45 protein-coding genes, 1 tRNA gene and 1 other RNA gene (2 of these 47 running past the window's edge) are annotated in these 57,671 nt (G+C 32.7%); 23 read left to right on the forward strand and 24 right to left on the reverse strand.

Annotated features, from left to right (window positions below; translation table 4 throughout):
* Positions 1-329, reverse strand: partial view of a restriction endonuclease subunit S gene (locus tag K4L35_RS02435; RefSeq protein WP_221617353.1) — the 5' portion only. 889 nt of this gene lie to the left of the window's left edge; only the first 329 of its 1,218 coding nucleotides appear in the window; its start codon is at positions 327-329; the stop codon falls past the left edge of the window.
* 142 nt (positions 330-471) lie between these two features.
* Positions 472-1,359: an MAG3090 family protein gene (locus tag K4L35_RS02440; protein WP_221617354.1), complete on the reverse strand. Its 888-nt coding sequence runs from the start codon at positions 1,357-1,359 to the stop codon at positions 472-474.
* Between the two features lie 161 nt (positions 1,360-1,520).
* On the opposite strand from K4L35_RS02440, the gene K4L35_RS02445 reads away from it, so the two are divergent.
* Positions 1,521-1,964, forward strand: a complete 444-nt coding sequence (locus tag K4L35_RS02445; RefSeq protein WP_221617355.1) for an MHJ_0274 family protein — start codon at positions 1,521-1,523, stop codon at positions 1,962-1,964.
* Positions 1,965-1,976: 12 nt separating this feature from the next.
* Positions 1,977-2,600, forward strand: a complete 624-nt coding sequence (gene pgsA / locus K4L35_RS02450; protein ID WP_221617356.1) for a CDP-diacylglycerol--glycerol-3-phosphate 3-phosphatidyltransferase — start codon at positions 1,977-1,979, stop codon at positions 2,598-2,600.
* Between the two features lie 24 nt (positions 2,601-2,624).
* On the opposite strand, the gene K4L35_RS02455 is transcribed toward pgsA, so the two are convergent.
* From K4L35_RS02455 to K4L35_RS02485, 7 genes are all read right to left on the reverse strand, one after another.
* Positions 2,625-2,876 (reverse strand): hypothetical protein, encoded by a 252-nt coding sequence (locus K4L35_RS02455; protein ID WP_221617357.1) that lies wholly within the window; start codon positions 2,874-2,876, stop codon positions 2,625-2,627.
* Positions 2,877-2,908: 32 nt separating this feature from the next.
* Positions 2,909-3,286, reverse strand: a transfer-messenger RNA (tmRNA) gene (gene ssrA, locus K4L35_RS02460).
* A 26-nt stretch (positions 3,287-3,312) separates the two neighbouring features.
* The gene (smpB, locus tag K4L35_RS02465; protein ID WP_221617358.1) at positions 3,313-3,750 is read right to left on the reverse strand and encodes an SsrA-binding protein; all 438 of its coding nucleotides are present in this window, start codon (positions 3,748-3,750) and stop codon (positions 3,313-3,315) included.
* A 65-nt stretch (positions 3,751-3,815) separates the two neighbouring features.
* Entirely contained in the window at positions 3,816-4,025 is a 210-nt protein-coding gene (gene rpmE, locus K4L35_RS02470) for a 50S ribosomal protein L31 (RefSeq protein WP_221617359.1), read from the reverse strand.
* A gap of 21 nt (positions 4,026-4,046) precedes the next feature.
* A complete protein-coding gene (gene rpsD / locus K4L35_RS02475; RefSeq protein ID WP_221617360.1) occupies positions 4,047-4,646 on the reverse strand; it encodes a 30S ribosomal protein S4 in 600 nt (199 codons plus the stop codon).
* Between the two features lie 209 nt (positions 4,647-4,855).
* On the reverse strand, positions 4,856-6,460 hold the full coding sequence (locus K4L35_RS02480) for a hypothetical protein (protein ID WP_221617361.1): 1,605 nt from the start codon (positions 6,458-6,460) through the stop codon (positions 4,856-4,858).
* A 3-nt stretch (positions 6,461-6,463) separates the two neighbouring features.
* Entirely contained in the window at positions 6,464-7,462 is a 999-nt protein-coding gene (locus K4L35_RS02485) for an ECF transporter S component (RefSeq protein ID WP_221617362.1), read from the reverse strand.
* Between the two features lie 77 nt (positions 7,463-7,539).
* Here K4L35_RS02485 and K4L35_RS02490 point away from each other — a divergent pair, with 77 nt between their 5' ends.
* Positions 7,540-8,442, forward strand: a complete 903-nt coding sequence (locus K4L35_RS02490; RefSeq protein ID WP_221617363.1) for an MSC_0882 family membrane protein — start codon at positions 7,540-7,542, stop codon at positions 8,440-8,442.
* 145 nt (positions 8,443-8,587) lie between these two features.
* Here K4L35_RS02490 and K4L35_RS02495 read toward each other — a convergent pair whose 3' ends face one another.
* The 6 genes from K4L35_RS02495 to tig form a co-directional block, all read right to left on the reverse strand.
* Positions 8,588-8,824: an MAG6450 family protein gene (locus tag K4L35_RS02495; RefSeq protein ID WP_221617364.1), complete on the reverse strand. Its 237-nt coding sequence runs from the start codon at positions 8,822-8,824 to the stop codon at positions 8,588-8,590.
* A 94-nt stretch (positions 8,825-8,918) separates the two neighbouring features.
* Positions 8,919-9,392, reverse strand: coding sequence for a Panacea domain-containing protein (locus tag K4L35_RS02500; RefSeq protein WP_221617365.1), 474 nt, complete (start codon positions 9,390-9,392; stop codon positions 8,919-8,921).
* A gap of 359 nt (positions 9,393-9,751) precedes the next feature.
* A complete protein-coding gene (locus K4L35_RS02505; protein WP_221617366.1) occupies positions 9,752-10,810 on the reverse strand; it encodes an ATP-binding protein in 1,059 nt (352 codons plus the stop codon).
* Between the two features lie 117 nt (positions 10,811-10,927).
* Complete coding sequence (gene aspS, locus K4L35_RS02510) at positions 10,928-12,625, reverse strand: aspartate--tRNA ligase (RefSeq protein ID WP_221617367.1); 1,698 nt, start codon at positions 12,623-12,625, stop codon at positions 10,928-10,930.
* An 11-nt stretch (positions 12,626-12,636) separates the two neighbouring features.
* Positions 12,637-13,935 (reverse strand): histidine--tRNA ligase, encoded by a 1,299-nt coding sequence (hisS, locus tag K4L35_RS02515; protein WP_221617368.1) that lies wholly within the window; start codon positions 13,933-13,935, stop codon positions 12,637-12,639.
* Positions 13,936-14,061: 126 nt separating this feature from the next.
* Positions 14,062-15,387: a trigger factor gene (tig, locus tag K4L35_RS02520; RefSeq protein WP_221617369.1), complete on the reverse strand. Its 1,326-nt coding sequence runs from the start codon at positions 15,385-15,387 to the stop codon at positions 14,062-14,064.
* Positions 15,388-15,563: 176 nt separating this feature from the next.
* On the opposite strand from tig, the gene K4L35_RS02525 reads away from it, so the two are divergent.
* Positions 15,564-15,914, forward strand: coding sequence for a hypothetical protein (locus tag K4L35_RS02525; RefSeq protein ID WP_221617370.1), 351 nt, complete (start codon positions 15,564-15,566; stop codon positions 15,912-15,914).
* Between the two features lie 32 nt (positions 15,915-15,946).
* Here the strand turns inward: K4L35_RS02525 and K4L35_RS02530 are convergent, their stop codons facing one another.
* Entirely contained in the window at positions 15,947-17,905 is a 1,959-nt protein-coding gene (locus K4L35_RS02530) for a DNA topoisomerase subunit B (RefSeq protein WP_221617371.1), read from the reverse strand.
* Positions 17,906-18,315: 410 nt separating this feature from the next.
* Here K4L35_RS02530 and K4L35_RS02535 point away from each other — a divergent pair, with 410 nt between their 5' ends.
* On the forward strand, positions 18,316-24,909 hold the full coding sequence (locus K4L35_RS02535; protein WP_221617372.1) for a hypothetical protein: 6,594 nt from the start codon (positions 18,316-18,318) through the stop codon (positions 24,907-24,909).
* A gap of 195 nt (positions 24,910-25,104) precedes the next feature.
* Positions 25,105-26,391, forward strand: a complete 1,287-nt coding sequence (locus tag K4L35_RS02540) for a DUF2179 domain-containing protein (RefSeq protein WP_221617373.1) — start codon at positions 25,105-25,107, stop codon at positions 26,389-26,391.
* 18 nt (positions 26,392-26,409) lie between these two features.
* Here the strand turns inward: K4L35_RS02540 and hrcA are convergent, their stop codons facing one another.
* Positions 26,410-27,414 carry a heat-inducible transcriptional repressor HrcA gene (gene hrcA / locus K4L35_RS02545; protein WP_221617374.1) on the reverse strand — a complete coding sequence of 335 codons (1,005 nt, stop codon included), beginning with the start codon at positions 27,412-27,414 and terminating at the stop codon, positions 26,410-26,412.
* Positions 27,415-27,474: 60 nt separating this feature from the next.
* Between hrcA and K4L35_RS02550 the strand changes: the two genes are divergently transcribed.
* The 15 genes from K4L35_RS02550 to K4L35_RS02620 all read left to right on the forward strand — a co-directional run bounded on the left by K4L35_RS02550 (position 27,475) and on the right by K4L35_RS02620 (position 49,234).
* The gene (locus K4L35_RS02550; protein WP_221617375.1) at positions 27,475-28,629 is read left to right on the forward strand and encodes a Cof-type HAD-IIB family hydrolase; all 1,155 of its coding nucleotides are present in this window, start codon (positions 27,475-27,477) and stop codon (positions 28,627-28,629) included.
* 91 nt (positions 28,630-28,720) lie between these two features.
* Positions 28,721-29,203 carry a TM2 domain-containing protein gene (locus tag K4L35_RS02555; RefSeq protein ID WP_221617376.1) on the forward strand — a complete coding sequence of 161 codons (483 nt, stop codon included), beginning with the start codon at positions 28,721-28,723 and terminating at the stop codon, positions 29,201-29,203.
* Between the two features lie 660 nt (positions 29,204-29,863).
* A complete protein-coding gene (rpmG, locus tag K4L35_RS02560; RefSeq protein ID WP_221617377.1) occupies positions 29,864-30,016 on the forward strand; it encodes a 50S ribosomal protein L33 in 153 nt (50 codons plus the stop codon).
* A 66-nt stretch (positions 30,017-30,082) separates the two neighbouring features.
* On the forward strand, positions 30,083-31,120 hold the full coding sequence (locus K4L35_RS02565; protein WP_221617378.1) for a M24 family metallopeptidase: 1,038 nt from the start codon (positions 30,083-30,085) through the stop codon (positions 31,118-31,120).
* A gap of 98 nt (positions 31,121-31,218) precedes the next feature.
* Positions 31,219-31,575, forward strand: a complete 357-nt coding sequence (locus tag K4L35_RS02570; RefSeq protein ID WP_221617379.1) for a hypothetical protein — start codon at positions 31,219-31,221, stop codon at positions 31,573-31,575.
* Between the two features lie 59 nt (positions 31,576-31,634).
* Positions 31,635-32,681, forward strand: a complete 1,047-nt coding sequence (locus K4L35_RS02575) for an ABC transporter permease (RefSeq protein ID WP_221617380.1) — start codon at positions 31,635-31,637, stop codon at positions 32,679-32,681.
* A gap of 1 nt (position 32,682) precedes the next feature.
* Positions 32,683-33,666: an ABC transporter permease gene (locus tag K4L35_RS02580; RefSeq protein WP_221617381.1), complete on the forward strand. Its 984-nt coding sequence runs from the start codon at positions 32,683-32,685 to the stop codon at positions 33,664-33,666.
* A 9-nt stretch (positions 33,667-33,675) separates the two neighbouring features.
* Entirely contained in the window at positions 33,676-35,010 is a 1,335-nt protein-coding gene (locus K4L35_RS02585) for an ABC transporter ATP-binding protein (protein WP_221617382.1), read from the forward strand.
* An 8-nt stretch (positions 35,011-35,018) separates the two neighbouring features.
* Entirely contained in the window at positions 35,019-36,356 is a 1,338-nt protein-coding gene (locus K4L35_RS02590) for an ABC transporter ATP-binding protein (RefSeq protein ID WP_221617383.1), read from the forward strand.
* Positions 36,337-42,231 carry a PDxFFG protein gene (locus K4L35_RS02595; RefSeq protein ID WP_221617384.1) on the forward strand — a complete coding sequence of 1,965 codons (5,895 nt, stop codon included), beginning with the start codon at positions 36,337-36,339 and terminating at the stop codon, positions 42,229-42,231. The genes K4L35_RS02590 and K4L35_RS02595 overlap by 20 nt, the downstream gene beginning before the upstream one ends.
* Before the next feature lie 11 nt (positions 42,232-42,242).
* Positions 42,243-42,590 (forward strand): hypothetical protein, encoded by a 348-nt coding sequence (locus K4L35_RS02600; RefSeq protein ID WP_221617385.1) that lies wholly within the window; start codon positions 42,243-42,245, stop codon positions 42,588-42,590.
* Between the two features lie 9 nt (positions 42,591-42,599).
* Positions 42,600-44,924: a hypothetical protein gene (locus K4L35_RS02605; protein WP_221617386.1), complete on the forward strand. Its 2,325-nt coding sequence runs from the start codon at positions 42,600-42,602 to the stop codon at positions 44,922-44,924.
* A 16-nt stretch (positions 44,925-44,940) separates the two neighbouring features.
* On the forward strand, positions 44,941-47,628 hold the full coding sequence (locus K4L35_RS02610; RefSeq protein ID WP_221617387.1) for an ABC transporter substrate-binding protein: 2,688 nt from the start codon (positions 44,941-44,943) through the stop codon (positions 47,626-47,628).
* Between the two features lie 77 nt (positions 47,629-47,705).
* Positions 47,706-49,043 carry a signal recognition particle protein gene (gene ffh, locus K4L35_RS02615; protein WP_221617388.1) on the forward strand — a complete coding sequence of 446 codons (1,338 nt, stop codon included), beginning with the start codon at positions 47,706-47,708 and terminating at the stop codon, positions 49,041-49,043.
* Between the two features lie 115 nt (positions 49,044-49,158).
* A tRNA-Thr gene (locus K4L35_RS02620) sits at positions 49,159-49,234 on the forward strand.
* Positions 49,235-49,266: 32 nt separating this feature from the next.
* Here K4L35_RS02620 and K4L35_RS02625 read toward each other — a convergent pair.
* Genes K4L35_RS02625 through tapR form a run of 5 tightly spaced genes read right to left on the reverse strand, consistent with a single transcriptional unit; the run spans position 49,267 to position 54,292 of the window.
* A complete protein-coding gene (locus K4L35_RS02625) occupies positions 49,267-49,725 on the reverse strand; it encodes an MAG3450 family membrane protein (RefSeq protein ID WP_221617389.1) in 459 nt (152 codons plus the stop codon).
* On the reverse strand, positions 49,718-51,460 hold the full coding sequence (thrS, locus tag K4L35_RS02630) for a threonine--tRNA ligase (protein WP_221617390.1): 1,743 nt from the start codon (positions 51,458-51,460) through the stop codon (positions 49,718-49,720). Before thrS ends, K4L35_RS02625 begins: the two co-directional genes overlap by 8 nt.
* Before the next feature lie 2 nt (positions 51,461-51,462).
* Entirely contained in the window at positions 51,463-52,461 is a 999-nt protein-coding gene (trpS, locus tag K4L35_RS02635) for a tryptophan--tRNA ligase (protein WP_221617391.1), read from the reverse strand.
* On the reverse strand, positions 52,461-53,696 hold the full coding sequence (gene tyrS / locus K4L35_RS02640) for a tyrosine--tRNA ligase (protein ID WP_221617392.1): 1,236 nt from the start codon (positions 53,694-53,696) through the stop codon (positions 52,461-52,463). The genes trpS and tyrS overlap by 1 nt, the downstream gene beginning before the upstream one ends.
* 11 nt (positions 53,697-53,707) lie before the next feature.
* Complete coding sequence (tapR, locus tag K4L35_RS02645) at positions 53,708-54,292, reverse strand: TyrS-associated PheT N-terminal domain-related protein TapR (RefSeq protein ID WP_221617393.1); 585 nt, start codon at positions 54,290-54,292, stop codon at positions 53,708-53,710.
* A 50-nt stretch (positions 54,293-54,342) separates the two neighbouring features.
* Between tapR and K4L35_RS02650 the strand changes: the two genes are divergently transcribed.
* Positions 54,343-55,203: a DegV family protein gene (locus tag K4L35_RS02650; RefSeq protein WP_221617394.1), complete on the forward strand. Its 861-nt coding sequence runs from the start codon at positions 54,343-54,345 to the stop codon at positions 55,201-55,203.
* A gap of 33 nt (positions 55,204-55,236) precedes the next feature.
* On the opposite strand, the gene K4L35_RS02655 is transcribed toward K4L35_RS02650, so the two are convergent.
* A complete protein-coding gene (locus K4L35_RS02655) occupies positions 55,237-56,193 on the reverse strand; it encodes a HaeIII family restriction endonuclease (RefSeq protein WP_221617395.1) in 957 nt (318 codons plus the stop codon).
* An 8-nt stretch (positions 56,194-56,201) separates the two neighbouring features.
* Complete coding sequence (locus K4L35_RS02660; RefSeq protein WP_221617396.1) at positions 56,202-57,203, reverse strand: DNA cytosine methyltransferase; 1,002 nt, start codon at positions 57,201-57,203, stop codon at positions 56,202-56,204.
* A gap of 371 nt (positions 57,204-57,574) precedes the next feature.
* Here K4L35_RS02660 and K4L35_RS02665 point away from each other — a divergent pair, with 371 nt between their 5' ends.
* Positions 57,575-57,671, forward strand: the 5' end (the start) of a protein-coding gene (locus K4L35_RS02665; protein ID WP_221617397.1) for a P68 family surface lipoprotein. The gene runs 2,111 nt beyond the window's last position; the window shows 97 of its 2,208 coding nt (coding positions 1-97); it begins with the start codon at positions 57,575-57,577; the stop codon falls past the right edge of the window.

Below are 57,671 nucleotides of genomic sequence, written 5' to 3' on the forward strand. Positions count from 1 at the left end.
GGATCAAAAACTCAAAAATTACCATAAGCAATTCCGTCAAAATTAGGAGAAATCACTTTTTGTAAATGTGGGTTTAATTTGCTGTAAACCAACTGACCTTTTTTGAATAAGACACCTTGCCTTTGATCTTTTTTTATTTCAAAATTAGACACAAGGTTGATTCCACCTTTTTCAATGTCTTCTGTGTCGATTTTTTGAAGTTCAAGATCAGAAGAAATTAGACTAACTCTTTTGGTAATATCTGATCAACGCTTGGATTTTCACTCCTCTTTGAAGCTCTGGAACCTTATTTGAGGCTGGTTACCTCTCTCTCTCTCTCTCTCTCTCATTCTAAATACCTTCCTGTTTTTTATGATTAATCATAAGTTAGTTTAATTATACTAGTAATATTAAACTAATTCGTTAGTTATTGACCTATAAATAAGGACGAAAATAAAAATCAGCCCTTAAGCTGATTTAACGTTTTAAATATTAAGCGAAAACTAAAATTAATAAGATGATTAAAGCGATAAATGCAACTGCTAAGAATCCACCAACAACATATCAGAATCATTTTGGATATTTTGAAACTGGTTGTCCGTCTGTGTAAACTTCTTTAATCACTTCTTTGATAACTTCAACTTCTTTAACAACAGGTACTTCTTTGATTACTTCTCTAACTACTTCTACTTCTTTGATAACTTCAACTTCTTTAATTTGTTCTTTAACTTCTACTGCTGCTGCGTTTTTAGCTGCTAAAGCTTTTTCTTCTTCCATTGCTTCTCTTTGAAGCTCTGTAATTCTTTTTAGAAGTTCGTTTTTATCTGTAGATGAGTCATTTAATTTTGCTCTTAGTTCAGCAATTTCTTTTGAGTAGTCTTTTGAAGAGTTTCCTAATAATAGCAATAATTCTTCAATTCTTTTTCTAAGTTCTTCGATTTCAATGTCTTTTTTACTTTTACGTGCTGGACGCTTGATATCTTCAGCTGGGAAGTATGTTTCAGGATCTGCTAATTGTTTGAAATCTCTGATGTTTTGTACACGACGTTTTTCGTCTCTTTCGTCACGTGTTCATGTTGAAGGGTTGATGTAGAATTCTTTACATGTGTCAGCGTATGATAGAGCACCATCGAAGTTTTCAACAACAACTTCATGTTCCATGTGTCCTGCTTCTTCACAACCTGAAACAATTTGTCCACCTCAAATTTTTTCATCATTTTGGAATCAGTAAACACAGTCTAGGTGTAAGCTTAAGTATCAGTCTGTTGCTTCTTGTCTTGTCTTGAAAAGAGCTAATGCTGAAGCTACTTTAGGGTGTTTAAGTGCTCATGGATAGTCTTTGTTTAGTTCTGGCTTATATAAACATTGTAAACGTTTCATAATCTTCTCCTTTGATTATAAGATCTTATAAATTAATTATATATTTTATTTTTTATTAAAAAGCCTATGAAATAGGGTGAAAAGTATTTTTGATAATCTTAATTATTGATTTAACTTAATTTACTTTTGTTTTTGTTTGTTATAATTTCGGAAAGGAAAATATGGAAAAAACAACATTAATATTATTTGGAATAATTATTTTAGGTTTAGTTTTATTTTTCAGCTATTTTATAGTGTCTGACAGAATCGCGAAAAGAAAACTAAAAAGAGAGAAAAAAGAATTCGAAGAAAAAGCTAAAGAAGCGATTAAGACTTATGTTCTAAAATTTCAAGAAATCTACAACGAGAACGAAAAAGATCTAAAAAACTTTAGAGTTTCAGTTGGTGAAAAAACAATGTCAGAAATTAATTTAGGAACAAGAGATAAAATTGACGCAATGTTCGAAGAAAAGGATTTCAAAGCTTATATTTTAAATAACGAAGATCACCAAGAATGGGTTTTAGCTCTTGGTGAATTAAGAAATACAAAAAGTAACAATTGAGACAAGAAATCTCAAGATCAACTGCAAGTCATTAGAAATAAAGCTAAATGATTACAGTCATAACTGAGGAGAAATATGAAATTTTTAAACTTTTTTAAAGGTACCACACTTCCTAATAAGCTAACTATAATCAGAATTTTACTTGTATTCCCATTCATTTTTTTTCTATGATTGTCAAATTTTTTTAGAGGATGAGGTCTTCCTTTCCAAATAGTTTTTGGAGTTATTGCGCTTTTTATATTTATTGCAGCAATGATTACAGACTATTTTGATGGCAAAATTGCAAGAGAAAAAAAACTAGCATCCAACTTTGGAAAGTTATGAGATCCCATTGCTGACAAACTGATTACTACAGTTGCTTTATCGTTCCTTTTAATGGTGCAAATTATACCTTTATGATTGTTTTTAGTTTTTATTTTAAGGGATATAGTAGTTGCAGGAGCTAGAACAGTAATGGTTCAGCATAATATTTCTGTTGCAGCTGATAAAATGGGAAAAATAAAGACAGTGTTAATGACAATAGGAATTATTATTTGTTTGATTTATGAAGTTACGGGAATTAATTGATTAATCAGCTATACTTGATTCATTGAGTCAATGATTTCGTACATTATTTCAATCCCACTAATGGTTGCCTGCGTTTTTAATTTGATATCGGGTTACAACTACGTCAGAAAAGTATCAGTTCACCTTCTATAATAAAAACACCATTCTTGGTGTTTTTTATATGTTTTGAATGATTGCGAAAATCATTAGACCTATCAGCGTTGCAAAAAATAATACAGACGATAACACGGAAGCAATAACAAAAAAGGTTTGTTTTCTGTGTTTTTTGATTTCTTCTGGCGTTAGCTGAGCGATTTCAAGCGCTTCTTGTACTTTTAGTTCTTTTTCAAGCTCAGATAGTTCAGAAATTAAATCTGTATCAACAGGATTTTTAGGTGTAAACTGTTGTGTTAAATCATATTTTGCCATGTTTTGATTATACCAAAAAAGGTATAAAAAAATGGTGGAGATGACGGGAATTGAACCCGTGTCCACACATAAACTTCACAGCAGCGTCTACAGTTTAGATTGTCGATTAGTACAGTTATTTAAGGACAACAAACAACACCTTAAATAAGCGTCCAAAAGAAATTTAAGAAGCTCTTATTTGGAATCAAACTTCCGATCCTATAAACCCACAAGCCTTTACCTAGGAACAAAAGGTTGCGACTTACTTTTAATTAAGCAAAAGCAAGATTTGAGTTGTTCATTGCGAACATTGGTGAGAAAGTAGCTTTCTCTGATTTTTCATTTCCGTTTAAAGAAACCTAGAAGCATTATAGTCTGCCAGACTACTGCAACCACTGTTGATTTATGCATGTCGAAGCCATTACACCCCCATATGCAATTTAATTGTACTTAATTGCTAATAGTTTTGCATGATTTTTCTGATTTTCTTATCTTCTTCTCTTTTGATAATTGCTTGCCGTTTATCGTGTTTTTTTAGCCCACGAGCAAGTGCGATTTCAAGCTTGATTTTTGATTGTTTATTGAAATACATTTTTAAAGGAATGATCGTAAGTTGTTTTGCTTCAGAGTCAAATTTAAGTTGCTGAATTTCTCTTTTGTGAAGAAGTAATTTACGATCTCTATACTCATCGGCTTTTACAAGCATATATTGACCAAAATAAGCATCTTTTAAAAACATTTCTCCCTTGTATATAGAGCAATATGAATTATTTAGCGATATTTTGTTTGCTCTTGCACTTTTCACTTCTCATCCTTGAAGCTCCATGCCACACTCGACCTTTTCAATGATTTCATAATTTCTAGCGTCACGCTTGTTGTCACAGATTATTTTCATAAATTTATTATATAAGAAAAGTATGAAAAAACGCAGACAAGGCTGCGTTATAGTCAAAAAAACAATTAGTTTGATTTTTTCTCAAGTCTTCTGTTGAATCTGTCGATTCTACCTGTAGCTTTAACAGCTGCACGACTTCCTGTGTAAACAGGGTGGCAACCTGAACATACGTCGACTGAGAATTTAGCTTTTGTTGAACCGAATTTGAAAGATGTTTGACATGTAGAACAAGTAACTTCAACAACGTTGTATTGTGGGTGAATATCTTTTTTCATAATTTGAAATTCTCCTTATAACTACTTAGCGTAGAACTCAACGATAAGAGCGTCTTTGATTTCTGTGTGAACTTCTGAACGTTCTGGAAGACGGTCGTATTTAACTGTAAAGTTTTTTCTTGTTAATCATGCTGATGCTGCTTTAGCTTCAAGAGCTTCAGTAATTTGTACATTCTTTTGTGATTTTTCTTTTAATTCGATTGTTTGTCCTAATTTAATGTGCATTGAAGGGATATCAGCTTTTCTTCCGTCCACTGTAAAGTGTCCGTGGTTTACAAGTTGACGTGCTTGTCTTCTTGTTGTAGCGAATCCAGCTCTATAAACTAGGTTATCTAGACGGCTTTCTAGAAGTTGTAATAAGTTTGTACCAGCTACACCTTTTAGTTTTGTAGCTTTAACATATGTTTTTCTTAATTGTTTTTCGTTTAGACCGAATACGTGTTTAACTTTTTGTTTTTCATATAAGTGTAAACCGTAATCTGAAAGTTTAACTCTTTTGTTTCCGTGTTGACCTGGTGCGTAAGTTCTCTTTCTTCCTTTAGCAAATTCTTTACCTGTTTCAAGGATTGAGTAACCTAAACGACGAGATTTTTTAAACACAGGACCTGTATATCTTGACATTTAATTCCTCTTTCTGCATAAAAGAGATACATTTCCTCAGAAGTGATTTCTTATTAATGATTTCAACATAGTAGCTTGTCTACTTTCAAAACTAATTGATAAGAACTCTAACTTGTGAATAATGTATTGCTACGTTATGCTTATATATTTTATTAAAAAAATCACTTTTTTAAAGCTTAAATATAAATATTTAAAGCCGTTAAAAGTGATTATTTTTCATCAAGTAAATCTTTGAATGTTTCGTTTGATAACCTTAGATAAACATCAATATTAAACTTTTGTCTTGATTGGTCTGATAAAACCTCAAGCTGTCTTTTTGAAGGTATCATGTGTATCAATTTAGCTTGTACTTCTACTCTATTGTACTTTTCAGCCTTTGGATCAGTGTTTTTGTCTTTATGAATTTCAACTGAATGAATAAGTACTATTGGAAGATTATAAAGATCTTCTCTACTAATTTCTATTGACTGTTTTAGTAGAACATTGCCTGAGTTTCATTCTGGGTTTTGATTTGCTAGTCAAGAGCTTAAATATGTTCCTTTTTCTGTTTCTTCGTTATTTACGTTTGGAATGGTTTCAAATTTATCGCCCTGGGGGTAGAATACTTCACCAAGAACTTCTCAAACTTTTTCTTTTTCTTTGTATTCTTCACCAGGACCATTTTCAGTTAGTTTTGATTTGATTACATCTTGAACTGAACCTCAGACAATGTAGTCAGATGATTTAGCACTAATGTCGTTGTTAATTAAAAAAGCATCGATGGTAGTCATAGCAAAACCTGCCTGAGTCTGTTCTGCGTATTTAATATAGAAACTTAGATAATTTAATAATTGTTCATATACATCCACTTCACCTTCTTGATCTGTGTTAAAGATGTTTTCGTCATTTAGCTTACTTTTTAAGTAATCTGTGATTGTTTGACCATTTAGAAATTTGAAAGATGGGTCAGCTTTAAGAAGTTCGTTAATTTTCTCTGCATGAGTTTTGAAGTAGTCGTCCTCGATAAGATACATAAGTTCAATAGTGTTTAAAATCTGGGCTCTTTTTTTCGATTTTGGGAATAATTTATCAAATTTGATTTTTGGTTCTAGTTCATCTAGAGATTTTTCTGTGTTAGTTGCAATTTGGCGTCTTTCGTCGTCAGTTTTAGAATCATCGTAAATGCCTGCTTCGATTGCTCTTGCTCTAAAAGTGGTTTGCAGATATTGATCTAATGCTTGTTGATTAAATTTTGAAAATTCTTCTGGCTTTATTTCAGGATTTTTGCTAATATCGTCTAAAGCATTTGAAATTTGCTTCAACATTGAAGATAATGTTTCTGAAATTAAATTTACCGTTTCTGATTTAGATTTTGCAACATAAAGACCTTGTCTGACTTCTTCATTTTCAACTGTCTGAATGTTTTCAAGATTCTCTTGTGTAATGTTATTTTCAGTTTTAAATTTTTCAAACTCAGCATCAAATGTTTCCTTTAACGGCTTAGTTCTTTCTATATCTTCTTCTATGCCTGTTTTAAGGGAGTTTAAGTAGTCTTGAATTTCTTGAATATTCACTAATGAGTTTGCTTGCTCCATCATTTTTTGATATTCAGGAGACGCCTTTTGCTCGTCGCTAATTTGAAATTCTTGAAGTACTCTTTCAATTTCATAAGGCTCTCGATAGTTGAAAACTGATAGTGAAAGTTTATTCTTGGACTCTCTTGTACCTGAAGGGGCTTCGTTTTTAACCGTTTGACAACTTGCAGAAAGACCTCCAAGTGAAATGATTGATGCGCTTGCAAGTGTTAATAATGCTTTTAATTTTGATTTTTTCATAATTTAATATCCTAGATCATTGTTTTTATAAACAAGTGGTGAAATTACTCTGTATGAGTAATAAATAACAAAAAGATTAAATCACATCTTAAGTGGTGATGTAATAACGTGACTAAAGATTCAAGTTAGCAATAATGAAGATTTTCCACTTGCTAAGCTTTGGTTGTCAGCGATCGAAAGAATTGGAACGTTGATTATTTCAAGCATTGCACTTAAGATGATAATCGGACAAATGATTAAAAACTTAGTTGGACTCATTTTGAATCTGGAAATTGTTAAAAAGACAATCATCATCACAATCCCTGCAGATGACAAGGTTAGCAATAACCATCTACTCTTGAAAGGTACGTTATCAAAAGCTTCTTGGCTAGCCTTAAACCCTATGATGTAAACAAGCAATAGAGTTACGGTTGATAAAATTACAACACTGAAAAAGTAGTTAACGTTAAGACTTAAAAGGGTTGTTCCTGAGTTTTCAATCTTTAAAATCTTGTTACGATAGTAAATAATTTTGTGCTTGTATTTTCATGCTAAGGCTTCTTTGTTGTTTAAAATTGCTGCTTCATAGCTTTTTTTGAGTTTTAATATCTTAACTTTGTACTTGTTGATTGTATAAGGACCACCGAAGTAGAATTTAATAAAAGTTAAGAATAATCAACCGACAATTCCTGATACTAACCCAGTAATACCTGTTGCCAAAGTGTAATATGGCGAATAAGCAGAAGGGGGTATAAACAGCATTGACAATATGTCTGAGACAGCACCAACAAAGAAACCAATCACAGGTCCAAATATTAATCCCGTGATTTTAACAGGAAGCGAAATAAAGCTATATTTGATTGTAGGGATGCTTGCTGCAGGAACAATTTGCGTACCGACAATTGTAAAAACAACACATGTTGCAATCATAATACCAACAAAAACCATTTTTCTTATTGTTCATTTTGGAAAAATAGTTCATGTTATCGCTCATGGAAGTTTTGGGAGATATCTTTTTTTCATTTGTTATAAAGTATATATTTTTATGTTGTAAATATTTAAATTTCATTTAAATAGCTATAAATGATTATAATTTATTTATGAATCAAAACAATGCACCACTAAAACCAATTGAAGAAACAATCACAATTGAGTACAACGAAAGAAAAGTTACTGATTTAATGATGCAACAAAATAGGATTCTGTATCGTGATCCTCAAGGTCAACTTCCTGCTGTTGCTCACGCTGTCGTAAGAAAAGAAAAAACAATTAGAAAATTAAGCTTACTTTTTTCTGTAATCACCTTGTTTGCAGGGTTTTTGGGAATTTTAATATCTATATTAACTTCACCTACCTTTCCTGTAGGATGAGTGATTCTTTTTGGAATAATATTAATTTATTCTATTGTTTCATTGATCAAAAACTTTTTTGATTTAGCTTCTTGAAACAGAACAACAAAATCGATTCGTGATAGCTATTCAGAAGGAAATGATGCAGCTAGGTTAATGTTTCACAGGTTTTATAGACAATTAATCATGAAACACGTTAGAATGGCTTGAGGTTTATTGTTTATAGTAACGTTTTTTGGTGCTTTCTTATTGATTACTTGATTGCTTTATTATTCATTTGTTTTAAAAGAAAAACATACCTTTGAAATCAGACTTGATAGTTTAGATACATCATTAAACATCAATTTTGAGAAGATTTTAGGCGCCATTTACAACAACAATACAGGGTTGATGTTGATTTTGAGTGCCATAAGTCTGACTGGATTAATTCTAGGCTACATATTGCTTTTTGCATACGATAAAAAAAGAATGCTTGATTTTACTTCTTTACTTGGAGAGAAATCACACGAAATTTATGAGAGTGTGCAAAAATCCAAAGAAAAGAAAAATAAGTTCTACTTTAAGATTTATTTACTAACAGTTTTTGCCGTCTTCTTCTTACCATTATTATTAATACTACTTTTAGTTTGAAAGAAAATTGTCAGAAGAAAGTAGAGGCTTAAAAAACGAAAAAAACAAGACAAAAAGTCTTGTTTTTTTAGCTTTATTAATTTTATATATCTTGTTTAAGGTCTAAATGCCAAGCTAGCTTATTTATGATAACTATGTTTTGTATCTATTCTTAGAATAACGAAGTAATCTATCCGATAGTATCCGTGTAATCTAATTTTTTTTTTGTATTAAAACCGTAATGTTCTATTTGTTGTGATCCAGAATCTTCTACAGTGTTAACAGTATCGTTAGCATCTCTTTTTCTTTTATACAACTTATCGACGTCTGATATTGTTAAACCTTTATAAACTGTTTTCTTTAGAAATTCATGAAAATCTTTTAATCCTTGATTATCTAAACTTTTAAAATCATAGCCATTATCCAATTTATCCGAAATTAAGATTTTGAACTTTTTACGATCTTCTTCAAGTTTCGTATGTTCGTTTCACGGTTTAGTTGTTTCGTTGAGAAATTAACCATTAAACTCCTGAATATATTCTCCTGTAAAAAGTTTTTATATCTTCTTCATTTATTTCTACTTCTGATGATGCGTCCGAAGGTACATAGAACACTTTTTCAGCTTTTTCTCTAGCTGCTATTCATGGAAAATGGCTGTGCGTAAGGGCGGAAAGTTCATTTCCTGATCTATCGCCATATGTAATTCACACAGACTCTAAAACATCTAACACTTTTTCGTCAAAGTTCTTAACTTGCTTTTTATTTTTTGGAATGTCACGCCATCCATAAGAAATGTAATCTCTATAAAGTTCTGGTGAAACTGGTCCATGAACTCATGCTTGAAATTTTGTATCTTTTATTATCGAATAATCTAGAAGCGTCAAAGATCAAGCGTGAGCATAGTAGCAAAGTTTTTGAAGCTTTTTTTGTGTCATTGATTCCTTACTTAAAAACCATAATGCAATGTCTCTATATGAATATTTATTTTTCTTCATATTATTCCTTGTTTTATTTAGAACAAAATTTTATTAAATTAGGTACGGTTATTTCATTTATTTACAAATTATTCATAATTAGGATAGGAGCGCTTTAAAGTGACTATAATTTTATCGTTATTGGTATCTAATGGTTTATTTAATAGACTCTTTATTCTTTGGCTTTTGGGTATCGCTTTTATATATTTAGCTGAAATTATTGGATTGAAACTTGTAAAGCTATTTTGAAAATAGTTTTTTACCTTTATTAAGTCGTCTTTGATTTTGACTATTTTATCTATGCTGAGTCTCTCCTTTTTAGGTATGTGACTAGAAGCACCAGGAGTTTTGCAGGAGCACTTTTTATATTGATTTTAAGCTTAAGTAAGCTGTTTTCGATTTTGTAAAATCTCCCTACCTACAGTACTTTTGGGAACTCCCGTAAGTACTTCGATCTCTCTCAAAGTATATCCTAGGTTACTTAAATCTGAAGCAGAAAGCTTTTTGTCTTCATTTAATTTTGCGTGTAATATTTTTAAATATTCATACTCTTGTTCTGGGTTGCTGAATGCTAGTGATGTTTTGATCAAGTTGTTTAAGTCTCCAGGCATCGGTAGTTTTTTGATATTAGTTAAAATTTTCCTAAAAAGTCTGATATTTTTTCCAGCTTTTTTGAACTTGCTTAAATGAATCTCTAAAATCTTTTCTGATACTTCTATTAAATCTTCTTTTGTGTATTTGTCAAAATCAATAACGGCATCAAACCTTCTTACTAAAGCCTTGTCAAAATAATCATAAAGATTTGTTGTGGCGACAATTGTCACTTTTTCGTTTACAGAATCAAAGTTTTTAAGAACGGTGGTTGTGGCCCTTCCCATTTCTCTTAGGTCATTGCTATTAGTGCGATCGAGAGCTAAAGCATCGATTTCATCAAATAAAATCAAAACATTTTCTGGGTTAGGAATGCTGTTTATTTCCTCGAAAAGCTTGTTAATATTTTGACCCGTTTGTCCAAGTTTGCTATCTATTAAAGACTCAAAATTAACTATAAATAGCTTTTTTTGTAAAATTCTTGCGATTTGTTTTACTGTTTCGGTTTTCCCTGTTCCTGGAGTCCCTTTAAACAGAAATTTGTTTACTCCTGCATTATGGTTGACTGCATTTATTATTCCTTTTATTTCTTGGGCTGTTTCTTCTGGTAAAGGTAGACTTTTTCTTTCTCCATTTGGAATGACTTTTAAAAAGTTAAACTCTAGATCTGGCATATCCTGAGAAGTTAGTCCAGGCGCTCCTGAGAAAATGTAATAAATATAATTTGCTACTTCATCATTGCCTTGTTTATCAAAGTGCTCGGCAAACTTGTATGCTTGCTGTCTAAATCCTCTTTCATCCTCTTCGACGTGATATCTAATCAATTCCAATATATCTTTTATTTTCATATTTCTTTCCTTAAATCTTAATTGCATTATATAACTTTTGGGACGAAGTTTAAACTTTTGGGACAAAATTACTGTAAATAAAAAAACCAAAAGCAAATTTGCGTTTGGTTTTGCGTCTTATTTATCTTCAATAACTTCAATAAATAATTCTTTTAATTGTTCTTTTGAAACTACTGAAGGAGCTTCTGTGAAAACGTCTTGGTTTTTGGCGTTTTTAGGGAACGGGATCACGTCTCTAATAGTTTTTTCGTTTGTTAAAATCATTACTAAACGATCCATACCTAAACCGATTCCACATGTAGGTGGCATACCGTAATCCATTGCCTTCAAGAAGAACCCAAATTTATCTTCTTTTTCTTTATCTGTAATGCCGATTAAATCAAACATTTTGTTTTGGACGTCTCTGTCATAAATTCTTTCAGAACCTGATCCAAGTTCAAATCCGTTAAGAACTAAGTCGTAACTTTTTGCTCTAATTTCACTTCTTGGTAAAGTATCAATTTCTTCAAGAGTGTTGTCAAACTGTGTAAATGGGTGGTGTGCTGCTTGTCATGTATTTGTTTCTTCATCGTGTTCGAACATTGGTCAGTCAACGATTCATGAAAAATTATATTCATCACGGGCATAGTTAAACATAGCATTTAATTCTACACGAACAGCTCCAAGTGCTAGCGAAGCGTTTTCATATTTATTAGCAACGATTAAGTATGTACCTGTTTCATAGCCTTCTTGGATTAACTTTTGTCATTCACCATCTACTTTGTTTGCGAAATTGGAGTGGACTAATTGCTTGTTATCAACAACGAAGTAGAATAAAGCGTTTGCTTTATTTTTCTTAGCTATTTCCTCCAATAATTTGAATTCTTTTTTAGAAATTTGTTCCTTTATTACAAGCATTCTTTTGCTTTGTGCATCTTTGATAATTCTAAAATCTGTTGTGTTGCAGAAGTCGTTAACATCTTGAATTTTTAAATCGAATCTAAGGTCAGGTTTATCTGATCCATAGTCTCTCATTACATCATCAAACTTAAGTCTTTGGAAAGGTATTTGAATCTCATGACCAAGTTTTTTCATAAAATGTTGGAACATTTCTTCGATAACGCTTTGAAATTTTTCCATTGACATGAAACTTACTTCCATGTCAAGTTGTGTAAATTCAGGTTGTCTATCTTTTCTTGAATCTTCGTCTCTAAAACATCTTGCAAACTGGTAGTATTTTTCAAAACCTGAAGACATTAACAGTTGCTTAAATAGTTGTGGAGACTGAGGGAGTGCGAAGAAGTTTCCTTGCGATCTTGTAGGAACCAAAAAGTCTCTAGCACCTTCAGGTGTTGCTTTAGCAAGAATTGGGGTTTCGATTTCTAAAAAATCATGCTCTTGTAAATACTCTCTCATTCCTTGAAAAACCTTATTTTTGACAATGATATTGTTTTGCATTTTGGGTCTTCTTAGATCAAGAAAACGGTATTTCATCCTTAAATCCTCATTTACAAAAACATCATCTCTTAGAACAAAAGGTAATTCATCAGCTTGCGATAAAACTTTGTATGATTCGACAACAATTTCAATATCACCTGTTGCCATAGCAGGATTTTTATCTTTTCTCTCAGAAACTAATCCAGTAACTTCTAGAACACTTTCTTTTGAAAACTGAACTCCGTGGTCAAAAACCAATTGTGTAATACCGTAACGGTCTCTTAAATCAACAAAACTCTTGTCTCCAAATTTTCTTTTGTTATTCACTCAACCATAAAGTGTTACTTTTTGATTTACGTGTTCAATTCTAAGTTCGTTGTTGTTATATTTTTTAAACATATTTTCCTTCTTTATAAGTCTAAAATGAATTCTGATAGTGCGTCATCAAGAACTGATGCGTCAATGTCCGAAACGTATTTTGTAACGTTTGAGTTCATATCTTTAAGGACGATTTTGTTTTTTTCTTCGTCTAGGATTGCCAAAACGTCAAAATTTCTTTTTTGTGCTTTATTAATTATTTTTATGTATTTTGTTTTTTCGTAATCAACATACATTTGAATTTGAACTCCAGCCTCTAGCAAGCTTGGATTATAGATCGACATTGAAGCCGTTGATAGAACTGATTGTACTAATTCAGAGTCAGAATTGGATGCAATCATAACTTTAATAGCATTGCTTTGCAGTGCTTCAGGTAATTCGTTTGGATTTTGTTGAGCGATTGCTTCGATCAAACGATCAAGACCCATTCCAAAACCGACACATGAATTATCTGATCCACCAAGTTGTGAAATTAAGTTAGAATATCTACCACCACCAATAACTGTAATTCATTTTTGGTTTAGTTGAATTTCAAATTCAAAAACCACTTCATCATAATAATCTAAACCTCTTACTAAGTTTGGGTCGATTGTTAAGTTCAACTCTGAAAGTTGATCAGTAACTTTTTTGAAATACTCTTTTGATTCTTTAGATAAATAATCTTGAATTAAAGGTGCCTTTTTAACGAATTCAAGTTGCGAGTCTTTCTTGTCATCAAGGATTCTTAATACTCTTTTTTCTGAAAGCCTTTTTTGCGAAAGTTCACTTAGTTGATCTTTATATGGTAGTAAATAATCGTACAATGCTGTCTCATAGGCGTTTCTGGAATTATTATCACCAATCGAATTGATTCTTAACCGATATGGGACTTCAAGAATTTCCAAGATTTCAGCAGCAATCGAGATAACTTCTACATCATTAAGATAATTTTTATTATCAACAAGTTCAACACCTAATTGACTAAACTGTCTATACCTTCCACTTTGTGGTTGTTCGTATCTAAACATTGGTCCGTGATAGTAAAATTTACGTAAACCACTTTCAATAAGCCTATTTTCGATTAGAGCCCTAACAAATGGAGCCGTTCCTTCAGGTCTTAAAACTAAATCCCGATCAGCTTTATCTTTAAATTCATACATTTCTTTTTGAACAATTTCGCTACCTTCAACGCTACGCACAAAGAGTTCTTTGCTTTCAAGAATTGGCGTTTCAATTTTTTCGTAAAATTGAGCTTCCAAAATCTCTTCGATAAATTTTAAAAGACTCTTTTTTAGCTTCATTTCAGCACCAAAAATGTCTTTGGTGCCTTTAACTTTCTTATAAACAGGCATCAGCCCTCCTTTAATTTATATTATTATAAAACAATTAATTTAAATATCTAAAAATGCTCGCATTGAAAAGCAAAAATTTAGAAACCAAAGCAAATAAAAATATCATCCTCGGATGATATTAAATTATTAAGCTTCTAGCTTTTGTAGTCTTTCGTAACCTTTTGCATCAAAGTGTTTTACGATTGCATCTTCTGTTGCTTTTGAAGATAAGAAGTTTTTGATTGAGTCAACCTTGATTAATTCTTTAACTTTATCAACTTCTAGGTTGTGCATTTGAGCAATTTTTGCGTATTCTGCTTCGATCAACTCTTCTTTAGCTTTGGCTTTGAATTTGTTAAATAGTGCGTTTGAAATAAATTCGTTTTTGAATTCTAGTAATGCAGCATCTTGCATTTCTTTAAGTACATCTTCTTCTGTAGATTTTGTAATTCTTAAGTATTCAGCTCTCTTGATTCCTTGTTGTTTTAGAGATGAGTTAAATTTTTCGTTTAAGTTTTTAATGTATGGAGCAAGAATTGCTTGACTAATTTTTAGTTCATTTAGTTGTACTAATTCAGCTACAACACCGTTCATAAACTCTGATTTAGCTTCTGATAAAACTTGACCTTTAGCAATTTTTTCAAGTTCAACTTTTAAATCAGCAACTGTTTCAACGTTTAGACCACCTGCGAACATTTTGATGTTTTCGTCTGTTAGTTCAGGCATAACCATTCTTTGAACTGAGTTAACTAAAACTTCAAATGTAGCTTCTTGGTTTTGATATTCCCTTACGTAGTAGTTTTCAGGGAATTTAACAACAACATCACCTTTTCAACCTTTTTCTTTACCAACTAGTTGGTCTTCAAATGTGTCAATGAATTGTTTTGAACCTAATTTAAGCTCGTATCCTTCAGCTTCTCCACCTTCAAATGCTTCATTGTTGATAAATCCTTTGAAGTTAATGTCAACAATGTCGCCTAGTTTAGCTGGTTCTTCTACAACTTCTTTTGTTGCATATCTTGTAGCAGCTTCTTCTAGCATTCTTTCTACATATGCTTTAACATCTAAGTCTTTTTTCACTTTTTGTTTTACACCATCAAATTTGATTTTATCTTCTGAAGGTAAAACTGCAAAAACAAGTTCAACTGTTAAGTTTTCAACGTTTTTAGGAGCAATTTCTGGTTGTCCTCAAACTTGACCATAAGCTTTAGCTTCTTCTTGTGCAAGTTTAAGAGCTTCGTTATATTTTAAATTTACAAGCATTGATGTTGCGTCTAGGTAAACTTTAACTTTATCTAGGTATTTGTCAACAACGTGTTTTGGTAATTTTCCACCTTTTCTGAACCCAGGAACTTTTAGGTTTTTAACTGCTTTTGCTTCTGCTTTTTCGATTAATTCTTTTCTTTCTTTTTCGCTTGCCACGACTTCAACAGCCACAACAGCATTTTCTTCTAAGTATTTAGCTTTTAACATGTCTACTCCTCATTTGGTTATATATTTATATATTTTAAACTAATTATTAAAAAAATCGTCAAAAGCAAAAACGAAACTGCCAAAAACCAAGTTTTTAAGGTGAGATATCAGTTTGTTCAGAATCTCAAAAAAGTTAAAATTAAGGTGTTATATTTCAAATTATCAAGGGAGAAAATATGAAAAAGATACATTCTTTATTTTTAGGTACAGGAGTTTTACTTACTGGAGCTTTAGCTGCAGTTTCTTGCTCACAAACTCAGAAATCAGAAATAGATATTGTTTTCGAGAGCCTTGAAAAAGGATTTAATGAAAATATGAAAATGCGTGAAGAAGCTGGAGAGAATGAGTGAGTTTTACAAAGTGGTAAGAAAATGTGACAAGAAATAGTTAGAATGAAAAACGAATATCCTTCATTGACTAAAGCAGAACAAGATACGATTTTGAAATACTTTAAATCAGAAGATCAAGCAGTAAAAAGTGAAAACGAAAGATTCAGAAAAGATATGGAAAGAGAAAGAATGTCATAATTAAAAAAAACAGCAAACTGCTGTTTTTTTAATTATACGTCAATGTTCTTAACGAATTTGGCATTCTTTTCAATGAACTCACGACGTGGTTTGACTTGATCACCCATCAATGTTGAAAAGGCTCAATCGGCACGGTAAGCGTCTTCGATTTGAACTTGCAACATCTTTCTTGTTGCTGGATCCATTGTTGTTTCTCAAAGTTGGTCAGCATCCATTTCACCAAGCCCTTTATAACGTTGCACGTTAACTTTTTGGTTTGGGTTGAGTGTAGCCATGATTTCATCTTTTTGAGCATCATTATAAGCATAATGAATCGTTTTATTTTGTTGAATTTTGTAAAGAGGGGGTTGTGCGATGTAAACAAAACCATATTCAATTAGAGGTTTGAAGTAACGGTAGAAGAAAGTTAGTAATAATGTTCTGATGTGAGCACCATCGACGTCAGCGTCAGTCATGATTACAATTTTGTGGTATCTTAATTTGTTGATGTTGAAGTTGTCGCCTAAACCTGTTCCTAATGCAGTAACCAGCGACATAATTTCTTCGTTTTCAAAAACACGTTCCTGTCTTGCTTTTTCAACGTTTAGTACTTTACCACGCAGAGGTAAGATTGCTTGTGTATTACGATCACGCCCCATTTTGGCTGAACCACCAGCTGAATTACCCTCAACGATGTATAGTTCTGAAATTTCAGCATTTTTAGTTGAACAATCAGCAAGTTTTCCAGGCAGTCCTCCGTTGTCAAAAGCGCTTTTTCTTCTTGCGTTTTCTCTAGCTGCGTTTGAAGCTAAACGACCTTTACGAGCCAGTTGCGCTTTTTCAATAATCTTTTTAGCAAAATCGGGGTTTTCAGCAAGCTTACGTTCGAAAAACGCTGAAAAGACTCTATTTACAGCTGTTCTAGCGTCTTTTGAACCTAGTTTTCCTTTGGTTTGACCTTCGAATTGTGGGTTAGGGTGCTTGATTGAAACAATCGCTGTTAGTCCTTCTGTTAAGTCTTCACGAGAGAATTTTTCACTTTCTGATTTAATCAGGTTGTTTTCAACTGCATAGTTGTTGACTAATCTAATTAATGAATCATATAGTCCTGAAACGTGTGTTCCACCTTCGTGTGTTGAAATGTTGTTTGTATACGAAATAATTGTTGGACGGTATGAATCTGATAAATATTGAGCAGCGATTTCAACAAGCATTCTTGTTCCATCTTCTTTAGCTCCATCAGATGTGCTTGCTAAATATTCATTACAAATATAAATTACTTCATCTTCAATTGGGTTATAACCTTCTGTAAGCTCTTTAACATAGTCAATAATTCCGTTTTGAAATAAAAATTCTTCATAACTATCATCACGTTCGTCTTTAACAGAAACAAATAAACCTTTGTTCAAGTGAGCGATTTGTTTTGCATGATCAACAATTAAATCCTTGTCAAACTTATTTTTTTCCATCACGGTAAAGTCGGGGTGAAATTCAATTGTTGTTCCACTTTTGCCTTCAGGGGCTTGTGCGATTACTGTAGTGTGTTTTGTTACTTTACCACCATTTTCAAACTGTGCTTGGTAAACGTTCCCGTCACGAGTAACGGTCGCAATCATTAAATCACTAAGTGCATTAACGGCTGAAGAACCAACTCCGTGAAGACCTCCAGAATATGCATAAGAATCTTTGTTAAACTTACCACCTGCATTTGTTTGTGTTAAAACAACTTCCAAAGCACTCACACCAAATCTTGGGTGTGTATCAACAGGTATACCTCTACCATCATCTTTAACAATGATGTGTTCATCTTTAGTAATTGTAACTTCAATGTTATTACAAAAACCTGCCATATGTTCATCAACAGAGTTGTCGATGATTTCTCAAACCATGTGATGTAAACCAGCCTTAGCTGTAGTACCAATATACATCCCAGGTCTTAAACGGATATGTTCAAGACCTTCAAGGTGCTGTATGTTTGAAGCACTATAAGTTTCTTTTTGTTTATCACTCATAATTTCCCCTTATAAATACTATTTTTTATATAGTTTTTAAATTATATAAAATAAAACAAAAAAGCGTTATTTTTTTGCATTTCTAAACCGTTTTTTGTGTGTTTTTTTACGCCTTTCTTTAAGGTACTACACAACCGTAAATATCTGTAAAACAGCGTATATTTTTTTTAATAAAAAAGGGTCAATTTTACTTTTATGCCTTTGTTATAGGCTTAAAAATCAAAAAGACTGCCAAATCAAGATTATTTTAAAAAAATGTATAATAATAACGAGACCTAAATGTGGAATTAAAATATAGTATCGATAGTAATTTGCAAGCTATGTTTAAGTCTCGGAGAATTCTATTTTTAGAATCATGTAATATAAATGCCAATATATTGCAATATTAAAATAATAAACAAAGGAAAATTATGAAAAACAAAAAGTTAGTAATTTTATCCTCATCAATCGCTGGTATAGGACTTGCTGCTGGTGCACTTTCAGCAAGTTGTTCTACTGACGAATCACAAAACAACGCTGCTAAAAACAGCCAAGAGGATTCACAGAAAGTCTCAGCTAGAGACTTACAAGCTGTGGCTGCTTCAGTTTCAGTTAGTTTAGCTGAAGGAAAAGAACTTTCTAAAGAAGTTGTTGAAGCACAAAACAAAGAAGATTTCGTAGTTGAAGCTGCTCACGCAGACGCTGAACACTTTACTTTTTCAGTTAAGTCAGTAACAAAAAACGCCGACTCAACAGGTGTTGTAGTTGTTGTTACTGTAACAGCTAAAAACGATGACCAGTTAACAAAAGAAGTTTCTCAAACACTTGTTAACCAAGACCTTGTAGAAGCAAACGAAATAGCAAACATTGCAAATGAGTTAGAGTCATTAAACCCTGCAATTAACTATCCTTACAAAGAAAGAGTTTACTTACCATCAGAATCAGTAAACACTCTTAAATCAGAAGTTGAATTATCATGAAACAATGATGAAGCTGCTAAAAAAGCAACAATCGAACTAGTTTCAGTTTCAGTAAACTCTGAAGATGTTACAAAATTAAACGTAGAATACAGATTATATTCACGTAAAAACTCAGCTGTTGCTGTTACAAAAACTGCTGAAGTTTCAGGATTTAAATCAGCATTAGTACAATACGCTAACGAAGTATCTCGTTTAGAGTCACTAAACTTAGTTGTAGATTACAAAAACAAAGCTGAAGTTACAGTTGACCAAGCTAACAATGAAGGTGTGTTAGTTGAAGGTTTAGTTGATGCTACTGCTAAAGTAGTTGAAGTATTACCAAAACTAGCTGGTGAATCAGTTTCATTATCAGACAACACAGTTATGGTAAAAGTTGAGCTTACATCAACAACTGCACAAGATGCACCTGCTGTTGTTAGAGAATACACAGTAAGTGGATTTAAACAATTAAGTGAATCACAACACGCTACAAGAAGTAAACTTGAAGAAGTTGTACACCAATTAAAATTCAAACCTGTTTTAACAGAAGAAACAAAAACACCTTTATTAGCAATTAATAAATATAAAGCTACAAGCCAATATGCTGACATCTTTACAGTTGAAGGATTACCTGAAGGTGTTACATTTACAGTTGAAGGTGAACCAAGAACATTATCTACTCACCCAGAAACATTATTAGTTGTTTACACACTAACAAAAATGGATGAAGCTACAGAACAAGAAGCTCTAATCAGAACAAGAGTTGATGTTAGAGAATACAACAACACAGTTCCTGCTGCACCAAAACCTGCTGAAGAACCTGCAAAACCTGTTGAAGAAGAGAAAAAACCTGAACCAACAGATGCAGAAAAATTAGCAGCTAAAAAAGTGGCTGAATTAGACAGACTTAAAAAAGCAATGTCAAAAATGATTCTTTCACCAAGATTAGAATCAGCAGAAAACGACTATATCGTTGATAAAAGAATCGACAAAATTTCAAAACCTGAGCACATGTTACCAAGTGTTTATGTTGAAGAATACAACGCTGAAGCCGCTAAGAAAGAAAATCACTCAGAATTCTTAAAAACTTTAGCAGACTCAGTTTTAAGTCAAACTTGAGCACAAGACGCGAATAATGAAGATATAAAAATTGAAAGCATTACACTTTCACCTAAAAATGATGCAGGACTAGTTGTAGCAACTGTTAAATTATCTTCTCTAAAAGAAGGTCTAACAGATGTAAACCATACTGCAGAGTTAAACCTAAAAGACTTAACAGGATCTAAAGATGCAAAATTCTTAACTACTGAAAAAGCTGTTCAAATTCAAAAAGTTGTTAAAAACCAACTTGAAGAATATAAAGTTAACAAAGATGGTCTAAAATTTGAAGACAAGGATAAAGTTAACTTAGCTCCAGTAACAAATGTTTTAGCATTCGATAAAACATACGTAAATACAGACGGAAAAACAGAAGAAGAAGTTGCAAAATTAAGAGAAACAAAAGCTAAAGAATACCAACAAAACATCAAACTAATCAAGGAAGTTAGTGGGTTCGTTAAAACAGATCTTCAAGGTGAAGATAATGTTCAACCTGTAACAGGTGCAGAACTTAAAGAATTAATCAAAGCTGCTAAAGTTGAAGGTTACGAAATTGAAGAAGGTGTTGATGTTTCATTAATGCTAGAAGTTAAAAACACAGCTATTAACAGCGTTACAAGTGAAGATGGTACAGGAGCTGTTCAAACAGGACGTGTTCAAGTTTACTACGTTGTTAACGCATTCATTCCTGGTGTTGGTGAAACACAATTAGAAAGCGATAAAGAATCAACAGATCACGTTGAAGGATTCCTTTCAGATCAAGAAGAAAAAAGATACAGACTTCTATGAGAAAGAACAGCAAACAGATATCTTTCAACAAGAAGTCAAAACGCTGAAAATGTTGCATACTTCGTAACAAAAGCTGGAAAAGAAGAGAACGCAAGACAAACATTAACAACGTTAGATGTTGTTTCTGAATTTGAAAAAGACCCTTCAACACTAGAAAGATTCAAATATACAGGTGATACAAAATTTGATGGTAAATACAACTATGTGTTTGCTGACAAAATGATTGACCTTGTAGATGGTGCAGAAGTAGAGAAAGATATTTTCAACGATAAAACAGGACAAGAAAAAGATCTTTTACAACCTAAATACCAAAACTTAGCAATTAAACTAAAAGTTACAAACGTTTCTAGAGTTGAAGAGCTTCCTGAAGCAACAGAAGGTAGAGTTCGTGTTCAATTCACATTAGTTAACCCTTACCACAAAGATTGACAAATTATTGTTTCTAGAGATGGTGAAATTAAACCTCTTGAAAACCAATACATCATCAGAGGGTTCAAAGCTGTTAAAGTTAAGGAACAAGAAGTTGTTGATGCACTTGTAAAATTATTAAACAAATACAAAGACAGTGAAGACAAGATTGTTGCTGTAGCAGACTACCCTAATAAAAATAATGTAGCTGTTGACAAAGCAGTTTCAGCTGATAAAGCTCAACCTGAAAACAAATCTAAATTTACACTTTCATACAAAGATGGTTTAGATTTAAATGCATTCCTTGATAAGAATGAAAAAGATACACCAGATGCTGAAACATTCAAAGTTCTTTACGACATTAACTTAGCAAACTACCCAGTTAAAGAAGTCGGAGAAGCACTAGTAAGTGACGATGCTAAAGGTATTGCCTCTGTTAAATTTGTTATTGAATCAAAAATTGCAAAAGATAACAATGTAAAAGCAGAAGGTACGACAGAAGCGTACAGCGTTAAAGGATTCAAGTTAACAGACGCTAAAGAGAAAGAAAGATTAAATTCTCTAAAAACTCAATTCCAATACAAAGGATACGTTTCTACTTCTCAATACAATAATCAAGAATTAGAAGCAGCTAAAACTGCAACTGAAAGCTCGCAAAATGATATCAAGAGATCATTAGAAGCACTAAGACAAATTAACATTGAAGATGCTGCTAAAGATCTTGCAAACTACGGTGAAGTTGCTGGATACTCAACAGAAGGTGCAATTGTTAGAGTCCTATCTGTAGAATTAGTAAATGCAGAAGACATCAACAACAGAGATGTTAAAGTTAAATTTGAACTAGAATCTACAAGAAACCAAGGCGTTAAATCAGATGCAATGACATATGTATTTGGTGGATTCAGAAATAAAGCTGAAAAAGCAAAACAAGATAAAATTGACGCATTAAACAAAGCTGTAAAAACACTTGAGTACTCATACAAAGGCGGGGATGTAGAAGCTGCAAAAGTAACAGCAGAATCAGTATCAAAAGCTGAGGATAAAAAAGAAAAATTTGAACAATCAGATGCAACTAAAAAAGCTCTTGAAGCGCTAAAAGCTACTGCAGAAATCGTAGATGTTAAACTACCAGTTGATTCTGAAGGAAAAGAATTAAAAGGAAACGAAGCAATCGAAAACGACAAAGTTGTTTTAGTTGTTAAACTTAAAGATAACGAAGACCAAACTCTTGTTTCAGAAAACCACGAAGTTGTTGTTGCAGGATTTAAATCTCTTCTAAAAGCTGAGCAAGAAAGAATCGCTGAAGCTGCAAAAGTATTAACAGCAGCAATTAAAGAACTTGAAGACGCTGATAAAGGTAAACTACTTTCAGACGTTGCTTTCTCAGCAAAAGTTCTAAAAACATCAGATGGTGTGGTTAGAAAATCTGCTTCAAACCAAAACGACGCATCAGCACCACTTGTATTCGAAGTTGAATTATCTGAACTGCAAAAAGTTGTTAAAGAAAACTTAACATTATCAGATCTAGAAACTCAAGAAGTGGAATTAGTAGCTTACAAAAAAGCAGTACTTAACAACACAGAAGGTAAAGTTACTGTTCAATACGAATTAAAATCTACTAAAGAAGAATTCAAAAATGTTGAATCTGCAAAAGCAGAAGGATCATCAGAAATTTCAGGATTCTTAACACAACCAGTTTACGATGAAACAAACTACCCAGCTGAACTAAAACGTCTAAATGACTTAGCTGCTAAAACACAAAAAGAATCATTTGAAAAAACAGATGCAAATTCTAAACTAGCAGTTGTTTATGATGGGTCACTAAACTACTTTGGTATTCCATACACAGCTAAAGACTTTGTTGGAGTTGCTAAAGACGCAATTGAAAATCAAGAGTTATCAAAACTATGATCTTCACTAAAAATCAAACAAGTTGAAGCTGGAACAGAATTAACTGACGTTGCTGCTGAAGCTACTGTTCAAGTTCTAGCAGTTAACCAAGGTGTTAAAGATACAGATATCTATGTAACATTTAGATTAGTATCAACAAAAGAAGGTCTAAAGAAATACGATGGAACAAAATTCACAGGTGTTACTTCAGACGTTTACCAATCTAAAGCAGTTCTATTAGGTCTAACAACACAAGCTCAAAAAGACTTAGCTCTAGAATTAATGAGAGAGCAAGATAGAGACCAACTATACAGAACAAAAGACAAAAACTGAGGATCAACAATCGGTGCTGACTATGTTAAAGAAGTTAACTACTCAGGAATCGAAGCTTACAACTCATCATTCCAACCAGTTGTAAATGAAGACTATAAACCTCTATTAGATACTTTAGTTGGAGCAGAAAACAAAGCTCTTAAAGCTGAAGACTTTGAATTCTTAAACGACAAAGGTGAAGTTGTTGAACTTAAAGATGTAACAGCTGCTGAAGTTGCTGGAATCAGATTCAAAGAAGATGCTACGTCAAACGTTCTAGCTTCAGGTAGAAAAGCTAAAGTTGTTTACTCAAAAGTACAAGATCTTGCTAAAGATGTATACAACAACGTTAACTCAAGCCTTGTTTGAGTAAAAGTTAAATTAGGTGTTGAAGGTGAAACATTAGAATCTCCAGCATTCCTTCTAAAATTCGATGGTGCAAAAACACCTCAACAAAAAGCAAAAGAAGATCGTCAAGCATTACTTGACAAAATGAATGCTCTTGCAGATGTTGAGCTTATTGCTAAATACTCAAACCTAAGAATTGAAAAACCAGAAGAATTCGTTCTTGAACAACACGGTACACAAGAAAACTTACCTTCAAAAGTTAAGTTACACTTAGGTAAATCTCAACAAGCTACAAACGTTAAAAATCAACCATGAGACACAGATGCTGTTAAAGTTGCTGTTAACTCAACAGTTGATCTAACAAAAGAAACAATGACAGTAGTTTCTAAAGACACTGTTCAAGGTTCAAAAGATGGTGTTCACCTATTGGGCGCTAAATTATCATCAGACAGAAATGTAAGTGTTGTAATCACAAACATTGAAGTTGTTGGAACATCTTCATTATTAGTAGACTACAAAGTTACATTATTAGATGAAGAAGGTAAAGCAACAGAAGTTTCTGCAACTTCAAGAACATTACTTGAAAATGTAAGAAAAGAAGCTGACTTACCTAAAGAAAAACAAGTTCTAGAAGACATTCAATTCGGTTCAACAGAATTTACATCTTCATACTTACAAGAAAAAACAGCTGCAGCGCTTGTTGCAAAAGTTAAAGAAGTTCTAACTAACCTTAAATCAGACAACGCTGAAGTTAAAGCTGCAGCTCAAGCTGAATTAAACGAGTTAGTAAAACCTGTAACTCAATTACAAGACCAAAAAGTTGTAGTTTCAGCTGTTGAAGAATCAAATACAAACCACAGTTCAGTGATCGTAACTTACAAAGTTCAATCTACATTAGAAGGGTACTTAGGAACAGATAAATTTGAATCTAAAGAAAAATACGCTTCAATCTTCAAATTTAAATATGAAGAATCTAAAATGAGCGATGTAACAAACGAAAAAGCTCCTGCTGCTCCTGCTGCTCAACCTGCAACACCAGCACCAGCTGCTACAGAACAACCAGCTGCTCCTGCTACTCAACCAGCTGCAGAACCTGCACAAGCAAATGAATCTACAGATTCACAAGCTACATCTCAGGCACAACCTGAAGCAACAACTACTACTCCTTCTTCAACAGAAGATGGTGCTAGTGGTTCAACAGCACCAGTTGCTACAGAATAAGCTTAATAATTAACTAATTAATAGCCCAGTATTAATTACTAATTACCAAGTTTAAATTACAAAAAACCAGAGACCCAGCTCTGGTTTTTGTTTTACTTGTATGGAAAAACATTTCCACAAGATAAAATAGGTTTTAAAAAGTGTAAAATAAAAAATGAGTGAAAGCTTATTTTTTTATTAAGCTTAAGGAGGATTATGAATCCTGAAAAAGAAAAACAAAAAAACAATATTTTAACTCAGGTTTATGATAAAGACGAAGATCTTAATAAATGTGATGATGTTGTTAAGAAAAACACAATATATCACAGAACTAAAATGTCAAACGTCGGACTTAAATTAAGCAAACTTTATGCACCAATGCAAATGTACAAGCTTATCTTAATTACAGTTGCAGTAGCGATATTTTTTGGTGTAATTAGTGTATTCTTTGTTAAAAACGTTGGTATTTATAACTTTGGTCTTGCTGCGTTTGGACAAGCAGCTGCAAGATTAATTGTAGTAAAACTTCCAGAATCAATTCAAGCAGGAGCAAGAAACTTAATCGAGCAGTTTATATTCTGAATTGCCTACATTATCTTAAGTATTCCGATTTTTATTTTTGGGTACAAAAAGATTGGTAAGGTTTTTACACACTTAACAGTTATTTTCCTTGTTGTATCCTCATTTATTTCTTTTGGTATTGGTCAAATACCAAACGCAAACAATGTTTACATTATCGGGCACTTTGCGAACGATGAAGTTAAGGAGTTGTTACCAGATCACCTTAAAGGTCTAAGTAGCTTAATACCTCTTTCATGAAAAGATGGAGGAAACATCGCTGCTTTAATGATTTATTCAGTCTGCTATGGATACATGCTTGCTTGAATTTTTGCAATTATTGGTATTATCGGTGGAACTGCTGGTGTGACAGGAGTTATCGGTGAATGATATGCAAATACAAAACAAAAATCATTCGGAAGTATTTCTGGATACATGAATATTGTAATTGTCTTTATTTGTGTTTTCATTGGTTCTTATTTACCAGGTTCACTGCTACTAACAGAAGCTAAAGAACACGCTCAAGCTAAAGAATTAGTTTTGACAGCCGAACAAAAACAAATTTTAAATCTGGCATGATCACCCGAACTTTATTTATCACCTAACTTTATTGCAACGTTCTTAACAAATGTTGTTTACATCATTGCTTTAAACAAACTTTATCCAAAATTCAAATTGGTTAGAATTGAAATTTTCTCAAACAAAACAATCGAATTACAAGATATTCTGACACACGATAAAAAAATTGTGACAGGACTTACAATGTTTAAAGCTAAGGGTGGATTTGAAGGCAAAGAAATGCATGTTCTAACATCAATTACATTATTTAGACAAGTGCCTAGAATCATGAAAAAGATTCGAAAAATTGATCAAACAGCCTTTGTTGCAGTTTCTGACGTTTCAAGTGTTGATGGATACGTATACATTCCAGAAACCAAGTTCTAATTAAAAATCTAGCGAAGGCTAGATTTTTTCTTCTTCTACTATTTGATCAGAATATAGATCTTCTAAAAGCGAAATAGAAGCTCTCATCATCTCATAATCAGACGCATTCGAACCCACTACACTTATTTCCTTGACCTTAGTGTTGTTAGTTAACCTTTTCGAAAGAAAGGCACTCGATCCTTCGACAGCAATCTTTAAGTTTTCATCTTCGTTCTTTTGTTTTGACTCGATTATCTCTCAAACGGATTTAGTTTCAATCATCTCAATAATTCTTGATACCTCTTGCCTTGAAATATTTTCGCTCAAGATAATATTACCTTTTCCATAAATCTTATTTTCAAGCTTTGTTTCAAAGTTGAAAATATTCTTAATAAAACTCTGAAGAATATCCTCATAATTATGCACGGCATCTGCCAATATCGGCTTAAGAGCTTGTGCTTTTTGTGGCAGGGTAGATAATGGTGAATTGATCAACCTTTCCTTAAAGAGTCTGATAGCAATTCTTAAATCCTCTAAGTTTATATTTTTATCAAACTCCAAATACTTAGAAAAGACCTCGCCAGTAGAAATCACTAAAACAACTGTCGCACTGTTTTGATCAATTGGTACAATCTGTATCGCTTTTAGTAAAGCATCTGATTTATCTACTCCTGTAACTATTGTTAAACCTGTAATATTAGATATTAACTCAGCAGCTTCCTGAATTGTATTATCGATATCATTACTTCTTTTTCTAAACAACCTCATTAATTCTTTTTTAGCTTGTCCATAGCTGTTTAAGCTCAAATATTGTGCATAATAATCGTATCCTAAATTAGTAGGTATCCTTCCTGAAGAAGAATATCCCATCTCCAAATAGCCATTGTCAACTAAATACTTAAGCAAATACCTGACTTTTGCACTCGACATATCAAGGTTATACTTCTTAGTCAACAATGATGAAGAAACTGGCTGTCCTGTTTCAATATAAGCCTTAACCGTATACTTTAAAATAACTTCATATTTTGCATCTAATTTGTTCATGCCTTAATTATAACACTCTAAAAAAGTATTTTTAATACCACTAAGTGGTATTATTAAATAATGTATAAACTTTTTAAAATAAGAATTGATTTTCTAAATAAAATCAGAGAAAAAGAGAAGACTTACGAAATAAGGCTAAACCACGAAAATCGCAAAAACTTAAAAGAAGGCATGATCATCAGATTAGAAAATGATGCCAATCAAGATGATTTCGAACTTGCTAAAATCACATCAATAGAAAAGTTCACAAATTTTGAAGAGCTTTTTGAAGTAATACCCTTTCAAAAAGCAGGTTTTTCAAGCAAATCAGAAGCTATATCAACCATGTACACTTTTTATGACAAAGCAGACGTATCTAAAAATGGTGTTGTTGCATTTGGAGTTGAACTTTTTGAGCTTCATTACGAAGATATTGATGCATTCGTTTTTGACATGGATGGAACTTTATTAAAAGGTCATTCAGAAATGAATCCAAGTAATTCCAAAGTTATGCAAACTTTAATTGATGATGGTAAAAAAGTAGGAGTTGCTACTGGTAGAGCGTTCTTCACATTTGACAAATACCTTGAAGAAATTCCTATTAACTTACCACTAATTACTTCAAATGGTGGTCACATTCATGATTACAAAAAAGATCAAGCAGTTCACTTTGAAGGAATGAACCTTGATGCTGCAAAAGAGATTTTTGCTACGCTTGTCAAATCAGAAGTTGATTTTCTAGTCTACACCACTTCGGGTGTTCACGGTGTAGATCGTCAAAAAACCGACTTTTTTAAAACTCGTGACTACAACCAAACTCTTGGTAAAAACTATTCGACAGGTTTAGAATTTGATTTTGAGAAATACCCAATCATTACAAAATTCCTTGTTATTCACAACAATGATGAAGAATATATGCTTGAAGAAGTGCAAAAGGTGATGTCAAAATATGATGATGTTTATGGTCTTTTTTCACTGCGTAATTTTTATGACATCATGTCAATTAATACATCTAAAGGTAACGCCTTAAAATTTCTATCAGAGCATTACGATTTCGATTTAAGCAGAACAATGACATTTGGAGATGCTGACAATGATGCAAGCAACTTCATGATGTCTGCTTATTCAGGATTCATGAAAAACGGATTTCCTGAAGTTAGAAACTACGCTAACTTAATGATGGGTTCAAATGATGAAAACTGACTGGAAACTTTTGTTAATTGACTTAAAAGGTAATAAAATTAAAATATAAAACTTTAAATGCTCAAACAATAATAACACTGCAAAAAAGTAAAATACAGAATATGAGCATTAGAAAAAGGAAAATATGGAAAACAACTTACCATTTATGTGCGACTGTCAAACCAAAAGCCCTAAAAGTAGAGCAACACTTTCGATTATATCGTTCCTTTTAGGCGGGTTCGGTGTAAACTATTTTTATGTAGGAAGAAACCTTGTTGGTGGAATAAAACTAGGATTATTCATTTTAGTTTCAATTTTAGGATATATTCTACAATTTAAAATTGCTTCATTAATTCTGGACTACTCGCCAGAAAATGAATTAAACTTTATTCAAATTATGGCAGGATTCGGGGTTTGATTTTATATAATGATTTTACTTGTGGTTGTACATACTATTTGAAACTTGGTTGACATAATAATGGCTATTTGTGGAGTGGTAAAAGATAAAGATGGAAAAAAAGTCTCTTCTTGAGATGGGCAAAAGTTTGCTTTTTGTATGCATTCATATCCAGCACCAAATCATCCATACCAACAACTACAACAGCCAAATAATACACAGCAAGAATAATCAAACAATAAGCTTCGAAAAACGTTCGAAGCTTTTTTATAGTGTTAAAAGCGAAATTAAAGGAAAAATATCGAATAACATTCATGATGTTCAATGTTCCAAAAAAATAAGACATTATCCAGTATAAGATTTCATTTGAACTTTTATTCAGGTATAAAGAGGAATGCTAAATTTTGTTTTGTTAGCAACTATGTATGTTTGTTTAGGTTTAAATCGTTTTCGCCTATGTAAAAACAGGATAAATATATTCAGCTGATACAACTTATTATTGGGCTTTTCTCGATTGCAGTTTGAATCACAGTAAATTTAGTATGATCGCCAAAAAAACTTAAATAATTATTACTTGCATGGTAAACTCAATGAACTTCTATGCACTGTTTGATACAGTAAGTCGTAATTTCTGCAGTCCCTAATTTATTATTTTTATTTGGAATTTTATTAACTTTTGTGTTGCTCTATCTGAGATACTCAAAGAATCGGAGGGGCTAGTGGCGAGTAAACGTGTTCATATTATTGCCTCCAAAAGTAAATAAAAAGTTATGAAAACTTACTTTAAACAAAACAATCAAAGAGATTTTTGTAAGTTTAAAACCCTATTAACATTTTGACTTTTTTCGGTATAATTAAAATTATTTTGATTAATCAACAATAAGGAGAATTATGCCAAGAGAAGGTTATACATTACAATGTACAGAATGTAAAATGGAAAACTATATTTCTAAGAAAAACAAAAAAACTCACCCTGAAAAAGTTGAGCTAAAAAAATACTGTGCAAAATGCAACGCATCAACAAATCACAAAGAGAAAAAATAGTTTTGCTTTAAAAACACAATTTTCATTGTGTTTTTCTTATGTTTTAATTACTCAAAAGGAGAAAAAATGAATCGTAAAAGATTAGATGAACTTTTTGCTTCGTTAAACGTTGAAGCAATTATTTCAGAAGCACCACAAACAAGATTATGATATGCAGGCGTTAAAACAACTGATGGTTTAATTGTTATTGAAAAAGATAAAGCAACCTTATTTGTTGACGGAAGATATATCGAATACGCTCAAAACAACGCTAAAAATGTTGAAGTAGTTCTAAACTCAGGAAACTCTGTTGCTCAATGATTTGCAAACAGAGCTCTAAAATCAATCGCCCTTGAAAGCAACTACTTAGTTAAAGATTGAGAAAACAGAATCATGAAACTAACTGCAGCACAGGAAGTTAAGTGATTCGATGGTCAAGAATTAAGAATTGTAAAAGACGAACAAGAAATTGCTAAACTACAAAAAGCAATTGACATTTCATTAAAATCATATGACCAATTAATGGAATGAATCAAACCAGGAATGACAGAAAAAGAGGTCGCAGCTTACCTAAACTATTTATTAAAAGTTAACGGATGTCAAAAAGAAGGATTCACTGAAATCATTGCTTCAGGTGCATCTTCTGCTGAGCCTCACCATTCACCAACAGATAAACTTATCGAAGCTAACTCATTACTAAAAGTCGACTTTGGTGGTGAATACGACGGATATACAGCTGATATTACAAGAACAACAATCCTTGGTGGAAAAGAAAATGCTAAAGATCCTAAAATGGTTGAAATTCTAGAAATCGTTGAAGAAGCAGCAAGATTGGGACGTGAAGCTGTTAAACCAGGAGTTTCAGGTGCTGACATCGACAAAATCTGTCGTGATTATATTGAATCCAAAGGTTATGGTGATTATTTTGTGCACTCAACGGGACACGGTTTAGGGGTAGATGTTCATGAATTACCAAGCGTTTCAAGAGCTTCAGTAAAACCTCTTGAACCAGGAATGGTGATTACAGTGGAGCCAGGAATTTATATCGAAAGACTTGGTGGAGCAAGAATTGAAGACGATGTTTTAGTCACAGAAAACGGTCATATCGTATTATCTAGAAAATAAGAAAATGCCCTAAAAAAAGCCAATTTATGGCTTTTTTTCTGTTTTTAAATTCTCTATAAAGTGATAAAATTAAAATACAAAATTAAAGAGAGGGAAAGATGAGTCACTATCGGAAATACACAATTCTATCAATTGCTACCTTTTTCGTAGTGATTTTTGCCATTTGCATGATGACTATATCTTTCATTAATAAGTCAAATAAAAATGCAAGTACCTCAGTAATTGCCATTATCGGCATTATCGCAGTTATAGTTGCTGTGCTATTTATTTTGTTAAACCTTGTGTCATTGGTCTTATCAGTGATGGATGCAATCAACAGAGGATTTAATAGCTTACCTAGTTATTACTTCCTTGCGCTATTGTTACAAATTATTTTATTCGGGTTTCTATTTCAAGCCTTTCTGAACTACAGATTAGGCAAAGAGATTGAAGCAGAAGAATTTAAAAAGGCTTAAAAATAAAAAGTGCAACAAGTAATTTGATGCACTTTTTTCAATTTATGTAAAGGAGATTTATGAGAAATTTATTGAAAAAACATGAAATTGTTGAAAACAATTATGTTTCTTTTGATGGTGAATTAGGTAGAGAAAAATCAGTCCTGCAAAAACTTTTCAACTTTGAATCACCACTATTAAAAGCTTCTTGAAGATTTGCAAAGATCATTCTTGAGTTTTTCGCAATTGGATTCATCGTTATTGCTATTACATTCTTTTTAGTTAACTCAATTCCTGGTGATACAGGGGTTGAATCAGGTCTAACAGAGGCTGGTAAAGCAGCAATTAGAAAAGAGCTAGGACTAGACTTACCAATCCTTGAAAGATTCGGAATTTACTTAAAGAACTTATTTAAAGGAGATTTCGGTGTTTCGTTATCTGTTTTCCAAAGAAAGCCAATTAATGACTTCATCTGAGACAGATTATTCAGAAGTTTATACGTTGGTTTATGATCTGTTTGTTTAACAGTCGGAATTGGTGTGCCAATCGGTGTTTATGTTGGTAAAAACCCAGATGGAATTGTTGACAACGTTACAACATTAATCATTTCAGTGTTTTCAAGTGTACCTTCACTAATTTTTGCGATTTTACTTTTATTCGTAGGTCGTTCAGTGGGTCTGCCATATATCTTTGATCAACAAAACTTTGCAACATGAATCCTGCCAGGGATAGCACTATCGCTTGGTTCGACAATTGTTTACATTAGATACATCAGAACAGAATTAAACCGTGAATTAAACTCAATGCACTCAAAATTCTGTTACTTAAAAGGTGTTACAAAATCAAGATTTGTTTGAAGACACGCCCTAAAACCATCATTATTCCCGATCGCAACTTTCTTCCCAGGTGTTGTGCTTGGTTCATTCGTTGGTTCAATTTTTATTGAAAGAATTTTCTTTATTACAGGTAGTGGTAACATTCTTTTCTCAGCTGTTACATCAAAAGACTATAACATCATCTTATTCCAAGTTATCTTCTTCTCGCTATTAACAATACTTTCATATACATTGCGTGATATTCTATATGAAATCATTGACCCAAGAATTAGAAGAAAGGGAGGAAGATAATATGGCTAAAAGATTTTTATCTAAATCATCAAAGACAATTGCTGAAAATTATCTTGACGGAGCACCAAACCCAATAACAAGCCCTTTTAACTACCAAAGTTGAAAATTAATTGGTAAAGTTCTTGAAGTTCACGAAAATGCATACTTAAGAACACCACTAAGTCCTTCAAAACAGTTTTTCAACAGATACAGTAGAAGTTGAAGTGGGATTTTCGGTTTTGTGTTCTTAATGGCGATTTTCTTACTTACATTCATTTTCCCTTTAATTTGAACTGATACTTCAGCAAGTAATGATGCCTCAAAAAACTCATTACCTCCATTTACAGAAGGTCATATCCTAGGTACTACAAATAAAGGATTAGACTTTTGAACAATTATTTGACATGGTTTAAGATACTCGTTCGCACTTGCCTTTGTTGTTACGGCAATCGAGGTTTGCATCGGTTTAACAATGGGTATTCTGATGGGTCACTTCAACTGATTTGACAAAATTTTCACATTCTTAATCAAGATCATGTCGGTTATTCCAACGATCATCATCTTGATCTTAATCACAATCGTTATTAGCCCTTCTTTCTGAGTTATGGCAGCAGCCCTGAGCTTAACAAGTTGAACAGGTATGGCTAACCAAATTCGTGCTCAAGTTAAAAGAGCTAAAAACTTTGAATGAATTGCTGCTTCAAAAGTACTAGCAACTCCAACTTATAAAATCTTACTTTCATACATCCCTGTAATCATCCCAATTTTGGTAACACAGTTAGTTTTCTCAATTCCTGGTGTTATCTTAAGTGAAACTTCACTAGCGTTCATTGGTCTTTCTATTCCTGACTCAATCACACTAGGGGCTTTAATTAACGACGGAATCGCAAACTTCCTAGTTACACCTCGTTACGTTCTGTTCCCTGCTGGTTTATTGATCGTTATTACAACAAGCGTTCAGTTAATAGGATCTGCAATTCAAATGAGCTTATTCAAACAAAGATAGGAGCGTTTTATGTCACAAAAATATTACACTGAAAAAACAAGACCAAACAAGATCGTAAAACGTCCTGTTAGAGAAGGTCAAGAGGCAATGCTAAATGCCTATCCCGAAAAAGAGGCTTTAGTTGAAATTAGAGGTTTAGACATTGAATACGGTTCTGGATTTAAAAAATTCAGAGCCATTAACGATTTAAACTTAAACATCTACAAAGGAGAAGTTCTCGGTCTAGTAGGTGAATCGGGTTCAGGTAAATCAACAACTGGTAGAGCAGTTGTAGGTCTAACTCCATACTCACGTGGTCACATCAAACTTGGTGACGTTATTGTTCCTAAAGTCATGAAACGTGGATTAAAGTTCGGTAAGAAATTAGCCGAATACAAAAGAACTTTGAACTACATGGCAAACAAAGTTCAAATGATTTTACAAGATCCTTCTAACTCACTTAACCCAAACATCAACATCGAAAAAATCGTTTCTGAAGGTTTGGATAACTTAAAAATCTCTAAGCAAGTATATTTAAGCGATTTAGATCAATCAATTACACGTAAATTTATTGAACTTTATGGTGAAGATAAATTCGTTGAAATTACAAGTACAAAACTTGAAAAAGCTTATGAAGCTGCCGAAAGCCGTAGCGAACTAAATGATCAAGTTTTAATTAAAATTAAAAACTTTGTACAAAGCACAAATGACAATCTTGAAAATGCAAAAACAATGCTTGATTTAATTGCAAAAGTTGATCAGGACAAAGAGCAAGCAAAAAACAAATCAGAAAAAGAAATCAAGAAAATGCTGATTATTGACATGTTAAAACAAGTAGGTCTTGATGAGTCAATTCTGCAAAGATATCCACTTGAGTTCTCAGGGGGACAACAACAACGGATTGGTATTTCTCGTTCAATCGTATTAAGACCAAAAATCTTAGTTGCTGATGAACCAATTTCTGCTTTGGACGTTTCGATTCAAGCACAAGTTGTTAACATTTTCAACGAGCTTAAAGAAAGATATAAATTAACTATTCTGTTTATTGCTCACGACTTAAGAATGGTTGAATACATCTCAGATAGAATTGCTGTTATTTACAAAGGTGTGCTATTAGAAGTAGGACCAACAGAAGAGATCATCAAAAATCCTCTTCACCCTTACACAAAGAGCTTACTTGATGCCGTTCCTTCAATTGAAAGTAAAAAAGGATCTCTGATCGGTTTTGTTTACAATTCAGGAATGCACAAATACACCAAAGATATCCAACCAGTTTGAAATGATTTAGGAAACAAACACTTTGTTCTTGGTACTAAACAAGAAATTGAAAAATGAAAAAACAATGATTATTCACCAAATAAATAGGAGGTATGATGAAACAAGAAAATAGAGGCTACTCTAAGATGTATGCAAAACCAATTAAAATTGAAAACAAGCATACATATAAAGAACTAAAAGACACATTTCAACATGCACCTAAAAGATCAATGTTTACAAATTTACAACAAAGAATCCAATCATTAAAAACAAAATATACTTCAGGAAATAAGGCTAAACACTTTGATGAGTTTGCCAAAAACGCCAAAGTAGAAACAGTTTTTGGTCAACCAACAAGAGTTGCTGCCGAAATTGAAAACATTCACTTATCGTTCTTGAACCCAGCTAATCCAAAAGAAAAAAACGTTGTTCTGCGTGGAACAAGCTTAAAAATCTACGAAGGATATGTTCATTCAATCATTGGTGAATCTGGTTCAGGTAAGTCAGTTATTACTTCCTTACTTTATGGTCTAACAGGTAAAAACTCTGTTATTGACTATGGAAAAATTAAACTTTTTAACAACGAAGTACAGGATTTTACTTTCTTCGACTGAGAATACAACAAACTTCGTGGAGTAGTTGTTTCAGCTGTTTTCCAAAACCCAATGTCAATTTTAGATCCGACAATGAAAGTTGGTAAACAAATTACTGAAGGTTTACTTATTAACAAAGTTGCAAAAAGCAAAAAAGAAGCTCGCGACATTGCAATTGAATACTTAACGATTACTAAAATCAACAATCCAGAAAAAGTTATGGAAGCCTATCCACACGAACTTTCAGGGGGAATGATTCAACGGATCGCGATTGCTGCCGTTGTTTCTCTAAAACCTAAAATTCTTGTTATGGACGAACCAACTACTGCTCTTGACCCTACTGTTCAAGCTCTTGTACTTGATATCGTTCGTGAACTACAAGAAAAACTAAGAATTTCAATCGTTTTCATCACCCACGACTTAGGAGTTGTTGCTTCGATTAGTGATTTCATTAGCATTATGTATGCAGGGCAAATCATTGAATCAGGAACTAAAGAGGAAATTCTAGAGTTCCCACAACACCCTTATTCATGAGGTCTTATTATGTCGATGCCTGATTTTAACCATGGTGAAAAACTTACAACAATCCGTGGTTCAGTTCCTTCTTCGCTAAATAAGATTGAAGGAGATGCCTTTGCAATTAGAAACGATTACGCCTTAGGTATTGATTTAGTTGAAGAGCCTGCAATGTATCAAATTAGTGACACTCACTTTGTTAAGAGTGCCCTACTCGATGATCAAGCAGAATCTTATCAACCACCACGTTTAATTCAAAAAATGTGAAAAAAATACATTGACAAACAAAACGCAATTCACAACACACAAGTAAAAGGAGCATATAATGAAAAAACTGAAAAATAGTCATAAATATGGTATTGCTTCACTTTCGTTTATCGCTTCTTTTGCAATTGCAATGGGATCAATTGCCCTTTTTACTAAAAACTCAGATGAAGTAAAAGGTGCCAAAAATGCTGAGGAGCATAATCTTGTCAATACATTTATTAACGTTCGTAGCCAAAAACCAAAATTAAGATTTTTAGACAGAACTAAAACTCAGCAACTTGCAAGCATGGACGTTGAAAAAGATGCAGAACTAGAAACAGTTTTAAAAGGTCAAAACGGATCTGTTTCATACGATAACTATTTTGAGTCCTTCTATACAGAAAACGGCTTCCTTCCAATTTTGGAAGTTGATTACGGTTCATTTAAGTTTTACAACGAATATCTTGAAGCTGTATCACCAAAAGAATTCTTTGATTTTACAGATTGATTCGTTAAAAACGTTTCATGAGGACCTGAAATGGTTACTCTTAAATCTTTCAGCATTGTTAAAGGGGTTGAAAGAAACGGTAACTCAATTACCCTTGGTGCTCACGCCAACACAAATAAAGAAGATCAAACAATTCGTTTCTTCCCTGATGCCTTCTTTGGTTCATTATCAATGTACTCTGAAATCGGTGGTCAAGGAAATGCTGACGATGCCCTACTTTACAAAATCAACAACAAAACAATTGGTTTTGATGAAGTAAAAACTGCAGTAGAAAGCACAGCTCTTTTAAACTCAAGAGAAAACGATAAAGCTGATGCTTCATCTAAAGTTTCATTTAGAAACTTAACACTAGCTCATAAACTAATTAACAAACACGTATATTTCTACGAAATGGACGATATCTTCTTTGGTAATAATCCAAAAAATGGTTTAGACAAAATGATTATTTTAGCTTCTTCACAAAAAGAAGCTCATGAAAAAATTGATCGAATTTTCAAAGAAACTTATAAACATTCTGAAAATCCACCAATTTCACCATTTATCGACGACATCAAAGAATACAGAGTTAACTATGTTGCAGCAGGAACGTATGATCAGTTATCAAAAGATTCTAAAATTTCAAAAGATTTACTTTCAATCGATTCAATTCCAGAAGAAAGTGATCCAAACTACAGATTTTATGTTCAAAGTGGAAACAAAAAACCTAAACGTTTAGTTATTTCGCTAAGAGAACTAGATGGACCTTTAACTAAGTTCGCTGAAATTTACGATTACGACTACTCTGTAGGAGCATTAACGCAGCTAAGTGAATTAGGGGAATTACAAACAGAAGGTCTTGTTCACTTCCTTGATTACTACAACATTGCTGGACTTCTCAAAAAAGATTTTACTTTCTATCAAGTTTTACCAGAAGAAGAATTACCAGGAAGTACAACTGTTGTAGATTTAAATAATCCAGATCTTGAATATAGCTTCAAATTCAACGAAATTGACTTATTGTCAGAAGTTAAAGACTACAGCAAAGAAAACTTAAGAAACGTTCGTGTTACAGATATTTCAGTTGAAAACGGTGTATTAAACTTAGAATTTACCGAAGTTGTTTCTTCAGATGAAGAACAACCAAGAAAATACGTTTATAGAATTGATTCAAAAAACTATTCTTCAAGCGAATACAAATTCTTTGAAGGATTCATGAGAAGTCAAAAGTACAAAAAACTTTATGACCCTTACACAATTAAATTAGTCGAAGATTACAAAGATTCAAACGGAAACTCAATTCAGAAATACGGCTTATTTGCAAGCGTTTATGAAAACCTTATTAGAGAATTAGAGCAAAAAATGCCATATCTTCTTTCTGATAAAAACGGTCTTCATATCGAAAGAGTTTTAAATGAAAAAGGTTACTTTGATTATAAAGTTGTAGATGGACCTTACCGTGGATTATCAACAGATGACACAATCGGACTTTGAGCGATTCTAAAACTTTCTGATCCTGAATTCAAGAGTATGTCAAGCGACTTCTTGAGATTCGTTGGAGCCCATGAATATGGACACCACATCACTTTATCAGCAGCAGCTGATTTAGGAAACAAGGAGTATGACCCAGTTCTTTTAAGTGCCCAAAACCCACGTTCATCAACTGTTATTAACAACTTCTGAAACCCAATTGCACTGAGAAATTTCCTAGACGCTAGAACTCACTTAGATTTAAGAACTTCTAACGTTTACGAAAAAGGTGAAGCCTTTAAAAATCAAAAAGGCTCATTTAACAACTATGGATTCCCTACTAAAGACGGTTCATACGTTTATGAAACAGCAACTGATATTTGAGGAACAGATAAAACAGGCGATGTAATTCCCGAAATTATTGATAACAAAGAAAGACGTTTTGTTCAAGACTGAAAAGGGATTCAAGAAGCTCTTAAAGCGAGAAAAGAAAAATACAATCTTTCAGATGATGTTAAACTTTTCGATCTTTACACACTTAACGCGATCGACGAAGACTCAGGAACAATTAACCCTGGATTCTCAGGACCTTCTGAATACTTCTCTAAAAATGATGATGGTTCATATGAGTTCAAGAGATTCTCAATTGAGCAAATTGTTAAAGACCTTAAAGACGGCCAAGGAAATCAAATTCCATTTGATGCTAAAAAACAATCATTCGCAATTTACAATAAACAACACTACTACACAAGAATGTTATTTGGTTTGAATCAACCCGAAATAATCAAAAAAGGTAAAGTGATTAATTCATTAGAAGATATTACAGTAAACGACATTCTTTATAGAATAGGTACAATTCCAGTTACAGATTCAACTTCTTCGCTATCAACAGATAACGACGGAAAAGTTGGAGCCGAAATTCAAAAAATTAACAGCTACTTTAGACCAAACGAAACAAGCACAAATCCAAAAGGATTTAGTATCGCTATCGAGGAAATTGAAGGTGAAAAATACTTAAAAATTTCATACGGTTTAATTTACGACGTAGAATTTACGAACGTAAGAACTAAAACACTTTACTATAAATTAGTTGAAGAAGAACATCCGTTTGATAGTAGTAAAAAAATCAAAAATATTGTATTTGCTGAAGAGCTTACACAAAACGAAATTGCCGAAGCAGATGTTGATTACTACGTAAGAAAAAACTTAGTTAAAACTAAAGATAATACAGTATACCAACCTGCTCCAGTGTTGCGTCCGTTATCACTTGCTGAAAAAACAAAAATTGAAGAAAATGAAACAAAGTTCAATGAAAACATGAACAAGTTGATTTTTCAAAGATTCTCGATTTCAGGTTGAAACAGTGATGCAACATCTCTGAAACTAACTCCGTCATTTAATGTTAGATGAAACTTAATCGCAAGACTTTTAAACGACAAAGCCTTTGACTCAGAAGGTAACTTAAAAGACCAATTAATCAAGTATAGAGACTTTATTAATTCAAGAGATTATGAAAACGGTTCAACAACATATACAGAGGCCTGAAACACACCTGAACCAGCTGCTTACTTTGGACCTCAAAGAAAAGATAGTTTTGCCCTATTAAACGGTCAAAAATCTGTTCAAGAGATGTTTAAATTTGAAGACGCTGAGTTAACTAAATACGCTGCTCAAGATTTCTTTAACAGAAACGTTGCAATTAGAATTAACTACACACCTGAATCATTCATGTTTGAAAGACTAATTGCTCAATACGTTTCTAACTTCGATAACAGAGGTACAGGTTCAAATATTCTCTACTTAAATAAAGACTTTATGCTTACAATCAACCCTGAAGCAGTCTTGGTTACACAATCTGATGAATCAATTAAGAGCCAAGAAAGTGTAGTTAAAAACGGATTTGTAAACTTATTTGGCTATAAACCAATGACAATCGGTGAATCAACAACAAAATTAGTTACAAAAGAATCAGGAGTTGAAGAATTTGTAAACACAGTAGTCGGTTCATTTGATAAAGAAGTACTTAAGGTTAAACAAAGCGATGATGAAGGATATGTTCTACCTTACTTATGAGCAAGTAACTTAAACGAATTATTACCAGCTCAAGCTTCAAATGCAACAAGAACAAAGTTTGCTATTAATGCAAAAGCTGACATCAATAACTCTGTAACAGGACTATTCAATGCGTTTGTCTTCAATAAATACAACCCTGAAAAAACAAACAACGAATTACATATTATTCAATCATTAGGTGAGTTCTTTAAATTTGCATCAGTTGACTATGAAAAAGCAGTTGCAAAAGAAGACTCGAACGGAAACAAATATTTAGAATGAGATATTGATTACGTTGAAACTAAGATTGATTTATCTGAATTTGCCAAAAGATTAAAAAACTTCTTGGAAAACGAAAGCGACTTATTTTCAACAGCTGAAGAAAAAGAAGAACTATTATCTATAGTTTCTAACTTTGAGACAAATAAACAAAAAATTGCAAATATTGCTATGGACAGATTTAGAAAATCTGCATATGCAAGATTCTCAAAAGTTATTCGTCTAAAAGATCAACAAAATTCACAATGAATCTTTGATAAAGACTTAGGTGTAAGCAGATTTAAACAAACTTTCATCGATGTGCTTAAAAAAGAAGATGGACCTCGTTCGCTATTTACATGAGAAGAGTTCCTTCCATACATGAAAAACTGATACAAAGATCACAAGATTAACTTTGATAATACTGACACATTCGACGTGACACTTTTAGGGGAAGATAAGTTCTTTTCAACAGATGCGACTGTCGCAGGTGAAGATAAAAATTCAAATACAAAAGATTATGGAAGCTGAATTTGAAGAATTTTCAAAATGACAATTAACCCAACAGTGTCTTCTGATGTTGAAAACCTTGTTTCTACAAGAATTTCGACAGATACAGCATCATTCTTCTCTGATTATGCCTACAGTTTTGCAGAACAAATTAACCGTGACTTTTTACAAATCACTTATACACCTTCAAATAAAGACTTTGGTAACGCATTGCCTTATGTTACAGGGATAAACGAAGTTAATACAGGTCTTGAATACATGGTTGATGCTTCAAAAACACAGAAGTGAAAAGATAATGTTGTTAAAGCTGAAGACCTAGAAGCACTAATGAAAACTTCATTAAAAGAAATCATTACAGAGAACTACAACAAAGAAGTAAACAAAGGTCTTGACGTTCAAAAGAGTGTTCTAGCTCAAGAGTCAGGATTTAAAGAATTGAACGAGTTAACAAGTAGTTACTTCGGTGAACTAAGAACATTTAACAACGGTTGATACAAAGATCGTTGAATGAAGAAAATGGTTGAGTGAGAACTTTATGACCAAAAAGGTAACGATTACGAAGACACAACTATTAGAATCAAAGACTTAAAAGGTGAAACTGTAACTTCACGTGCTCGTTCATTCTGAATTTACCACATTAAATCACTTGGTGTTGGTGATAGAAACATTTCAGGAATGTGACGTGATGCTCAAAGAGATGCTGTAGCATTCTATGGTTACTTTGACAAAGAAAAAGCCCTACAAGAAGGTGCAAAATTAAAATACGTAGCCTTTGAAGATACGCAATCTAAAGAATTAAGATACTTACCAGTAAACGTAGAAAACACAAACAACATGTTCTACTTTACAAAACAAGATCCAATCAATGCTGATATTTCAGCAACTCCATACAAACATACACTTGAACAAGAAGAATACAAAGATAAAAATGGAAACCTAAGAACTGGTTTTGTAAGCTGAGTTTCTGATTATGCTTTAGTTTCAAAATATAGAAACAATCTATTATCTCCTGGACGTTCATACAGAGTGTTCTTTGCAGATGAAAACAAAAAAGAAATTGAAAATGGAGATTTAGGATCGTTCCAATCACTATCAGAAAACAGCAAACTTTACACACAAGCTCCATTAAGAATGGAAAAACAAGAAAATAATGGAAAAGTTGATGTCATCCTTCACGTTAAGGATCAATTCAACACTTAATAAGGAGAGTCATGAAATTAAAAAGTAATTTAGCAATCATCATCGGAGCTTCAGCTCTTGCTGGTGCTTCTGTTGCTGGTACATACTATGTTTTATCAAAAACCACAAACTCTTCTAACCAAGATAGTTTAAAAAACACAGCAAATTCGCTTTTAAAAGATGCTTCATCTGAATCTGCTTCAGGAATTAATTTATCTGTGTGCAACTGTCAATTAGGTTTAAATGAACATTACATTTATCAACATAATAATGTTTGAAAAAACAAAATTGATACTGTTTTACAAAAATTAGTTGAAGGATCAAAACTTACACAAAGCGAAGAAGATTTAGTTAATAACTTAAAAAACATGAAAGGATAAGAAACAACAATGAAATTAAATAAACTATTGCTAGTTGTTGGTGCTTCTTCTGTTGTTACATTAGCAACAGGTTTAGCTGCGAACTGTGCTCCTGCCCAGGAACAGCCGAAAAACCCAGAAATAAATAAAGGTGTTACGCCTGCAAAAGATGCATCTGACAACCAAAACACAGCCGAAAACACAAACGCTGATGCAAACAACCAAAATGCTTCAGATAACACAAACTCTGACGCAAACAACCAAAATGCTTCAGACAACGCAAATTCTGATGCAAACAACCAAAATTCATCAGAAAACACAGAAGCCGACACTAATAAGGATAACGCTTCAGACAATACAAATGCTGATGCAAACAACCAAAATGCTTCAGACAATACAAATGCTGATGCAAACAACCAAAATGCTTCAGACAACACAAATGCTGTTGCAAACAACCAAAATGCTTCAGACAACACAAACGCTGACGCAAACAACCAAAATGCTTCGGAGAATTCTGAAGAACAACCTAAAGAACCTGTTGTAGAACCAGCAAAACCTGCTACATTAAGAGAAAAGGCAGAAGGTTTAGTAAAAGAAGCTGACAAATTATTAAAAGAATACCCAAGATCAGGAACAACTGCATTAATTTACAATGCTGTAAGTAATTTTATTTTTGAAAGTAGAAAATTAAGAAAGGTTTTAGAAGACGAAAATGCTTCTGATGAAGTAATTCAACCAGTGTTCGATTCTGCTTCTAAATTATCTAGAGAATTTCAAGAAGCTCTACCAGCGTTGTTGGCAAAACAAAAGCTTGCTTCATTAGGTCAAGTTCTTCGTGCTCTAGTAGGTCTATCTCCATACGTAGATAACCCTGATGCTTTCTATACAACAAAACTTAAAGAACTAGCTGAAGAGGTAGTCTTATCTTCAACAGATAAACTTATCGATACAAAAGAGCTTGCTGAAGAACTTCTTTCAAAATACGAAACAAAGAGAGAATTAATTGCTGCATTAGCTGATTTACAAGCTTTAATCAAAACAGCTGATAGACTTTCTCAAGAAACAAACGACCTTGAAAATGAAAAAGCTGAATTACAGAAAGCTATTCAAGAGTCAAATAACTTGTTACTAAATGAAGCTCAAGCTACTTACGGATCTGACTTTGACTTTTTATCTAAAGAAAGAGAAGTTAGACAGTCAATCCAAAATCTTCAAAATAAAATTAACCTACTTAGAAATGTAGGAGGAAACAATGCAACAGGAGCAATCATTCCTCAAGTTGCGATCTCAGCTAGAGAAGCTGTTCTTGAAATGGTTAAACTTTCAAGAAAATTAATTGAAAGAGTTGAGATTTCAGTAGGAAATTCAGCAACTGTTCCTTCAGCAGCTCAAGAAACATTAGCAAAACTTAAAGAATACACAGATAAACATGAAAAAGCAGCTTTAGACTTTGCTTACACAAACGGTGGTTACAGAAGAGCACTATTCAATGATGCTGGTGTTAATGTTCAATCATATTCTGAAACATCAGAAACAGGTTTAAGAAATCAAGAAAGCTTAATGTTCTGATTCGTTAGATTGGTAGAAGATGTAAAAAATGATGTAAAAGTAACATGAAATGATATGACATTCTTAAGATCAATTTTAGAGCAAACAGTCGCTTCTCTAAATGCAAGATCAGAATTTTATGACGAATTATCTAAAGACCGTCTTTCATTACCAGATGAAAAGAAAAGATGAGAATCAAGAAAGGCTCTTGTAGACAGACATATAGCAAATCTAGCACTTATTCTTTCAAGAAGTGAAACAAGTCCTACAACAGCATCATTAATGACTGTTAAAACACTATGAGTTGATTTCCATAGAGAGTTCTCTATGTTATCAGTTGCAGTTAACCCAAGAACATTCTTATCTTCTACAAATGGTCAAGGATCAGACCCTCTTTTCCAAAAAAAAACATTGAAGCCTGCTTCTTGAAAAGCTTCAAGAATTCCGTCTTTCTTATTAGGAAACATCAATGAAAATGAAGAGGGAGCAATCAAAAGATATAAAGAAGTGATCAAGCCTGTCGAAGATAAAATCGAAGAACTACAAGCAAAAGTTGAAAAAATAACAGATCAGACACAAAAAGGAAACCTTCAAGAAGTTCTTACAAACTATCTATGACAAACAGGTGGTAACGCAAAAGGGACAAAAGGTTGAACACCTACATCTGTAAAATACTCAATCATTAGATATGAAGGTCAAGCACAAGATTTCTTAAAAGCTCTAGAAAGAAAAGAGAAAGAAATTGATGCTCTTTTAGCAGCTCAACCAGCAGCTGAGACTCAAGAAGAAGCTCCAGCTCAAGCTTAATTTCCAAAATCTAAATATGATTAAAAATAAAATTAAATTATTAATAGGTGCAGCAGTACTTGCACCTTTTCCCTTAATTTCAGTGGCTTGTCAATCAAGTGAGAAAAAGGTTGAAGTAAATTACGATCTTGGTCTAACAACACCTCCACTAACTTCTCTTAACTACGTGCTTTATAACTCGGTTTCGTCAGTTGTTCCTTCAATTGTTGACACAATTGTTAAAGGTGGACCTAACTCTGCTCTAAAGAGTATTCTACCTTCGCCTGAAATGCATTTCGGTATTTATGGTCAAACAGTTAACTCTTCAAGTTTAGAATCGTTCATTGAAAGTGGTGAGTTAATTACTTCGAACAGAAGACCAGGTAGTTTCTACTCAATTCATGACTTCGGATTTGCTCCAGGTTCATTGAACTTCAATCAAGTTTCTGTTCAAGCAATTCGTGGGCTAATGACAAACAGCAACAGATTCTTATCTTGAACAGCAACATTAAATGATGGAAAATCAAGGTGAAGTAATGGTGATGTGGTCAAAGCAGAAGATTACATTGATTATGTGCGTTATTTAACAGATATCAACACCGGAACACAAAAACAAGTTTCGATCGAAAGACGTGGATTTAAAGGAATTACAAAGTTTATAACAGCACAAAATGAATATTTAAAGAAGTTCAGAGAACCTTATAAAAACCCTTGAGGTTATCCAGCTCTCGAAGAAGATGCAAATCGTGTTTGAAACTCTAAATACGCTTACAATGTAGATATAAAAGACGAACAAGGTAATCAGTTAGACAACAGTGCATTATGGCCTTCACAAAACGAAGGTGATCAAGAAGCAGTTGATCAAATCCGTCAAGCAGCGCTTGAAGTAGGTCTTTACACAGGACGTTTATACTTCAACATTTCAAACTTAGAACTTTATAGAGCTCTTAAGTTCATTGAAAATGCTAAATTCGATTTTACTAAAGATACACAAACGCTTTATGTTGAAAGAAATGGCGAAAGAGTTCCTGTCCTTTTACGTAAAAATCCATTCGTGGATCCAAAACAAGTTTTTGATTTCAAAAAACTTGAAGGTAATTTACTTGAGGATAATGAAGCTGCAAGAGATGTGGCTAAATACTTATTGTTTGCTCGTGATGAGAATGAAATTAGAGTTGAATACTCTTCATCTTCACCTCGTTCACTAGGAAATGTTCTTGATGACTTTACAAGACAAATACTGCCTGTAAACAGAGCTTTTATTGAAAAAGAAATTGGTGGTTTACAAAACTTTGGAGCTGATGAAAAATCTATTTTAACTAATGGACCTTTCCACATCTCAGGTTTATCATTAGGTGCACAAGGTAAAATGGACTTTGTTAAAAACGAGGCTTACTATAACGCAAGTCAAGTTATTTCAAACAAAATCAGAATTTACTTTAATGATGAGCAAAATACAGAAAGTGCTATGTTCCAAGATGGATACGTTGCTAAAACAAGAATTCCAGCAATTCAACAACGTACATACTGATCAGATCCAGAGCTGAAAAAACTAATGCGTAAAGGGCAAGGTTTTGGTACATTAGGATTTAACTTTAACCTTGACAAAGAAACAAACAAAGATAGCTACATTCAAGACAAAGATTTAAGAAGTGCGATTTATTATGCTATAAACAGGGAGATTATGTTATTTAACTCAGGTTGAAATAACTCTTATCCTGTTATTACATGAACAGCTTTTGGTCAAGCTCATAAATCAAATGGTACAGCAATCGAGTTTGGATTTAATGACAACTACACCAAACCAAAAGGTGAATACGAAGAAGGCAAAGAACCAAAAGTTCCTGTCCAAAACTACGAGTATGCAAACCACTTATCTAAAACATATAAGTTTGAAGCTAACGATAGAAAAGACTTTGCATATCTTCCTGAAGTTGCAAAACAATACATTGAACTTTTCAAGGCAAAACATCCAGATGTTAAAAAAGTTAACTTAAAATACATTTTTAACTCAATCGAAGAGCAAAAAAACGTTGGTTTAGCACTTAAAAACGCTCTAAACCAAGTCTTTGGTGGATTTATCGAACTTGAACTAAAAGCCCTTCCTGAAAACGTTTACAACTCACAACTAGAACAAGGTGATTTTGACATTGCTTACCAAAACTTTGATCAATTCGGTTCAGATATTGATAGTTACATTAAAGCTTTCTTTAAAACTGATGGAATTGACAAAGCTAATGAGAAAACAATTGGATTCAAAGAAAACCCTTCTGGTGGATTTACATATGCTAAGTACTTTAAAGAATTAGCTGACAACGAAAACAAGAAACTAGTAAACGGACAAGTCAAAGTCGAAACTGAAAACGAAACAAGAGAAAGATTAGGAATTACACAAGAAGTTTGAGATAAAATCAAATCGCTTTCTGATCGTGGTGACTTAAGTGACGTTGAGTATACTGAAAAATATGAAAAATTCTTCTCGCTTCAATTCACAGACGAAGAAAAAGCACAAAATTACTCAGAAAATAAAGTTATCGAAGTAGTTGCAGCCCTTGAAAAAATCATTCGTGATGCTGCTCCTGTAGTACCTTTAATGGAAGTCGATACTTACTGAGAAATTTCGCGTGTAGGTGGTGTAAGTAGTTTATATACATACGATTTACAGTATGCTTACGATATCTCAAAACCTCCAAGAAAAGACCTTCCACAAGAAATCAAAGAATAATTTAAAAATGAACACACTGTGTTCATTTTTAATTGCTTTTTATGCCTATAAATAGGCAACTTATATATAATTTATATATGAACTTTTTAGAACAAAGAATGAAGAAAGCTCTGCAAAAAGTAAGTAAGAGCACAAAAATTACAGAAGAAGACTTAACTCAAGTAACACGTGATATAAAAATGGCACTTTTAGAAGCCGACGTCAACCTTAAAATTGTTAAGGAATTTGTAAGTAACGTTAAAGCTAAGACATTAGAGTCAAACCTTGTTGGACAATTAAATCCATATCAGCAAATGGTTAAAATTGTTCATGCCGAACTGGTAGATGTTCTTGGTGGAAAAGTTAAAGAACCAACAATTGCAAAAAAACCTCATATTATTTTACTTGTCGGTCTTCAAGGGTCAGGTAAAACTACAACAGTAGCTCGTTTAGCGCACTACTACAAAAAGAAAAACTTGATCCAAAATCCACTTGTGATAGCAGCAGATATTTATCGTCCTGCAGCCGTTGATCAATTAGTAACACTCGCAAAATCAATTCAAGTTGATTATTTTGAAAAAGGTGTGAGTGACACGCCACAGAACATTGTTAAAGAAGGTCTAGAAGTTGCTTCTTCTAACAATAATGATTTAATTTTAATCGACTCTGCTGGTCGTTTAGCAATTGATGAAAACTTAATGCAAGAATTAGCAGACATTAAAAAAATTGCTCATCCTGATGAAATTATCTTTGTAGCTGATTCAATGTCAGGGCAAGATATTATCAATGTAGCGCAACAGTTCCATGACAAAATTAAGTTAACCTCCTCAGTAATCACTAAACTTGATTCTGACGCTCGTGGTGGAGCTGCTTTAAGTATCCGTAAGTTATTAAATATCCCAATTAGTTTTATCGGAACTGGTGAGAAAATCTCGAATTTAGAGTTATTTTATCCTGAGAGAATGGCCGATCGGATTCTGGGTATGGGTGATGTGATGTCGCTGATCGAAAAAGCTTCAGATGTAATCGATGAAGATAAAGCTAAAAGAATGATGAACAGAATGATATCTGGCTCGTTTAACCTAGATGACTTGCTTGAGCAGTTAAATCAAATCAAAAAGTTAGGTAAGTTTTCTAAAATTCTTAAAATGCTTCCAGGTCAATTAACAAGTAAGATTAACGAAGATCAAATTGATCAAGCAGAAGAAAAGTTAAAAAGTTATCAAATCTTAATGAACTCAATGACAGTGCAAGAGCGTAAGAATCCTAAATTACTCAAAAATGCAAACCGTAAACAAAGGGTGATTAAAGGTAGTGGAAGATCAGCTCAAGAGTTCAATAAACTAATGAACGATTTCGAACAAATGTCAAAAAGAATGAATGACATTTCTAAGAAACTCGGGGGTGGTTTCAACCCTTTTGGAGGCATGTTTTAAAAATACCACAGGGTGGTATTTTTTTGTTTAAAGTCCATGAAATAGCAGCATAAACCATGTCATAATCTTGTTTATCTACTTTGGTTTTTACCTAAAATGGATATAATAAAAATATGCCGTCATAGCTCAGCAGGCAGAGCACTTCCATGGTAAGGAAGGGGTCGCTGGTTCAAGTCCAGTTGTCGGCACCATATCGCAGATGCGCAAAATAAAAATCCAGATTTTACTTCTGGATTTTTTGTTTTGAAAGCTTGATTTGTTCAAGTTTGGATGCAAGCATTGCAAAACCGACAGTTGAAAATACAACAGGTAGAGCTAGTGCAATTCTGTAAACGTAACTGTTTAGATTGTATGAAAGTAATCAAACGGCAAGAGCTAATATAAATGGAAATGCCAATGCAGATGATTTAAGATTAATGAAATCAAAACGATAAAGTACGTATCAAAATACAAAAGCAACTATAAATCACCCTAATATGAAAAGCAGAAGACCATAATATGGGATGATTGTTGTTTTAGCTTCTTGATTGAGATCGCGAGTCCCTATGAATAATAAAAGTAATCAAGGAACAACAATGATCATTAAAACATAAATAATTAAGTTTAAACTATATCTCTTATTTTGTTGTTCTTGGACGTGCTTTTGGTGATCTTGTTTAGGAGTTGTTTTTTTATTATTCATATTTGGCTCTTTTTTGAATTAACATGTTTGCAAATTCATCAAGAGTGACTGTATGTGTTTCTTGTTGTCCGTATTCACGGTAAGAAACTGTTTTATTGTTTTGCTCTTCGTCACCCAAAATCAATTGATATTTAGATTTTGACATTTGAGCTTCACGCATCTTTTTACCAATACGTTCTTCTCTTGAATCGACTTTTACCCTGAAATCAAGGTCAAATAAGTAATTGTAAACTTCGTTTGCGTAGTCTGCATTTTCCTTATCGTTAACAGGAATGATTACTACTTGTTTTGGCGCTAATCAGAAAGGCAAGTTTCCTTTTGTTTGCTCAAGCAACGTTGCCACAAACCTTTCATATGTTCCAATTAAACCACGGTGTAGCATCACTGGTCTTTCTTCTTCGTTATCTTTATTTGTAAATGTAATTTCAAATCTTTCAGGAAGTAAGAAATCTAGTTGTAATGTTGAAACAGTAACTTCGTGACCTAAAGCAGTGAAAATTTGAATATCCATTTTAGGTCCGTAGAAAGCAGCTTCACCAATTTTTTCTTCGTATTCTACACCTAATTCATCAAGCACTTCTCTCAATTGCTGTTCAGCACTATCTCACATTTGGTCGTTGTCATAGTACTTTTCTTTGTCTTCTTTATCTCTTAAACTTAATGAAACGTAGCTGATTTGAATTTTGAAAATGTCTAACGTTTCTTTAATTAATTGATACATTAATTTAAATTCTTCTTTGATTTGATCTTTTCTTAAGAATAAGTGACCTTCTGTAAGAAGCATTCCACGAACCCTTTCAAGTCCTGTTAGAGCACCCGATTTTTCGTATCTGTATAACTGTGATTGTTCGCTATAACGAATTGGTAAATCACGATATGAACGTTTTTTCATGTTGTAGCAAATGATGTGGTGTGGACAAGTCATTGGACGTGGGATTAATCTTTCATTTTCAACAACGATTGGTTTAAACATGTCATCTTTATAGTGAGCTAAGTGTCCTGAAGTTTCGTATAACTTTTGCTCACCGAAGTGAGGAGTTAAAACTTCTGTAAATCCGTATTTACGGTCTTTTTTAAGAATAAGCTTTTTAATTTCGTTGTGAATATACATCCCATCTTCAAGTCAAATTGGAAAACCTTGACCTGATAGTTGGTTAAAGGCAAAAAGCTCCATTTGTTTTCCGATTTTACGGTGATCTCTTTCCTTACGATCCTGCAATATAGCTAAATACGAATCAAGCTCATCTTTTGTATCTCAAGAAGTACCATAAATTCTTGTTAATTGAATGTTATTCGAATCACCTCTTCAATACGCTCCAGCTAGTGATAATAATTTAAAGTTTTTGATGTTCTTTGTGTCATGAACGTGACCCCCAGCACAAAGATCAATAAAAATCTTTTCTTTACTTAGTGGGTCAACTAAAGCGTAAAAAGTAATATCAGCACCTTTGGCTACTAATTCGTCATATAACTCTTTTTTGTATGGTTTGTTGTCAAAGTTGTACTCGTTGATTGAAACTTGCTCCATAACAAGATTTCTTGAAGCAAGCTTTTTCATCATCTTTTCAATTTTGTTTAACTCTTGATCGCTAAGTGGACTTTCGAATTCGAAATCGTAATAAAAACCTTCTTTGGTTGCAGGACCAAATCCAAGTTTTACGTTAGGATAAAGCTTTTCTACAGCAGCCCCGAGAAGGTGACTTGTTGTATGATTTAATAATTTATCAGCATTCATTTTTACTCCTTAAATCCCATTTTCTTCATTACTTCGTTTAGTATTGGTTCTGCAATGGTTTTTGCTTTTTTAGCACCTTCAGCAGCAATTGAATCAATTTGGGCTAGTGCTTGTTGGTACTTATCTTGAATATCTTGAAGTAATTCTTGCACAGCAAGACCAACTTCGTGTTTAAAAGTTTTGTAATCAGCTTCTTTAAAGTGATTTTCAGCTTCTTTTAGTGTCATATTTTTAAGAGAAGCAAAGATTGTTAATAAGTTTAAAACACCTGGTTTTTCGTTTGAGATGTAAACTTTGTTTTCGCTATCTGTTACTGCTTTTTGAATTTTTTTATAAGCATCTTCAGGTTTGTCTAGTAAATAAATTGTTGCTTTTTGTGATTTTGCACTTTTTGACATTTTTTCAAGTGGGTTTGTTAAAGACTTAATTCTTGCACCTACTTCAGGAACGAACGGTTCAGGAATCTTAAATCTTGTTTTGTATTTAGCGTTCATTCTTTGAGCTAAGTTACGTGTTAGTTCTAAGTGTTGTTGTTGATCTTCGCCAATTGGTACAACTTCAGGGTTGTAAAGTAAGATATCTCCTGCCATTAAAACAGGGTACATTAAAAGACCTGTGGGAATTTTTTCAGTTCCATTTGCCTGTTTTATACCTGCTTGCGATTTATCTTTAAATTGTGTCATACGATTTAGCTCACCTAAAGATGTTTCACATGTTAATAATCACTGTAACATTCCGTGCTCATAAACATCTGATTGATAAAAAATTGTTGCTTTTTGTGGATCTAAACCACAAGCAAGGTATAAAGCGACAATTTCTTTACGTTTTTTGTAAAGCTCTTTTGGCGTTGTGTCATTCATCGTTAAGGCGTGTAAATCAGCCACAAAGATAAATGAATTATATTGATCTTGTAGTTTTATAAAACTTTTGATTGCACCAATGTAGTTTCCTAGTGTTAAATCACCTGTTGGTTTAATTCCACTAACTATTCTTTGTTTCATTATTTAACTTCCAAAATGTATAAATTCTTTTTACCTTTTTTGAATAGAGCAAACTTATTGTGCAATAAATCTTGATCTACAAGATAATTTTCATCTGTTAGCGACACACCATTAACCCTTAAAGAACCAGCAGCAAGAAATTCACGGTATTCTCTTTTGGAACTAATCACTTTTTGAGCAATTAATTGATCGATAAGTAATTCGTTTTTGTTTAAACTTATGACTTGAATGTGTTTTTTTAATGCATCAAAATCAGATTCTGAAAGATCTTGGTATGACAGGTTGCTTGAAAATAAAACTTCTGAAACTTTTTGTGCTTCAAGAGCTTCTTTTTCACCATGAATATCTTTCACAACTTCAAAAGCAAGTGTTTTTTGAGCTAAACGGTTTTGTGGTTCTTGATTATGTTTTTGCATTAATTCTGCAATTTCATCAAGACTTAAAAATGTGTATCACTTTAATAATTTTTCAACTTCTGAATCTTCTTGTGTTGCTAAAAACTGGTACATTTTGAAAGCTGGATTGATTTCCTTATCTAATCAAAGGCTCCCTCCACCTGTTGATTTACCAAATTTATTTCCGTTTTTATCAGTTAATAAATTAAATGAGATTGCAACTGCTTTGTGTTCATCGCCATATTCTTTTGCAATCATATCAAGACCTGTGATGATATTACCTCATTGGTCAGATCCACCAAATTGAACCCTAACATCTTTATCCTTGTAAAGTCTTAAGAAGTCATATCCTTGAATCAAAGTGTATGAAAACTCTGTGAAACTTAGACCTGTTTCAACTCTTCTATTGATTAAATCCTTTGCAAGTAAATAAGAGATATTAACTTTTTTTCCAACTTCTCTTAGAAAGTCTAAAAATGACATATCTTTGTAGAAATCATAGTTATCAACAACTTCTAATCCAAAACTTTCAAGCTGTTTTCTAATCTTGTTTTTGTTTTCAATGACAGTTTCGTTGCTTAAAAGTTTTCTTTCTTCTGTTTTTCCTAAAGGGTCACCAATCATCCCAGTCGCTCCACCTAAAAGAGCATAAACTTTGTAGCCTGCTTTTTGAAACCTTTTTAGCATTGAAATTTGAATGTAGTTACCAAGGTGTAAGCTTGTTGCTGTAGGATCAAAACCAACATAAACCCCTGTATTCTTAGGCAAAGACAAAAACTTTTCTTTATTAGAAACGTCTTTGATCACGCCTCTAAGCTGCATTTCTTCTAAAAAATTCATTTTTCTCCTTTTTAAAATTTAAACTCTTGACCAATTTGATCTTCATGACCAAAAATTAATCCTTCTTTATCGATTCCAAGTGTTTTATAACCAACTAACATACCAGGCGATGCCACACCCATCATTTCACCATCTCTAACAACCAAACCACTTGCCGTTGATGCTCCTAAGTGAGCAAAAACTAAAACTCTTCCTTCTAAAGAATCGGTTGTATTGGTTACTAATTTTACGTTTGAGTCTGCATTATAGTTGATTTCGACAATAAAAAGCTTTTGGCTTTTTAGGTGATTAACTCTTGAAACAATTTTTCCGTACATAAACTTTGGATAAAGTTTTAGAACAATACCTAAATCGCTATCTTCAATTGCCTTTTTTACTGCTGCAATGTCAGCATCAGATAAACATCAAAATTGGTTATCTGCAATTTTTATGTAATTACTTGCATTTCTGAGATTAATTGAGTTAATTTCATTTTCAGAATTCACAAAAAAAGTTCAGTCACCAAAAGTGACTTCTTTGACTGTTTTACAGTCAGATTTGACATTTAATAAAACAGTATCTTTAAAATTTTCATCTAATTTATAAGCTAAAATCATAAGTGTTTATATTATATATTTTTAATTATGTTTTATAATATATTTCAATTATGAAAAATATAGCAATTGTAGTAGATTCATCATGTGGACTAACAAAAGAACAAGTTGAAGAAAAAGGATGATTTTTCCTACCTTTACACATCGAAATTGACCAAACAATTTACGATGATGGAATTAATTTAAATAGTTCTAATATTTTTGAAATTTTTTCAAAGGACTCAAAAAATGCCAAAACTTCTTTAACAAAACCAGGAGAAGGTGTTGAACTTTTTGAAAAATTAAGTAAAGAGTACGAGCACATTGTTTTTTATCCAATTAGCAAACACTTATCAGGGCAATATCAAGCTTTTAAATTATTAGAATCAGAATTTCCAAAACTTAAAGTTGTCGAATCAAAAAGAATTGCACAACTCATTGTTTTAGATTTATTAGCTTTTGAACAAAATTTAAAAAATGGCATGAACTTCCAAGAGGCTTTTGACAAGATTAATGATTTCCAAAAAGCTTATATTTCGTTAATGCCTAAATATAATGACTTTCTTGTCAAAGGTGGAAGATTACACGCTGCTGCCGCAACTGTAGCTAAACTTTTTAAAATAATTCCAATTATCAAGTTTGAAGATGGGCAATTACTCAAAGAAGATAAGGGAAGAGTTTTTGATAAGACTGTTAATAATGTTATTACCAAAAAAGCAAACGAAGCTAGTGGAACAATGATGATCTTACATTCAGGAAATCAAAATATTGATTCAATAGTTGAATACGCAGAGCAAGAAAGCAACAGAAAAGTTTATGTTGCTTCGATTGCACCTGTTGTTGCAATTCATACAGGACCTGAGGCAGTAGTTGTGATTTCTTTTGAAGAAAATTATGATGATTTAATTGAGGCAAATTCATATCTTTTTAAATAAATTTATTGAATTAAAAATAAGTGTTATAAACACTTATTTTTTTCATTCACAGTTAATTGTGAGAATTGTTGCTGGCATTCCAATGATGCCAATATCGAATTTTAAACTCGGTTGTACTTTAGAGCTTGCACTATGTATTCTGAAGTTAAACTGTCAACCATTATCCAAATACATTTCAAGAGTAGTTTTAGATTTAGGTTTAATATCAAAACTGACTATTCTTGAAGGCAAGCACGTTTTAGACATTCTCGAAACGAAATTTTTATTTACTCCTTGATTTAAGGCTCCTTTAAAGTTGAAGGCTTGAACTTGAGTAATTCTTTTTTGGTCAATGCTGATTATTTTATAAAAATCATATTTACCTAAAATATACTCTGTTAACTTAGAGGGAATTTTATTTTCAGGTCTGCCATTCTGTCTAAAAATTTCCTTCTTAAAAGCGTTTAGCAAAGGAAAATAAATAATTTCTGCCTTTCTTGGAATTTCATTCCACTTGAGATTTTCTTGTTTTAAAGAATCGAGCAGACTAAAAATCGGTTTAACCTCATTTTTGTATTCTTCAGAACAAGGTATTTGATACCATTTTTTACTAAAGTCTAGTTCTTTTGAAATCCTACTGTGTTTTGCTGCAAAGTGGTTATGTTTAAGGCTCAAACCAATTTCTCACTTAATATCCCTTGTGTTTATTATGATGTCCCTTACATCTCCTCTTTCGCCTCTTTTATCTTCTTGAATCTCTAAAGAAAGAACGCCATCAACTTTTTCTAAAATTTTTGGCTCAAGCTCGAAAAGAGTTTTTAGGGTTGAAAGAACACTCAATTTGTAAACATCTTGATCGGATTCTTTCAAAAGATTTCAAGATTTTTGAGCTGAAAAATACTGTTTATTTTCAACTATTACACAAGATCTAAGTTTTTGTATTTCCTTATGCAAAACTGTTAAATATATGTATTCAAAAGCCCTTCCATTAATATTGCTTTTAATACTCATTTTTATCCTTAGTTATTTTTATCGTAATTCGCTTTTTCAAGAGCTCTTTTTATTGACTTAGCCACCTCGTAAGCGAGATTAACAGGCACAGCGTTTCCAATCATCTTGTAACCATCGTTTAAGTTTTTATAATAAAACTTAAAATCGTCTGGAAAGCCTTGTAATCTGGCACATTCCCGAACAGTTAGTCTTCGATAAAGCTTTTCCTTTCCTGGTTGAAATTGGTGCTTATCTTTGTCGACTTTTTGCATCGCCGGAGCTTGTGGATGTAATTGACACTGTCTACCCGATGCTTGAACTGTAAAACCTGGTTCATCTCAACTTCTTACACGATTTCTACTCATAAACATTGGTGAAAAATCACCAATAAAGTATTCATGATTTGAAACAATGCATTTTTTACCATTTGTTTGATTTTTTTCAAGAGCTGCAATAGCAGAACTTTTTAAGTCAAAAATTGCATCTTTTAGAGATATTTTTTGCTTATAGGGTTGTGGTGGCACGAAATCAACTTCTAAATCTTTTCTAAAACCAATGTAGAAAACTCTTTTTCGATCCTGTGCACTACCAAAATCACTAGCATTAAAAAGATGAGTAAAGACATCATAACCTGCTTGCTCAAATTCTTTAACGATATTTTCTACAGCTTGATTATGTCTTTTTGCCATCATTCCTTTAACGTTTTCAACTAAAAAGAATTTTGGTTTTTTATCTTTTAAGATTCTAATATACTGATAAAAAAGTTGACCTCTTGGATCTTCAATTCCTCTTAAACTCCCAGCCTCACTTCATGATTGACAAGGAGGTCCACCAATGATACCATCAGACTCGGGCAAATGTTTAGAATGAAGATCTCTGATATCTGCTTTGATTAGTTCTGTTTGATGATTTTTTTCATAAGTTTCTCAAATGGTTTTGTCGTACTCGTTGGCAACTGTAATTTTGAAACCTGCCTTTTTGAAGCCGAGGTCCAACCCACCAGCTCCTGAAAATAAACTAATTAATTTCACTAAACCTCCTTTTATAAATAAATTATAAATTTTTAGAAATTAAAAAACTTAAAATGACAATTAAAACTGAAACAGTTTTGTTTTTGAAGACAAATTTGATAATTTAATAGTTTTATTTTTATTTAAAAAACAAAAGTTTTAAAAAATGAAGAAAAAACAGTTTTTTAAGAATTTTCAAGAGTAAAAAGATTATTATTTTCACAAAACTTACAAATATTTTTTGAAAGTATAAAAAATATGAAAAACATTTCCACAATCCGAAAAGTATTTTGGATATGTTAAAATTTAATTGTTCGTTTATATAGTTGAAAAAATTATTTATTTAATCATTTATATACAAAAAATCATTTATTTTAATTAGGAGTATTTTCATGAACAAAAAACTCAAATTTGCATTAGGGTCTGGTACAGTTTTAGCTGCTGCCACACCACTTTTAGCATTATCATGTGGAGGTTCTAAAGCTGAAT

The sequence above is a fragment of the Mycoplasma sp. Ms02 genome (assembly GCF_019720735.1).
In the GTDB taxonomy this organism is placed as follows: domain Bacteria; phylum Bacillota_I; class Bacilli_A; order Mycoplasmatales; family Metamycoplasmataceae; genus Mycoplasmopsis.